Origin of the sequence: Bacillus manliponensis (assembly GCF_000712595.1) — a bacterium.
In the GTDB taxonomy this organism is placed as follows: domain Bacteria; phylum Bacillota; class Bacilli; order Bacillales; family Bacillaceae_G; genus Bacillus_A; species Bacillus_A manliponensis.
On record NZ_JOTN01000005.1, the window covers coordinates 173,015 to 230,685 of the forward strand.

Consider the following 57,671-nt stretch of genomic DNA (forward strand, 5'->3'; position numbering starts at 1 on the left):
CTTGGAGAATTACGTAAGGCATTAGAGGGATTTGTACCATATGATCGTGAGCATTCACAATTTTTAGATGGATTATTAAAAGAAGACAAGTTAGCATGTAAAGCAAATTTACTAACACGTTTTTATGATGTAGATGAGTTAATTAGTCCGTTAGAACAAGCGATTTATGTGAAAATTGATAACCCTCTCGTTACGGAATTTGTACATAGTCGTGAAGAGGCAATTGTTCGTTAAGGTAGGCTGTTCATAAAATTTCACGTAATATGAAAATAATGGAATTCAAGCGAGGGATTGTAGTGAAAAGCATGCAACAGAAAAAAGTGATGGAAGCAATCCAATCACCACAATATGAAAAGGTGAGAAGAAGAGTTTTTCGTCAATTAATAGAGTCTCTAATTTATGAGAAATTAATTTCACCAGCAGTGATTCAAGATGGAGAAGGATGTATCTTTTACATAGAAGGACATACATGTTTTGGTGAAATGGTTACATACAAATGCCGTGGACGTAAAAGAATGACATTTGGACGTATTCGTTTGTATGATGAGCCAGTGATAAGAACAGAAAAGAATAAAAGCGAAGAAGCAACATCTATTGCTCAGTTTTTACGTGACGTTTTCGGTACAACTCAAGTAGATGAGCAAAAGTTACAATCTTTTACGAGAGAACTAGAGCAAACAATTTTTAAAGATACTATTGCTCAGCATGAAAGAGAGAAACAAAGGGAAATATTACTTGGAAAAGCATATGACGAACTAGAAAGTAGTCTTATTGATGGGCACCCATATCATCCAAGTTATAAGGCGCGCATTGGTTTCACATATGCCGATAACTTTGAATATGGCTTTGAATTCAAAAAAACGATGAAACTTGTTTGGATTGCTGTTCATCATAAATATACAGATATTGCAGCTTCTCACGATGAAGACTTTGAGCAAGTATTGCAACAGGAGCTAGGTCAGGAGAAGTTAGAGGAGTTTCGTTCTGTTCTTTGTAACATAGGTTGTAAATTAGAAGACTATACATTCATGCCAGTGCATCCATGGCAATGGGAGAATTACATTGTTTCAAACTATGTAGAGCATCTATATCATAAATATATTATTTTTGTAGGAGAATCAGAAGATGAGTATCGTCCGCAGCAATCGATGCGTACGCTCTATAATGATTCAAATCAGCATAAACCGTATATAAAGCTTTCAATGAATTTGTTAAATACATCTACACTAAGAACGTTAAAGCCACATTCGATTGTAAGTGCACCAGTTATTTCAAACTGGTTACAAAAAATTGTAGAAAGCGATTCTTATTTTAAAGAAGAAACGCGTCTTATTTTATTAAAGGAGTTTGCTGGTGTTACATATGATCCACCATCATCTTCTACATACGGATCACTCGGCTGTGTATTTCGTGAAAGCATTCACCCGTATTTACAAGGTAAGGAAGAAGCAATGCCGTTTAATGCATTGTACGGAAAAGAACTTGGCGGTGCACTTATTATTAATCCATGGCTTGAAAAGAATGGGATTGAGAATTGGCTTCGTGAGCTCATTAAAAAAGCAGTGATGCCAGTTGTTCATCTTTTAGTAGAGCATGGTATTGCACTTGAATCACATGGGCAAAATATGGTGCTGATTCATGAAAAGGGTAGACCTGTCGGGGTTGCGCTAAAAGATTTTCATGAAGGAGTAGAGTTTTACCGTGAATTTTTAAAAGATCCAGGAAGCTGTCCTGATTTTACAAAGATTCATAAAGTATATAAAAATTGGAAACTAAATGACTTCTTTGAAATGGATCGTTTAGCGTGCATGAGAGAAATGCTTTTAGATGCACTGTTCCTATTTAATTTTGGGGAACTTGCAATGATGTTAGAAGATGAGTATGGATATAACGAAGAACAGTTTTGGACTCTTGTTGTAGAACAATTAGAGGCGCATGTTGCACGTCGACCACATTTGCAGGAACGTTTGAATCAACTCGATTTATTTGTACCAACGTTCCATGCTGAACAATTAACAAAACGTCGCTTATATGTCGACGATGAAGCGCTTGTCCATGAAGTTCCAAATCCATTATATGCAGTAAAAGAACTTGTACAATCTTGAAATGGAGGGACATTATGTTAAAGGTTAATAGAGAACAATATAGTAAAGAACAATTTCAGACGCGCATAGCAATGTATGAAAAAATGGAGTGCTTTCAAAATCTAGAAGGAAAGAGATTTGCATTATGCATAGCAGACCCATTTGATGTTCTTACACTTGTATTCTTTTTAAAAGCGCATGGTGGTTCTATTTTATTAATTCATGGAGAAACACCAAAAGAAAAAGCATATAGCATGGCAGCTGATGCAAATTGTATTGGATTATTATATGGCGGAGCGGAACAGTTTCAATCCATTGAAGGTGAAGCGCTTATTGATACAACACCTTCTTTATTCCAATATAGCTCTGGTACGACAGGAGCTCCAAAGCTTATTCAAAGGGCATGGACAGATATTGATAGAGAAATAGAAGCATATAATAAAGAACTTGCGTGTGAAGTGGATGAGACACCAATTGTATTAGCACCTGTTTCACATTCATATGGTTTAATATGTGGAACGCTGTCGGCACTTGCAAGAGGTAGCGAACCAATTATTGTGACAAATAAAAACCCAAAGTTTGCGTTAAATATCATTCGTGAAGTACCGAAGCATATTGTATATGCAGTGCCACTTATGCTTCATATTATGGGAAGTTTTCCACAAGGAGTGTTCCAATTTCATAAAGTTATGACATCAGGATCGCCGCTTCCAAAAGAACTGTTTCATAAATTAAAAAAGATGACAACGTTTATGATGCAGCAGTATGGCTGTTCTGAAGCAGGTTGCATTAGTATTTGTAAAGATATGAAGTCACATTTAGATTTAGGATATCCGCTTGGACATACTGTTGTTCAGACGAGTGACAAGGAAGAGAACCCAACAGAAATAATTGTTACGATAGGGGATAAAGTTATTTATACACAAGATTTAGGATACAAAAGTGAGTGTGGTCTTCACTTTGTTGGTCGTATGGATGATGTTATTAACGTATCTGGTTTAAAAGTATTTCCGTTGGAAGTAGAAGAAACGATGTTACGTCTAGATGGGATTAAAGAAGCGGTTGTCTATCGCGGAAAACATCCAGTTATGGGTGAAATCGTAAAAGCACAAGTTGTTGCAAAAGAAGGTATGGATGCAAATGAGATTCGGGAGTGGTGTTTAGCTCAGTTACCACCATACAAAGTACCACACGAAGTTCTTTGTGTGACAGAAATACCGAAAAATGCGACAGGAAAAGTAAGTCGTAAGTTGTTAGAGATGGGAGATGTAACAGTATGAACCGAAATGAGCTAAAGGATAGTTTATTTACGATTTTAAAAGAGAAATTAGAACTAAAAAATATAACGCATATCGAAGAGGATATGCGCTTGAATCAAGATTTGTATATTGATTCTGTTATGATGCTGCAGCTTATTGTTCATATTGAAATGGATTTACAACTATGTGTTCCGGATGATGAAGTGGATCCAAAAGCGTTTGAAACAGTCGGTTCATTACTCGATTTTATGGAAAGTTTACAGCCACTGCATGTAGAAAACAACTAACATTTTATAGAACATAGGTGAGAGAACATGGAAATTAAAGTTCATTGTGTAGTCAGTTGCTTCTGTGAAATCATTAGAAGACGTAGTAAAGTAGATTATCGCCCATTTTATTTTGGCTTATGGGATGGCGATTTCGATATTACAGAAGAAGGTGTGATTTCTTATCACTCTGATAATATTAATCACGATTCCTATTTATATTGGTATGAACAACTATATGGATTAAAAGTACATAAATGGTATGATGATTCAAAAAGTAAACAAGAAAACTTAGAAACATTTTTACATTTAGTAGAAACAAAACCTGAAGATCGTTACGTGATGGTAATGGTAGATATGTCTCTATTGCCGGAGCGTGAAAATAAATTTCATCAAAAGCCATTTCCGCACTATTTAATGATATCGGAAACAGAAAATGAAAACGAATGGTTTATGTTTGATCCAGACTTCCGTTGGGAAGGGAATATGGAGAAAGAGAAAGTTATTGATTCTATTGTTAATAACCCGTTTGGTGGTGGTTTCTTTATTGATGTGCCAACGGTTCAAGAGCCAAAACAAGAAGTATTAGAGACATATTTCCTTGAAACATTCAAGAAAGATTATAATGAGTTAACAGTTAGATTGAAAGAATTAATTGTGAATATGGTAGAAAAGGATGCACTTTCTAACTTAATACCAGCAGTAAAGCAGATTCCTGTTTTAGCAATTCGAAAATATAGCTATGAACATGCATTTGCTTATTTCCAAGAAGCAATTGGATATTCTGAAGACGAATTTGAATATTGGTGCGATCGTGTCGAAGAGATTGTACAAGGATTTACGAATGTACAGTATAAAGCAATTAAAATGGCGATGACAAAAAATACAGCACTTCTGCCTTCAATTATCGAAAAGCTTGATGAAATGGATAAAGTTGAGCTGAAAATGAAAGAGGAGCTAGAGCGCCAGTTTATCCAGTGGAAAGAAATAAGAACGAAGGAACAGGTTGGCTTATAATAGCTGCCTATTATGATAAAAAGGAGCATAAATAGATGAAATATTCCTTATGTACCATTTCATTTCGTCATCAATTAATTTCTTTTACGGACATTGTTCGATTTGCGCATGCAAACGGTTTTGAAGGAATCGAACTTTGGGGTGTTCATGCCCATAATTTATATGAGCAAGATCGTCAAACAACAGAGGAGCAGCTACAAGTTTTACGGAATTATGGTATGAAAATTACAATGATTAGCGATTATTTAGATATTTCGCTAGCAGCTGATTTCGAGAAGACAATCGAGAAGGCGAATCGTTTAGTAAAACTTGCAAAATGGTTTGGTACAGATAAGATTCGTACATTTTCTGGTCAAAAGCCGAGTTTCAGTGTTACAAAAGAAGAGCGTGAAGAATATGTAAAACGATTGCGTTTTCTATGTGAATTATTTGCTCAGCACAATATAGGCTTGTTATTAGAAACGCATCCAAATACGTTAACGGATTGTCTTCATTCGACGTTACAAGTGTTAGAGGAAGTGGATCATCCGGCACTGAAAATCAATTTAGATTTCCTTCACATATGGGAATCTGGAGCCGATCCGGTTGATAGTTTTCAGCAATTAAAGCCTTGGGTGGAACACTATCATTTGAAAAATATTTCTTCAGAAAGGTTCTTGCATGTTTTTGAACCAAATAACGTATACGCTTCTGCTGGTACAAGAGAAGGTATGGTGCCTCTATTTGAAGGAGTAGTAGATTACGAGAAGATTCTTCGCGAAATTCAAGAGACTGAGCACTTCGGTTCGCTTGAATGGTTTGGTAATGATGCACTTCATGTACTTCGTGAAGATATCGCAAAGTTAAGAAGAAATGAGTTATATGTAGTAAGTTCATAACCAAAAGGGCCACGAAAAAGTGGCCCTTTTATTATTTGTACTCCGATTAAGTTGGGGTTGTCTGCTAATGAAGAGTATGTTTTATTTGTTTGGAAAAAATTAACATGAAAAATAATGTATATTCACTTCCTATGTTTCACATTTTAATTGACAAAGGAGGTGAAAAAACATGGCAAGACAAACTCGTAATTCAAATCAATACGCTACAGCAGGAGCGCAAGCAGCAATCGATCAAATGAAATATGAAATCGCAAAAGAATTTGGTGTTCAACTTGGCGGAGAAACAACATCTCGCGCAAATGGTTCAGTTGGTGGTGAAATCACAAAACGCCTTGTTGCAATGGCAGAGCAACAACTTGGTGGTGGGTACACGCACTAACATGATATAGTCATGAATGGAAGAGAGGAGTGTTCCTCTCTTTTTTTATGTTTTTTACCTTCACCTAAACGTTTTTCCTTCTATTAAGTTTTGAGGTGAGAGCCTTACAGCTCGTAAATAGCGGGATGAAAATGGTATGATGATATACATAATAATGAATTGACAGTATACAAGGAGAAGGCATGATGAAAACATACGTAATTTGTCAAGTGATTGGCGGAGAGAAATACTTAGCTGCATATGCGGAGACGAAAGAAGAAGCAATTCAAAAGGCGGAATTGTTAGGACTAAAAACAGGAGAACGTTATATTGTAGTTACAAAAGAAGAAGCAGAGGGATTACAATATCCGTAAAAAAGAGCTACCTGAGTGGGCACAAGTGCCTTCATAGGTAGCTTTTTTTAAAATTCTAATTATCCCATAAATAGAATTTTCTAAAAATATATTTTATTTTTGATTGTAAAATTGTATACTTGTATTACAAGTTTTTGAAGCGCTTACAAAAAAGAGGGGGGACAATGCGTGAAGAGGAAAAATATAAAAGTATTATTCACTGTAGTTGCTGTCGTTTTAATCGTATTAGTAGGTTTTCAGTCAGCTATGAAAAATAAAGATAAACAATTCGTATCCGTTGCGACAGCCTCAACAGGAGGGACATATTATCCAATTGGTGTGGGGATGGCCAATATTTGGAGTACGCATTTGAAGGGGGAGCATATTCAAGCAAGTGGACAATCTTCAGCAGGTTCAATTGAAAATGTTGATTTGTTAAAAAAAGGAGAAGCACAGCTTGCGATCTTACAAGGATTAATTGCGACGGATGCATATAACGGCGAAGGAGTATTTGAGAATAAACCTTATAAAGACTTACGAACGATTTCAATGCTATGGCCAAATGTTGAGCATTTTGTGTTAACGAACGACGAAATTGAAACTGGAACGATTTCAGATATAAAAGGAAACCGATTTTCAGTCGGACCGCAAGCAAGTGGGGCTGAACAATCTACATTAGTTATGATGGAAGGTTTGCAGTTAACTAAGAAAGATATTACTCCGGAATATTTAGGGTATGATGATACGATTTCTGCAATGCGTGATGGCAGGCTAGATGGGGGATCACTACCAGCTGGAATTCCAGCTTCGGCTATTACTGATATGTATGCAAGTGGGGTACCTGCTTCTGTATTAGAAGTAACGGATGAACAATTGACAGCTATTAATAAAATATCTCATTCATGGTATCGCTTTGTAATTCCGAAAGGGACGTATCCGAAAGTGAATAAAGACATTCAAACGATTGCGCAACCCAATATTTTATCTGTATCAAGTGAGTTAGATGAAAAAACGGTGTATTTACTAACAAAAACATTATACGAAAATTTAGATGAGATGCATGGAGTGCATAGTGCAGCGAAAAACATTCAATTGGAAACGGCATTAGATGGTATTTCTGTTCCGTTACATATAGGAGCTTATAAATATTTTAAAGAGGCTGGAATTGAAATTCCAGATAAGCTTGTACCACCAGAAGCGAAATAGAGGGGGATGTGTATGAACTTAGGGGCAAATGCAGTAGAAGAGTGTAAAGAGCCGATGCTAGACAAAGAAGCTGGCGGAGGAATGCGCTCCATGCAGGGGACATATAAGATTATTGTGAGTTTGTTAGCTATTACATTTTCTTTATTTGCAGTGTATACAAACGGATTTTCTACCATTCAAGAGATTTATCGAAATGTTATCTTTCTTGCTTTTATTCTATTGCTTACTTTTTTCTTATATCCAGGGAGTAGCAAAAGTAGTCGTGAGCGCTTATCTGTTAGTGATATTACTTTTATTGTTGTTACTTTAGCCGGACTAGGTTATTTGTTTTTTAACTATACTACCATTCATGTGGATCGGGCATCACAGCCGATATTGATGGATTATATGTTTGCGTGTATTACAATTGTTATTTTATTAGAAGCGGCAAGAAGAGCGATAGGTTTATTTATTCCTTGTTTAGCATTGTTTGCAATTATATATGCGTTGTTTGGGTCAATCTTTCCGGGGATTTTTGGACATGCTGGATTCTCTATTGAACGATTGCTATATCGTCTATACATGACAACAGAAGGTATTTTCGGTATCACGCTGTCAACAGCATCAACGTTCATTGTTGTTTTCATTTTATTTGGAGCTTTCTTAAATGTAAGTGGTGCAACGCAGCTCTTTAATGATTTAGCATTAGCGATTGCAGGGAGAACGAGAGGTGGTCCAGCGCAAGTCGCTGTTATTTCGAGTGCATTAACGGGCTCACTAAGTGGAAGTGCAGTAGCCAATGTTGCAACAACTGGAACATTTACGATTCCGCTAATGAGATCAATTGGTTTAAAGCCGACGTTTGCTGGTGCGGTAGAAGCGGCAGCCTCAACGGGTGGAATGATTATGCCACCAATTATGGGAGCAGCGGCATTTATTATGGCAGGTTTTCTAGGAATATCGTATACAACAATTGTATTAGCAGCAATTATTCCAAGTGTCCTATACTACGGAGCTTTAATCATTGCAATTGACTTAGAAGCGAAAAAGCAAGGGTTAAAAGGAATTAGTAAAGAGAATATCCCAAAAGTGTTAGCAGTTATGAAGGAACGAGGGATTCTTATTGTTCCAATCGTTATTGTTATCGCAACGTTATTAACAGGAAAGACACCGCTCTTTGCTGGGTTTGCAGGGATTGTAGCAGTTATTGTAGCAAGTTGGTTAACACGAAATAAAAACAATCGCATTACGATTTCTAAAGCTTTTGTTGCATTAGAAGATGCAGCGAAAGGAACAATTCAAGTTGGAATCGCTTGTGCTGCAATTGGGATTATCATTGCGGTTGTAACAATGACAGGTATTGGATCAACATTAGCATTTAACATCGTCTCCGTAACAGGGGGATCATTATGGCTAATTTTAATCGTTGTTATGATTACGTGTATCGTACTGAGTATGGGTTTACCATCAACAGCTCTTTATATTGTTGTAGCAGTAACAGCAGCTCCAGCTTTAATACAAGCGGGTGTTCATCCGTTAGCAGCTCACTTTTTCGTATTTTGGTTCGGGGCGTTATCAAACATTACCCCGCCAGTTGCTCTAGCTTCCTACACAGCAGCAGGAATTGCCGGGGCAGATGCAATGAAAACATCGTGGGAGGCACTTCGTATCTCCTTACCAGGATTTATTATCCCGTTTATGATTGCATATAATCCAATTATTTTAATGCAACCAGCAGAAAAAGGTGGGGACGTTTCTGTTCTCTCTATCATTGTTGTTCTTATTACAGCATTAATAGGCGTATTTGCATTAGCGGTTGCGTTAAATAACTTTTTCTCAGCGCCACTTTCTATTATTGAACGCATAGCATTTTTTGCCGGATCAATTTGTTTAATTAAGCCAGGGTTAATGACAGACATTGCTGGCGCAGTAGTTGTTAGTCTATTTCTTGCTTTACACATTACAAGAACAAAGAATAATAATGCTTCTAAACATGTAGAGGTATAATGAATATGTTTTGAAATAAGGAGGGAGATCATGGTTGAACCAATTGAACGAAAGAAAATATCAGAACAAGTATTATTACAATTAAAGACGCTAATTAAAGATAAAGTGTTTCCTCCTCATTCGAAATTACCGTCTGAAAACGAGTTAGCAAAAATGTTTGGAGTTAGCCGTGTTCCAGTACGAGAAGCACTTCGTGTTTTAGAAGCAGGGGGGCTCATTGAATCGAAGCAGGGCGGTGGCAGTTTTGTTAAAGATGTCCAGCTTGTTAGTATGCTAGAACCTGTTACTTTTGAAGTAGTAGAAGTCAAAGAAGTGTATGAACTGTTAGAAATGAGATCAATCATTGAAACTGAAGCAGCTGGACTAGCAGCTGTCCGTCACACTGCCGAAGATTTACAACGAATCGAAAAAGCGCTTGAAGCGTTTCGGACAACTGTAACGGATTTGCAGTTAGTAGGGGATGAAGCAGATTATTTATTCCATCAAGAAATTATTTACTCGTCTCATAATCGTTTTTTAATACAAGTTATTGAAAATATGAAAGATTTATATTTAGGGTCATTGTCATATTCTCTGAAAAAGAATCTAGGCATTCCACAAAAAAGAGAGCGAGTGTATAACGAACATGCTCGCATTTATGAGGCGATAAAATGCCGAGATGCGAAACTAGCCTCACAATATATGAAGGAACATATTACAAATACGAGGATTAAGCTAGGGGATACACGTTGTGTGAAAATGTAGCAAACTATTAGATTACGATATTTTGTAAGGAGGCATCGTAATGGTTTCAGATATAGTAAGAAACAAATTGGAAGATGTCGTGAAGGAGAAGCATCGTATTCTTACAGAAAAAGCAGATTGTTATAGTTATGCATATGATGCTTCCTTTGGTATGTATGTACCTGATGTCGTATTACAGCCTGTTTCCACAGAGGAAGTCACTGAAATTATGAAAGTTGCTCATGCAGAACGAATTCCGGTATACCCAAGAGGGAGTGGTACAAGTTTAAGTGGGGGGGCACTTCCAGTATATGGAGGGATTGTATTAGATTTCTCGCAGTGGGACGATATGCTTATCATTGACCAAGAAGATCTAGTTGCTGTCGTATCCCCAGGAGTTATTACAGCTCGCATTAATGAAGAAGCAAATAAATATGGACTGATGTATCCACCGGATCCAAGTAGTTCTCACGTCTCAACAATTGGTGGGAATTTAGCAGAAAATGCAGGTGGGCCACGGGGATTAAAGTATGGGGTAACGAAGGATTATGTATTAGGTCTTGAAGTTGTAACTGCGGAAGGAAAAGTAATACAAACGGGCGGAAGAACTGTTAAAAATGTAACAGGGTATGACATAACGAAATTAATTGTTGGATCAGAAGGGACGCTTGGGATTATTACAAAAGCAATTCTGCAGCTTGTTCCGAATCCAGTGGCTACAGGAACATTAATGGTTATCTTTGACGATATTATTGATGCTGGAAAGGCGATATCGACTGTGTTAAGTGGCGGGATCTTACCTTCTAAGATGGAAGTTATGGACCAAGCTTCTGTCATTGCGGTAGAAGAATATGAGCCACTTGGGTTACCGACAGATTTAGAAGCACTTTTGTTAATTGAGCTAGATGGACATGCGGAAGCAATTCGTGCTGAAAGTGAGCGAGTAAAAGAAATTTGTTTGCAAATTGGTGCAAGAGAAGTAAAAGTGGCACGTACATCGGAAGAAGCAGATGAGCTTTGGCGGGCAAGAAAACTTGTGTCTCCTGCTATTGTGAGGCGAAAGCCAACGAAGATTTCTGAAGATGCAACCGTACCAAGGAGTAAGATTCCAGAAATGTTTCGCCGCTTAAAAGAAATTAAAGAGCGATATGATGTGGATTTAGTTGTATTTGGACATGCTGGTGATGGGAACTTACATCCGAATATTATTGCAGATCAGCGGGATGCTGAAGAGATGAAACGAGTGGAGCAAGCAGTAGAGGCAATTTTTAAAGCTGCTGTTGACCTTGGAGGTACGTTATCAGGAGAACATGGTATAGGTGTAATGAAAGCCCCGTTTATGGAGATGGAACTTGGACAAGTGGGGATAGATATGATGAAGCGGGTGAAGCAAGCGTGGGACCCACTAAATATTTTAAATCCTGGGAAAATCTTTCCGAGCGAAGGACAAAGGTTTGGATTAACCAATGAGTAGAGAAATATTAGCATACGAAGAAACGTTTCAATGTGTCCAATGTGGTTATTGTTTACCAGTTTGTCCAACATACATAACAATGGAAAAGGAAACACATTCGCCAAGAGGAAGAATTAATTTAGTGAAAATGGTAGCAGAAGGAAAGTTATCTCTTGATGAAATTTCCAACTCTCTTGAGTTATGTTTAGGTTGCAGGGCATGTGAAACAGCCTGTCCAACAAATGTGCCTTACGGAGAGATTTTACAATCTGCAAAAGAAGCATTAGCAAAGGATAAGCGTAAATCACGATTTGGAAACTTTTTTATGAAAGAAGCGTTATCGAATAAGAAGATGATGCGAGCCGCTGGAATGGGAATTCAAGTTGCACAAAAAGCGGGATTAACGAAAATGGCGAAACAGACAGGGATGATGAGGGTTTTGCCAGAAAATTTACGGGCATTTGAGGAAGTTGCACCAAATATACAAGTTCCAAAGAAGAAGAATCGTAAGTATACTGTTTTTCCTGCGAATGGGACATGTCATTACAGAATTGGCTTTTTTGTAGGGTGTATGATGGATGTTATGTTCGCAAAGATTAATGATTTGAGTATGAAGCTACTTCAGCTTTCGGGGTGTGAAGTAACATTAATAGAGGAACAAACATGTTGTGGAGCTCTGCAACATCATGCAGGTGAAACAGAAATAGCAAAAGGGCTAGCTCAAAAAAATATTGAAGTCTTTGAAAAACATAGCTTTGATTATGTAGTCAACAGTATTGGTGGTTGCGGTGCAATGTTGGTAGAGTATCCACATTTATTTGAGAAAAATTCAGAGTGGTACGAACGGGCAGTCCGTTTTTCTAAAAGTTGTGCTGATATTAGTGTTTTATTAGCCAAATTACAACTTCCAATAGTAAAAGAAATGAAAAAGGTTGTTACTTATCAACCTTCATGCCATCTACGTAATGTGCAAAAGGTTATCAATGAACCGGTGGAACTATTACACCAAGTAAAAGGAATTACATATGTTCCACATAAACAAATGGATATGTGCTGCGGATCAGCTGGAGTATATAATATTGTTCATTTTGAAGAATCGATGGAGATTCTTGGTAAGAAGATGGAACATGTAAATGAAGTCGAACCAGATATTATTGTAACAACAAATCCAGGTTGTCATTTGCAAATGAAACTTGGTGTAAAGAGAAGTGGAAATAACAAAAAAACAGAGGTCATGCATCTTGTAGAACTATTAGCAGTAGCATGCGACATTCAATAGGGGGCAAAAAATATGTATGATTATATAATTATTGGTGGTGGCATTGTCGGGTTATCCGTGGCAATGAATTTATATAAAAAATATCCAGGTGTAAAAGTAGCGGTTATTGAAAAAGAGAGTGAGCTAGCAGCGCACCAAACGGGACATAATAGTGGTGTTATTCATTCAGGTATTTATTATAAACCAGGTAGTTTAAAAGCACGCCTAGCAAAAGAAGGAAGTGAAAGTATCGTTACATTTTGTGAACAGTACGATATTCCTTACGAAACGTGCGGGAAAGTTATTGTAGCGACAAATGAAGCAGAATTGAAATTGATGGATGACTTATATAACCGAGGATTAGAGAACGGTTTAGCGTTGCAAAAGAAATCAAAAGAAGAGTTGTTTGAAATAGAGCCGCATGTAAATGGATTAGCAGCGATTCATGTCCCGACAACAGGTATTGTAAATTACAAAGAAGTATGTAAAAAAATAGGTGAAGTGATTGAGGAGAATGGTGGAGATATTTTTTTAAACAATGCAGTTGTAAATATTGAAGAAAAGCAGGATGAAGTTGTTATTGAAACAACACAAAAAGTGATTAAAGGAAAGTTTATGCTAAATTGTGCAGGACTACACTGCGATCGTATTGCTCGTCTAGCAGGTTATCATCTAGATATGAAAATTGTACCGTTTCGCGGTGAATATTATCAATTAAATGAAGAGAAACGTCATTTAGTGAAAAATTTAATTTATCCAGTTCCAAATCCGGATTTCCCGTTTTTAGGCGTACATTTTACGAGAATGATTGATGGAAAAGTAGATGTTGGACCAAATGCTGTGTTAAGTTTAAAACGAGAAGGATATACGAAGACATCCTTTAGTTTAAGAGATTCTACCGAAGTACTTGCCTATAAAGGTTTTTGGAAATTAGCTAGCCGTTATATGAAAGAGGGAATGGGGGAAATGGCTCGTTCATTTATAAAGAAGAAATTTGTTGAAGATGTACAAAGGTTCATTCCAGCTATTACGGAAGATGATCTAGTACCAGCGCCAGCTGGTGTGCGTGCACAAGCGCTTCGTAGCGATGGTGCACTTGTCGATGACTTTTATATTGTAAATGGGAAACGTTCCATTCATGTATGTAATGCCCCTTCTCCAGCAGCAACTGCTTCATTAGAGATTGGCAAAGAAATTGTCAAAATGGTACCTTCTTTTCAGAAGATATTAGTTTAGAAAAAATCTTGAGGAAAAGATGCAGCTAAGTATCGCGCTGCGTCTTTTCCTCAAATCGTTTATATTGACTAGTTTCTTCTTTGTTTTTATCCCGCATTAACAGCCAGTAAAAGCCCGATTGGTCGGACTAACACTCAGTGGGGGATGGAGAACCCCCACTGAGTGTTAGTTGAACCTTATAGAGAATATTCCTTTCACAAAGTAAGAAAGCACGAGAATATCGTGCTTTCTTACTCATAGTTAGTAGTGTTTACTTAGCAGCTGAAGCCGCCCCAGCAGCTAGCTCCGATGATGATTAACAGAATGAATAGAACGATTAATAAAGCAAAACCGCCATATCCTCCGCAACCGTAACCATATCCGTAACCCATGTGGAATTCCTCCTTATAAAATGAATTGAGATTAAACAAAATGAAAACTACGGAAGTTTACTGTAAGGAATTATGAGATATCATGTTTGTAGGAACACTGTATATTATGCGATGTTATGCGGTTTGGAGTATAATGGATAAGCCTGTTTTTTATAATGAGCAAGATCATCGTTTTGATATGTTATGATTAGTATGAAAATATGAAGTAAGGAGTTACCTATGACAAGGGAAATTGAAGCTTTAATTGAAAAACACAGTTTAACACATATAAAAGAGAAGCTATTAGCGCATGTATTTCAGTGCGTGAAGGTCATACCAACGCCAATCACCAATTTACCAATTGGTTCTTCTAAAATGGGTGGTGTACCTGATGTGTCAGTTACTTTTGAATATCCGACATATGAAGGGGAGCCGCTTAGTTTTATTGCACAATTTAATTTAGTTGACTTACATAAAACAGGAATGAAAAATGATTTGCCGGCGAGCGGAATGTTATATTTCTTTTATTTTGATAATGAAAATTATGAAGGTTTCCATGAGGTATACGGAAATGAATATAAAAGAGGAAGCTGGCGCGTAATGTATGATGATGCTGAGCAATTACAGCAAATAGAAGGTATTGATGCAAAGTATCCGCAGTGCTGTTTAACTTTCCAAGTGGTCGAGAAGCTTCCGGAGCTATTTATTGAAGACGAAGACGATTCAGATCGTTTCCTACAATTGTTAGAAGAATTAATGCCTGATCAATATGATAATCATCAAATCTTTGGAGAGCCGTTCTCTGTGCAAAATGAAGTGTTTGAGGAAATGCAGGAGCATGTAGGGGCACACCATAGTGACATTACCCTTTTGTTCCAAGTAGATTCTGATGAGAAAAATTGTCATATGGCATGGGGCGATATGGGCATGCTTTATTTCTGTATGGCCAATGAAGATATAAAATTACGTCGCTTTGATAAGGCGTGTTGTTTACTACAATCGTGTTAATATAATAAAGCTGTTAAGTGGAAACTTGACAGCTTTATTTGTTTTTTTTTTTTTTTTTTTTGGTGTAAATATGAATTTTAGAAAAGAGAAATTTTTTTTATTACATAGTATTGACCCTAACGTTACGTTATACATTATTGTATAAATAGAAGGGAGGATAATTGAATGCTAAAGGTAAAAGAAGTTGCAAATTTAGTTGGGATTAGTGTACGTACCTTGCACCACTATGATGAAATTGGATTGTTAGTTCCAGAGAAAACAACCGACTCTGGGTATCGAATGTATTCGGAAGAAAATTTAGAAGTGCTACAGCAAATTTTGTTTTTTAAGGAGCTCGGTCTTCCTTTGCAAAAAATTAAAGAAATTATTTATAGTCCTACGTTTGATAAAAAAGAAGCACTTATGTTACACAAAAATATGTTACTTGAAAAGCGTGAAAGACTAGATAAGATGATCGCGATGCTTGATAAGACAATAAAGCATGTGAAAGGAGAAATTGAGATGACGATGGAAGAAAAGTTTGAAGGATTTGATTTTAGTAAAAATCCTTATGAGCAAGAAGCACGTGAACGCTGGGGGGATGAGGCGGTTGATGCGTCAAATCATAAAATAAAAAGGATGTCAAAAGAGGAACAAAAAGGGATGTCAGAAGAATTTGATCGTATTTATAGAAACTTGGCAAGTCTTAGAGACGAATCCCCACAATCAGAAGAAGCACAAATAGCAATTAAAGAATGGTACGATATGTTAAATGAGAATTTTGGAAATTATTCATTGGAAGTGTTTAAAGGATTAGGAAAAATGTATGTTGATGATCCGCGCTTTACAAAAAATATTGATAAGTATGGTGAAGGATTAGCGCAATTTATGTGTGATGCAATGGAGTATTTTGCAGATCATTATCAAGAGTAAGGTAGGCGGTATCGCCTACCTTACTTTTTTTATTTCCACCAATCATCAAACATAGAAGCTGGGACTTGTCGTTTATGTTCGCTTCTTATGTAACGTGTTTCAATCTTTTCTGCTACCTCTTGAGGAACGGACTTTCCTTCTAAATAGTCATCTAATTGGTCGTATGTAATTCCTAGTTCTGTTTCATCTGCTTGACCAGGTTTTTGATCTAATAAATCAGCTGTTGGTAACTTTAAATATAAACGTTCATCTGCACCTAATTCTTGCAGTAGTGAACGACCTTGACGTTTTGTAAGACCTGTAAGTGGTAAAAGGTCAGCACCACCGTCGCCATATTTAGTGAAGAAGCCAGTAACAGCTTCAGCTGCATGATCAGTTCCAATGACAAGTAATCCTTGTTGACCACCAATGGCATATTGCGTTACCATGCGTAGACGTGCTTTTACATTTCCTTTATTAAAGTCTGTTAATTCCTCTTTTAAAACCGCACTATATTGTTTTGAAAATTCATCTACAGATGGAGCGATATTAAAAGCTACTGCTTTATCAGGTTGAATGAACTGTAATGCTAGTTGTGCGTCATCTTCATCTTGTTGAACGCCGTAAGGAAGACGAACAGCAATAAAGGTTGCTTCAGTTCCTTCTTGACGCAGTTCTTCAGTTGCAAGTTGTGCCAGTCTACCTGCTAATGTGGAGTCTTGTCCGCCGCTAATACCAAGTACAAATCCTTTTGCACCTGTTTTATTAAGGTAGTCTTTTAAGAAATCAATGCGTTTTCGAATTTCTTCTTTTGGTTCAATGGTAGGTTGAACGTGTAATGCTGTCATAATTTGCTGTTGTAATGTCATTTTATTTACTCCTTTTTATTAAGTTTATATGACATATAAGCCTGTATTTTTGTAGGTTTTTCATGTATACGTACGTATGATCTGAAATGAAAAGATAATCGTATGGTAGTTATTATAATGAAGAAGCAGCTTTCAAGCAATTTTTGTATTGTTTTTATGTTATATTTCTTCGAGAAAGGAAGTTGAAACGTGGTTTTTTGACAGTTATATGGTTTAGATATTAATAAAATTTTATAAATATAATATAGGAATGCTGTGTTTTGAAATACCTTCGTAACAGTATTGTAATGTTCTCTTTTGTGAATTTGACTTGGAATATACGGGAGTTATTGGTAAAATTACTTATGCAATTCTATATTTTACATAATGCGACTTTAAAAGACATAATTTTATACATAATAAATTAATAAGTTAATAGATAGATAAATGAATAGATTATAAAAAATAGAAAAAGGATTTGATATGAATGAAGGGGAAGACAATAAAAACGACACTTTTTGCAGCTGGTGTTTTATTAATGAGTACACCGTTGGTAGCAGCTGCTGATACTGAAGGACAGGTTCAAGAGCAAGTACAAGAACAGGCAGCGGATCAAATACAAGTTGTAGAAGAAAATAAAGTAGGATGGGTTCAAACGGAAGATGGTTCGTGGGAGTATTATTTAGAGAATAATCAAGGGCGTGTCGTTGATACGTGGCGTAACATCGAGGGTGTTTATTATCAATTCGATAGCAATGGCTATTTAGTGAACAAAACAGGATGGGAATATACGGATAATAATTGGAGATATTACGAAGGAACAAGAGGTGTAGCAACAAATAGTTGGAGATATATCGATGGAAAATGGTACGAATTCAACGTTGATGGTTATTTAGTAAATAAAACAGGATGGGAATATGTAAATGGCCAGTGGATGTACTATGAAGGGAAAAATGGTGTAGCGACAAATGGTTGGCGCTATATTAATGGGAAATGGTACGAATTTAACAATAATGGTTATTTAGTAAATAAAACAGGATGGGAATATGTAAATGGTCAGTGGATGTATTATGAAGGAACAAGTGGTGTAGCGACAAATGGCTGGCGTGCTATTAAAGGAACGTGGTATGAATTTAATAATGAAGGTTACCTAGTAAATAAAACCGGTTGGGTGCAATCAAATGGAAAGTGGATGTATTATGAAGGGACAGGCGGTGTAGCAACAAATGCCTGGAGATATATCGACGGAAGATGGCACCAATTTGACAGTAGTGGTTACTGGATTGATAAAAGTAAAGGTGTTATAGATTTAGCGAAAAAGATGATTGGTGTACCGTATAGATGGGGTGGCTCTTCTCCTTCTGGATTTGATTGCAGTGGCTTCATTTATTATGTGTATAGTCGCAATGGCTATTCTATTACAAGAACGGATGTGGCTTCTTATTGGGCTAAAGCTAGTAAAGTGAAAAACCCACAACCAGGGGATTTAGTATTTTTACAAAATACATATAAGGCTGGGCCTTCTCATCTAGGAATTTATATCGGAAATGGTCAGTATATTCATGCTGGTAATAATGGTGTAACGACGACAAGTGTGAACAGTTCTTATACTCGTAAACATTTCTTAGGATATGGTAGTTTTTAATGTAGAAAGAAAGCAAGCTTAATAGCGTGCTTTCTTTTTTTATAGTATATTTTGTTTGAATATTCAATTAAAAAAGTGGACTTTTATGTTTGTATTTCATATAATGAAAGTAATTCAATATAGAACGGAGTGATGTATTATGGTGAGCATTGATATGGTTTATAAAACAAATGGTAATACGGAAGGAAAGGTTAGTATTTCGTAAAGAATAACAGTTTCCTTCCATAGTAGAGAGTGTTGGGGAGGATAAAAATAGTGAATAATAAAAATTTAAATATGTTCGGATGGGATTCTTACTACGAGGAACGATTAGGAGGGCAGTATGAAGCAGCCCGTGTATTGCTTGAACATAAACATATGTATCGTGTTATGTGTGAAGATGGTGAATATATAGCAGAACTATCAGGGAAATTTCGATATGAAACTTTAGCAAAAGGCGATTACCCAGCTGTAGGGGATTGGGTTGCGGTTACGAAATTACCAAATGAAAAAAAAGTAATCATTCAACAAGTATTGCCTAGGAAAAGTTCTTTTTCTCGGAAGGTTGCAGGGGAGAAAACAGAGGAACAAATTGTAGCAGCAAATGTAGATTATCTTTTTTTAGTGAATGCGTTAAATGCGGATTTTAATATAAGGCGAATTGAACGTTATTTATTACTGGCTTATGAAAGTGGTGCGACACCTGTTATTGTGCTAACGAAAAGTGATTTATGTTTGGATGTAGAGCAGAGGGGTATAGAAGTAGAATCTGTTGCAATTGGCGTTCCTATATTTGTAGTAGATAGTTTGCATAAAATTGGTGTAGAAGAACTGCAAAGTTTTGTAGAGCAAGGGAAGACAATTGCACTTATCGGGTCTTCTGGGGCAGGAAAATCAACATTATTAAATGCACTAATGGGAATGGATGCGGCAAAAACAGGTGATATTCGCGAAAGTGATAGTAAAGGGCGTCATACAACAACGCATCGAGAATTATTTAAATTGCCAAATGGTGGATTAGTAATTGATACACCTGGTATGCGTGAGTTACAGCTTTGGGAAGGAAGCGGGGCAATTTATGCAACATTTTCTGATATAGAAGAAGCAGCTCAAAAATGTAAATTTCGAGATTGTAAGCATGAAAAAGAGCCAGGGTGTGCGGTTTGGTGTGCTATAGAAGAAGGTGTATTGACAGAAGGAAGATTGCTTAATTATAAGAAGTTACAAAAAGAAATTGCTTATGCAATGAGAAGGCAAGATCCTGTGCTTGCTAGAGCGGAACGAGAAAAGTGGAAGAAAGTTGTGAAACAACATAAAAAGAAAAAGTAACAAGGGAAATGAGAGAAGTATTCTTATAATATGTATTCAAAAAAAGACTTCGGTTATAATATCGAAGTCTTTTTTTGTTACATTAAAAAGAGTAAGATTATTAATCGTAATTAATTAAAATCTATATATAGACAAATAACGATTAATTATATAAAATTTACAAAGTGTAAGTCGGAATCTGTCGCATAATGTCTGCAATTAAAGGGTATACAATTTGTAAACGTAGCAGAGTTTCCGGTTATAGAAAAGAGAAAAGATATGTTTTAGCAAAGTCTGATACATGTCATGAGGAGAGAAACAAGTTTTACTAACTTGATGCTTTCATCTTAAAAGTATAGAGGAGGAAATTTGGTGTCACGTATGTGGGGAGTATTTAAAAATATGAATGTAGCTAAAAAACTTTTATTATCATTTTTTATTATTTTGTTAGCTACAGTTTCTACAATTGGTAGTATGTCATATGAAACGGCTAGAGAGAATTTTGATAAGCAAATTACACGTAGTGCTCATGAAAATATTAAAGTGTTAGATAATTTAATTAATGAAATGATAAGTGAAAAGTTTACAGAGATTGAATATTTTGCGAAAAAAGTGAATCAAGATTCTTATCAAGAAGGAAATGTTGATGCTTTACGTGGGATGTTATCACAGTATGCACAGTTGCGTCCAGAAATTGAACAAATTTATATTGGGGCAAATGATGGATTGTTTATTCAAGAGCCACATGTAGATTTAGGTTCTGCATATAATCCAACAGAAAGGCCATGGTATATTGATGCGGTAAAAAAGAATGGCGGTATTATCCTTACGAAACCATATAAAGAAAAAAGTAATGGACATATGGTTGTTACGATTGCAAAACAATTAGAGGATGGTAGCGGTGTTGTAGGATTAGATTTAAATATACAAAAATTATTGGATACAACAGGTATGATTAAAATTGGTCAGAAAGGGTATGCTTTTATTTTAGATAATCAACAAACAATTATTGCGCACCCGGAAGAAAAATCTGGTGAAAAGGCTGCGGATAGTTGGGCGAAATCATTATATGAAACGAACCACGGTACATTTTCTTATTCATACGGAGGAAGTGAAAAGAAAATGGTGTTTGCAACAAATGCAAAAACAGGTTGGAGAGTTGGTGGCACAATGTATGCAGATGAAATAACAGAAGCAGCGGCGCCAGTTCTTTATACAACGTTAGTCATTGCAGTGATTGCATTTCTGGTGGGGGGAGCACTTATTTATGTGATTACCTTGTTTATCACAAGACCGTTAAAGAGCTTAGTGGAATCGTCTCAAAAAATTAGTGAAGGTGATTTAACAGAAGTGATTGAAGTGCGTTCCAGTGATGAAATTGGTCAACTTGGTAAAGGATTTAACGACATGGCTGAGTCACTCCGTACATTAATTTCTCGTATTCATTCTTCAGCGGGACATGTAGCAGGTGCATCAGAAGAACTAACAGCAAGTGTAAAACAAGCAAGTGAGGCAACCGAGCAAATTACATTGGCAATGGATGAAGTTTCAAGCAGTGCGGAAGTACAAACAAAAGGTGTAGAACAAGGAGCTATGTTATTGTTTAACGTAACGGAAGGAATTCAAGCTGTAAAAAAGAATTCTTCTTCTATTTCTGATTCTTCTGCTTATACGCGTCAAAAAGCAGAAGATGGTGGAAGATTAGTAGAACAAACTGTGAATCAAATGCAGTCTATTCATCAATCTGTCTCACAGTCAGATGAAGTAATCCAACTGTTAAATAGTAAGTCAGAAGAAATTGGTAACATACTAGAAGTGATCCAAACGATTTCAGATCAAACAAATTTATTAGCGTTAAATGCAGCAATTGAGGCAGCGAGAGCTGGAGAACATGGCCGAGGATTCGCAATCGTGGCGGATGAAGTACGGAAATTAGCAGAACAGTCCAGAGAATCTTCTACTGAAATTGGAAAATTGATTGCTGAAATACAAGAAGATGTATATGAAACAGTAAGTTCAATGAAGCAAGTAAATACTGAAGTACAGTCAGGACTTACGATTGCAAATGAAACCAAAAATAGTTTTAGTGAGATTTTACATTCGACAAATGCTATTGCAAAACAAATTCAAACAATGGTTGCAACGGTTGAAAGTATGTCAAGTGGAGCAGATCAAGTGTCAGTAGCTGTTGGTGAGATAGCAGTTGCAGCTCAAAATAATGCGTCTAGCACGCAAAGTGTTGCCACATCTGCAGAAGAGCAACTAGCTTCTATGGAAGAGATTAGTTCTGCGGCTGGAACATTATCACAAATGGCAGAAGAACTACAACTTTTAATTACAAAATTCAAATTATAAATTGTTTTTTTTGTTAGTCAAGAGAAGTATTAATTGTATAGTATTTACATTTTTTGTATGTAGTAAGTGTGAAAAGAGGGAGTATTTCTCTGAACTAGATAAGAGCTGTCAAGAAAGTTAGTATTACCTTAACTTTTTTGGCAGCTCTTTTTATCCCGCTATTTGCAGGCTATAAGACTCCCACCTCAAAACTCGAGAGAAGCAAAGAAGTTTAAGGAAGATGAGAAACTTGTAAAATCTCGACTGATCAGGCTAACAAGCAGGGGAGTAAAGGCCCCTTATTACTTAACGTTTCACCTATTTGTTTATGACCTCGATAAAGGAGGCTGTTCCGTTTTCTCTTAATGTAGAGTGGAAGTGCTTATTTTCTAATGTTTTTGCGATGTTTGTTAACATATTTTTATCATTATGATGAACAAGTAAGCTATCGACACCACTCTGTTCAATATGTACATGTTCAAATTGCTGGATGGCTTCTTGAACGGATTTGGAAAATTCTGATTTCAATTTAAGTATCCTCCTTAAGGTATGGTTGTATTTATCCCGCATTAACGGGCTATAAGGCTCCCACCTCAAAACTTGAGAAAACGCGAAGAAGTTTAGGTGGGAGATAAACAGCCCGTAAATGCCCGATTGGTTCAACTAACACTCAGTGGGGGATGAAGAAAACCCCCACTGAGTGAAGTTTCACTTTATAGTATTCCCATGTTTATTACCACTAATCGAAAGGAGAATACAACTTTTGTACGATGCATGAGAATATAGTTGAATAGGTATTTATGGTAAAATAACTGTATGGAATAATTGTATTGTGATGAGTAAGAGAGGAGTTATTGTATGTGGTGTGAAGCAATTACATCGTTCTTTCAAATACCCCCTCAAACAGATGGAAGAAGTGGGTGGAAATATTATATTGAAGAAAGAAAAGGAGCGTATTCCATTGTAGATACGCTATCAACTACAAATAAAAGTATTGAACTTTGGTTCAATGAAGATAATGAGATGCGAGTAACACTGTACGATAAGGAGAATCCTATTGTAACAGTGCAGCGTATCGCAGTTCAAAAAGTTGATTTGATAATAGAAGATGATGAAATAAGTATTCAATTTGTGCTAGATCGTATGCCAAGTCGCATGATTAGATTACAAATGAAGCCGTTTTTAGCTATTGAAATGGGATTGTATTGGGAGACATGTGATGAGTGCGATTAAAAAAACATCCGCTGTGTGCGGATGTTTTTTTATCCCGTTATTTGTAGGCTGTAAAACTCCATATCAAAACTTGAGGAGTGCGGAGAAGTTTAGGCGGGGAATCAACAGCCCGTAAAATCCCCGCTGATTAAAGTTTTACTTTATATTTTGTTTTGTTGTTTAAAAGCGATAATTGGTAAGAAAATTAATCCAATCCAGCCGATAGTAGGGTATAGTACATGAATGAAGTCGCTGTATCCGACATAACTAAAGCAATAGCTCACAAGTAAGATGAAATAAATAATAAAGTGATTCTTCCAGCCAGTAATGGATTGCATTTGTTTTGTCATACCAAATATGTTACCAATAAGGGTTGTAAATACTTCTCCAAAAATAATTAATACAAAGAAGAAGTGAAATGTAGCGTTGAAGCGGCGTACAACTTCAGCCATTGGAATGTTGTATTGATAAAATTGTTCTACAGATAAAATGGCGAGATGGCCGCAAAGTAAGATTAAACAAAGGCCAGCCCCACCTAAAATACCTCCCCATTTAATGGCATTCCGGTCCTTTGCCTCACTTGCTAATGGAACTAAAACACTTTGGGCGAGTGAAAGATTAAGTGCAACGTATGTGAGAGGACTTGTAATCCATTTTATGTTCCAGCTTTCGGAAGGAGTTTTCATAGTAAAAGATGATGGGTCATGCCAAAATGTTGTAATAGCTATACCAATAATGAAAATCATCATAATTGGTACGACGAGAGAATTGACTTCAAATACACCTTGTAAGCCTCGGCTGCCTATGACAATACAAGCGAAGATTGTAATAAAGATGCCGAGTTGTCTCGGGAGGCGTAGCTGTTCTTCAAATACAGCACCAGCTCCTGAAAGCATCACGCTTGTGACTCCAAATAGTACAAGTAACAATAGGATATTTACAACGCTGCCAAATACATCTCCAAATAAATATTTATTAAATTCTTGAGCAGAAAAGGCATTAATTTCTGAAGAGAGAATCATCATCTTTGTTCCGAGCCAAATAAAAAAGAATCCGCTCACTAAAATGCCGATTGTTCCGTATGTACCATGGATGGTGAAAAACTCTACAATTTCTCGTCCAGTTGCGAAGCCAGCACCGACAACAGTTCCGATATAAGTAGCGGCGATTTTCTTAGCTAATTGCCATTGCTGATTATCCATGCGATCCCTCTTTCTTACGTAATAAGCTTGACCTATTACATACATATGAAGGTGCTTGGACGATTAGACATAGGAAAGGTGTTTGTACATGGATTTTTACGAACATGGAAAGGATATGAAAGATGTTAAAACTTTGTTACATATACATATATCATTTGGACAAGCTAGTTAAGTATGTTAGAATGCAATTGAATTATAAAAAATAATTTCGAAAAATAAAAGGAGTGGACTGGAATGAGTACGAAAGCAAATATTGTTGGAGTATTAAATAAACAGGTGGCCAATTGGAATGTATTATATGTAAAATTACATAACTATCATTGGTATGTTACAGGACCTCACTTTTTTACGTTACATGAAAAATTTGAAGAGTTTTACGGTGAAGCAGCAACTTACATTGATGAATTGGCAGAGCGAATTTTAGCACTTGAAGGCAAACCGTTAGCAACAATGAAAGAGTACTTGGAAGTATCAACTGTACAAGAAGGTACGAGCAAGGAAAGTGCAGAAGAGATGGTACAATCATTAATAAATGATTATTCTGCGATAATTCAAGAGTTAAAAGAAGGCATGGAAGTAGCAGAAGAATCTGATGATCAAACATCAGCAGATATGTTACTTGCGATTCACACGACGCTAGAACAACATGTTTGGATGTTAAGTGCATTCTTAAAATAGAATAAAACTTTAATCAGTGTGGTTTCTCCATCCAAAACTGATTGTTAAATTGAACGATTGGATTATTTACGGGCTTTCCGTCTCTTATTCAAACTCCTTTGCTATTCTTAAGTATGAAGGAAGGAGTCTGTAGCCTGTAAATAGTGAGATAAAATATAGAAAACGTCATTGCATATAATTTCAATGGCGTTTTTTAATGGTTGTACTTATGAGTTGTGGTATAATGAAAAAAAAGGGGGGGGACATGTGTTTCGTTTTGTTAAGAAGGGCAAAGAAGAGAGAATGGTTACGAAAGATGAATTAGAGCTCGGAATAGCGAAATTTCTTGAGATGAACGAAAATATTGTATACACCGTATTAGTGAATGATGATTATACAGTGAATTATGATTTGTTGAAACCCTTTTTACCAGCTTTTCCTACAAATTCGTTCATTATAACGAAAGAGACACTTGAGGTATTTGAAGATACGAAAGAAAATCTAGAGTTAGTGAAAGAGATTGATGAAGTACAAAAAGCCGTTGATCAATATGTGACGGAAAAAGAAAGATTTCCAATTGTTGAAGGTGAAACTAATTACATGATTTCCTCAACTAAATTAGCCCCATACTTGAATAAACCTTTAAAACATAAGCTATATATTTCTGAAAAACATTATTTAGTATCGAGTCAACCAGAAACAACAAATAGAATATAGGATAACAATGCCATGTATGAATAGTAGAAAAGAAGGAAGCGGATACGCTTCCTTCTTTTTTTGAGGAAATGTCACTGAGGCATCCCTCGCTCAAAATGATTCATGTCTACTAAAGTTAAAATATATTCGTAGTTATCAATTTCTCGTTTGATTTGAAGGCGTTCAGTTTCTGTTAAAGTTGTATTCAACAACTTTTTACATAGCTGCTGTTTTTTATTTTCTAACTGTTTTTTTGTTTCATGATAGTTGTAAGTGCGTTTCCCCATAATATTCCTCTCCTCACATATGTTATCTTTTTGATCCCGCATTAACGGGCTGTAAGACTCCCACCTCAAAGCTTGAGGGAAGTGAAGAAGTTTAGGTGGGAGATAAGCAGCCCGTAAATGCCCGATTGGTTCAACTAACAATCAGTGGGGGATGGAGAAAACCCCCGCTGATTGAAGTTTTACTTTATTATACGAAGGGATTTGGAGAAAATTTCATAGTAACGTGATCTTTTCATGAATGATATGTGAAGTTATGTGGTGTGATTATAAGGAATATAATGCAGTAGCTTGCTATTTTTGTATTTTTACACAAGAGGCGGGGTGTTGTCATGAGAATGAATTCCCCTTTTTCAACAAAGGATATGTTGCAAATTATTGAGAATGGATTACCAAAAACAAACGATCGTAAAAATATTATTATTATCGGTGCAGGTATGGCTGGTTTAGTTTCCGGTTCATTATTAAAAGAAGCGGGGCATAACGTGAAGATTTTAGAAGCGAATCACCGCATAGGTGGAAGAATTGAAACAGTAAGAATGAAAGATACAGGTTTATATTTAGATGTTGGTGCGATGCGGATTCCACATACGCATGAGCTAACGATTGCATATATTAAAAAGTTTGGTTTGAAATTGCAAACATTTATTAATCGAAATGAAACGGATATTTTATATGCTAACGGTAGAAAGACAACTTTACGACAATATGAACAAAATCCGAGTATTTTACGCTATCCGGTTACAATGAATGAAGAAGGGAAGACGTCGGAACAATTATTATTGCTTGCGGTGCAGCCTATTATTGATTTTATTAACATGAATCCCGAAAAAAATTGGGATATTGTTGAGAGGGATTTTGGAAGGTATTCCACAGCTGAATTTTTTAAAGAGTATCCCTATCAATATAAAACGTATTTTTCACCTGCAGCAATTGAAATGATAGGCGTGTTACTTGATTTAGAAGGTTTTTTAGAACGAGCATTTGTGGAAACGCTGAGGTTTATTTCTATTCTTCAGCAACCGCAAGGATTTTATGAAATTGAAGGTGGAAATGATGCATTGCCATATTCGTTTTTGCCACAGCTACAAGAAGATATTGTCTATCGGCAAAAACTTATGAAATTACAGCAACATGAAACAGGTGTTACTGCTTATTGCAGGAATGAAGAAAATTATGAATATAGTAGTATAACAGGGGATTTGGTTATTGTAACAATACCATTTACGACAATGAGATTTGTAGAAATTGATCCGTATGATTCCGTTTCACATGAAAAATGGAAAGCGATTCGAGAGTTGCATTATATGCCAGCTACAAAGATTGGTGTACAGTTTAAAAGTCGCTTTTGGGAGGAGCAAGGGCAGCTTGGAGGGAGGATTATTACTGATTTACCAATTCGTTATGCATATTATCCAAGTCATAACATTGGTTCAAAAGGCCCGGGTATGATGCTTGGAAGTTACACATGGTCATATGATGCGCTGTTATGGGATGGTTTACCTGAAAATGAGCGCATATATTATACATTACAAAATTTAGCGACAATACTTGGCGGGCAAGTATATGATGAATTTATTTCTGGTATATCGAAAAGTTGGGTGCTTGATCCGTATGCATTAGGAGGTTTTGCTCTTTTTCAGGCTGGTCAAGAAAGTGCGCTGCAACCATATATTAAGAAGCCGGAGGGAAAAATATTTTTTGCTGGAGATCATACAACGCTATATCATGGGTGGATACAGGGGGCAATTGAATCAGGGATACGTGTAGCGGCAGAAATAAATGATTTATCCCGCATTAACGGGCTGTAAGACTCCCATCTCAAAACTTAGAGAAGCGAAAAAGTTTAGGTGGGAGATTAATAGCCTGTAAAAGCCCGATTGGTCGGGCTAACAATCAGTGGGGGATGGAGAAAAACCCCACTGATTGAAGTCTCACTTTATCATGATTATTCAGAAAATATTTACAACAGTGATCATCTTCTATATTATTATATTTAAAAAAGGAAGTGTAGATGATGAATCCACTGTTGTTAGATTTCCCCTCCGAATTTTCTACTGAAAGACTTATTATTCGAATACCAAAGCCCGGCGATGGAAAATTTGTTTTTCAAGCAATTGAAGCATCTATTCATGAATTAAAGCCATGGTTATCATTTGCACAGCGAAAACAAACGGAAGAAGAAGTAGAGATTAGTATAAGGAAGTCGTATTATGAGTTTTTGCAACGCGAAGACTTACGATTTCTTGTCTTCTTAAAAGATACTGGTGAATTTGTTGCTTCTTCTGGATTACATCGTATTGATTGGAGTGTTCCAAAGTTTGAAATTGGTTACTGGATTGATTCTCGTTTTAGTGGAAAAGGATATATGACAGAAGCAGTAGAAGGTATTACAAATTTTGCTTTTACAGAGCTAAAAGCAAACCGGATAGAAATTCGCTGTGATTCTCAAAATATAAAAAGTCGTGTAATTCCAGAAAAATTAGGTTTTAAATTAGAAGGGATTTTAGAATGTGACGGCGTTAGTATAGATGGAAGTAGACTAAAAGATACATGTATATTTGCGAAAACAAGAAAGCACAAACTTTAGAAAATGAGTTTGTGCTTTTTCATAATTCTTACGGCACTGGATGACCATTCGAACTTTCAAATATAGTAAACCACTGCTCACGGTCTAGTTTGAGTTTTGTTGCTTCAACAGCAATTTGAATGCGCTCTAATTTACTTGAACCAACGATTGGCATCATGTTTGCAGGGTGTGCCAATAACCAAGCGTATAAAATAGAGTCAATGTGATCTGTACCCATATTATTTGCAATCTTTTGAAGCGTCGTTCTTAATCCGATAGCACGTTCGCTGTTCCCCGTAAAGATTTCTCCTCCAGCAAGCGGTGACCAAATCATTGGAGCAATCCGCTTTTCGTGACACAAATCAATGGTACCATATTTAAAATGCTCGAGCTGCATAGCGGATACTTCAATTTGATTCGTAAGTAAAGGGAAATCTAAATAAGAGCTTAACATATTGAATTGTGATGGTAAAAAGTTAGATACACCAAAATAACGTACTTTTCCATCGTTTTTTAAACGTGAGAATGCTTCTGCCACCTCAGCTGGATTCATAAACGGATCAGGACGATGAATAAGCAGAACATCGATATAATCTGTATGTAAATTTTTCAGAGACTGTTCAGCACTTTTTATAATATGGTTGGTACTTGTATTATAATGTGCGACATAACGCTCTGGAAATTTTGTAGATGGAGGTGCAATGCCGCACTTTGTAACAATTTCGATATTATCACGTAAAGAAGGCTGTAATCGCAATGCGTCTCCAAATAATGATTCACACGTATAATTTCCGTAAATATCAGCATGATCAAAGGTTGTAATCCCCATCTCCACGCACGATTGAATAAAAGTAAATAATTGTTGATTGGACATATTCCAATCTGCTAAACGCCAAAAGCCTTGTATAATTCGAGAAAATTGTAAATCGCTCGCCATTTGAATTCGTTCCATGTTGAAATCCCCTTTTTGAGAACGTGTATTATATATGAAAAGGTTTTCATACAGCTGTATTATATAATGAATTAAGTATGCTTACAATGAATTAAGTATGCTTACAATGAATTAGGTTTGTATTATGATATAATGTAGCAATATACAAGTTGTAAGGAGCTGTAATGATGATTCCAGTAACAATTGTGACGGGTTTTCTTGGTTCTGGGAAAACAACGTTATTAAATCGTATTTTGTCTGAAAATCATGGTGAAAAATTGGCCGTGATTGTAAATGAGATTGGACAAATCGGTATTGATAATCAATTAATTATGAATGTGAAAGAAGAAATATTAGAGATGACGAACGGCTGTCTATGTTGTACAGTACGTGAAGATTTACTTGTCGCTTTAAAAAAATTATTGGATGCAAAGCAAGAAGGTAAGCATGATTTTGAAGGACTTATTATTGAGACAACAGGTTTGGCAAATCCTGGACCAATTATTCAAACTTTCTTTTTAGATCCCGTGATTCAGTCGGCTTATCAAATCAATGGCGTCATTACTGTAGTGGATAGTTATCATATACAGAAACATTTTGAAAAAGGTTTAGAAGCGAAAGAGCAAGTCGCATTTGCTGATGTTGTGTTGGTGAACAAAGTAGATTTAATTGGAGACGAAGAGAAAGATAGCTTACTTGCTGAACTGCAAAGTATTAATCCAACCGCAAAAATGATAGAAACATTAAATTGTGAAGTAAATATTCCTTCTTTACTTGAGATTCAAACGTTTAAAACACGCGATTGTCTAGAGATTTATCCACATACAGAAGGGAATCACTTAGAAGGGGTAAAATCATTTGTGTTACGCACAGAGCGTCCGTTAGATTTACAAAAGATAAATGGATGGATGTCAGCGGTTGTACAAGAATTAGGAGAAAACTTATATCGTTATAAAGGTATTTTATCTGTTGCAGATGTAGAGAGACGTATTGTATTTCAAGGTGTTCATACATTATTTGCAGCTTCCTATGATCGCCCATGGAGCGAAGGAGAAACGCGCATGAGTGAAGTTGTTTTTATTGGAAAAGATATTAATAAAGAATGGTTTGAAACACACTTTCTTGATTGTATAAAATAAGCCTGCATCCGCAGGCTTATTTGTATATGGTTATTGCATATGTAACTCCATAATGACACCAACAACTGGACCGCTATCGTCAATTTTATCGGTTAGATGGAAACCAAAGGATTGATATAATTGTACAGCAACTTTGTTTTCAGGGTGAAGACTTAAGTAAATTGTTTTACAATCATATTTTTTCTTTAAGTAATCAATCATCACTTGTAGGAATCGTTTTGCATAACCTTTTCCTTGAAAATTCTCGTCAATCATAAAGCGATCGAGCCATACACTTTCTTTTTCCTCACAGTACCAGCCGTACATCGCATAGCCAACTAACGTTTCTTCATCATATAAACCAACTGATATTCCATTTCCTTCATATAATGATTCTGCTAATGAAAATGCGTTACTTTCAATGAAGTGTTCCTGGTCTTTTGCTACATGTAATGCGGCGATTGAACGCCAATTTGACGCTGTTACTTCACAAATGTGAAGGTTCATAGTTCCAACTCACTTTCTAACTCAGGATATGTTTTGTAGGAATATGGATAATTTTACTTGCAATTCTATATAAGTCAAGCTAAAAGCTAGATTTTTGTTACTAACAATTCATTCATGTTGAAAAATAGAAGAGAGAAAAAGACTGCTGAAAAAATTCAGCAGTCTTTTTTTAATTTGTAGCTTTTTTTAATGTATTGATGTTTTCTTCCATCAATGTGAAGTAGTCTTTCTTTTGTTTTATATCGTCTTCAGCAACAGTAGCAAGGTGATGTAATCGTAAAATTTCGGTTCCTGTTTCTTTTTGAATCACTTCTGCTACTTTTGGAGTTGAAAATGTTTCAAATAAAATGTATTGTAAACCATGCTCCTTTGCAGTCTTTGAAATAGAAGCTAATTCCTTTTGAGATGGTTCTTCAGAGGAAGAAATACCTGCAATTGGAATTTGTTTAAATCCGTAGCGTTCTTCCCAATATCCATAAGCAGCATGAGAAACTAAAATTTCTTTTGTCTTTGCATTGTTACTTACTTCTTTAAACTGTTCATCTAAATCAGTAAATTTTGTTTGAAGCGTAGCAAAGTTTTTTTCGAATTCGTCTTTATGTTCTGGTTGTAATTCTACAAGTGCATCTTTAATCTTTTCTGCTTGTTGCATTGCAAGTGTTGGGTCTAACCAAACGTGTGGATCTTGATCATGATGATGTCCGTCTTCTCCGTGGTCATGTTCGTGATTATGTCCTTCTTCATCTTCATGATGTTCTTCAGAAGTAGGAAGCTGTAAATCTGCTGATGCATTAACAATTTTTACATTTTCTTTTTCTAATGTTTTCTCCATTTTTTTAGCGAAAGGCTCTAATTCTAAGCCGTTATATATAAATAAATCTGCTTTTGCCACTTGTACTGTTTGTTTTTGACTCGGTTCATAATTATGAGAATCTGCACCTGGTGGATAAATTGTTTCCACATTTACATAGTCACCGCCAATTTTTTGTGTAAAGTCAGCTAATGGGAAAATGGTTGTGTAAACGGATAACTTTCCATCTTGCTCTTTCGTCGTTTTTTCATTGTTAGAACATCCAGTAAAAATTAACGTTAAAATAAGTACAAACGAAAATAAAATCCCTCTTTTTTTCATGTGTTTCTCCTTCTTGTTTCTCTAATATATTTTTCCCGAAATGTAGATAAAATATGATTCTTTTTACAAAACGGAATAATTACGTTTTAGTTTGCTAGCCTAGTATAATACATTTTTGAAGATGATGCAATAAATAATAATCATTACGATTTACATTTTGTTATAAAATTGTCACAAATTTTAGTTTTACTTATTAATTTTTTGCATATATGTACAATTTGTTCATATATTTTAGGGTGAGGGTACGTAAAGGGGGATGGGCGTGGCGTATATATGGGAAGCAATTCTGATCATACTAGCAGTTGTTTTTCCATTATCATGTGTGCTTATTTTTTTAAAAGAGCTTATTCATAGTTTGGGGGATTCGAGCATAATTACAGATATTCCTGAGAGAGAAGGAGGATAAAGGAAGCGCGAGCATATTGCATCGTGCTTTTCTTATGGTAAAATGGGATATTATGAGATAAAGAGGATAAATAGAATGAAGAAACGAAAAGCATTAGTGCTTGGTGCAAGTGGTTTAGTTGGGCAAGAACTGACAGACTTGTTGTTACAATCAGATTCTTATGATTCAGTTACGATTTTGGTTAGAAAACCTCTATCATTTGAACATGAAAAATTAAAGCAAAAGCAAGTGGATTTTTCTCTATTAGAGACGTACAAAGAGTACTTCGCTGTAGATGATGTATTTAATTGTCTTGGAACAACAATTAAGAAGGCGAAAACGAAAGAGAACTTTAAGAAAGTGGATTATGAGTATACGTTACGTGCAGCATGTATGGCTGAGGAGCAAGGTGTACAAAACTTTCTTGTTATTTCTTCTATTGGTGCAAATGCGAAGTCCATCTTTTTTTATTCACAGGTGAAAGGGAGAATGGAAGAAGAAATTAAAAAATTAGCAATAGAAGGCATTCATATTTTTAGGCCGTCCCTTTTAGTTGGAGAACGAGAAGAATTCCGATTTGGAGAAAGAATGGGCGAGAAACTATTTGGAGTGATGCCGTTTCTGTTTAAAGGATCTTTAAGTAAATATAAACCAATATCAGTAGAGCAAGTTGCAAAAGCAATGTATACAATAGCATTACGAGATGTAGCTGGTGTTCATACATATGAATCTTCGGAAATGATGGATATAAAGTGAAACTTCACTCAGTGGAGGGCTTCATCTCTACTGAGTGTTAGCCCGACCAATCGGGCTTTTACAGACTGTTAATGCGGGATAAAATAAAAACGAAAGGAGAGACCTCTCGTTTTTATTTTGAAGCATTTTTGATTTTTCCAGGAGCGCGGTTATACTGAATAGGTTCTTGTAATTCAAATCCAAGTTCATTCGCAGCTGTTCTAGGGAAGTATGGATTGCGTAGCAGTTCTCTACCAATGAAAATTAAATCAGCGTCGCCGTTTGTTAAAATTTCTTCTGCTTGTATACCGCTCGTAATAAGCCCGACAGCACCTGTAGGGATATGAGCATGTTCTTTTACATATTTTGCGTATTGTACTTGATAGCCAGGATATGCATCAATATGTGCTGGTACAACTGCGCCAGAGCTGCAATCAACAAGGTGTATGCCATCTTCTTTCATCCACTTTGCAAAAAGAGCATAGTCTTCTTTTGTTAAACCATCAGGGTGGTAATCATGAGCAGAAATGCGGACGAATAAAGGGCCATCCCAAACGTCTTTTACAGCATGAATAATATTTTGTAAAAAGCGGTAACGATTTTCAGCTGTTCCGCCATATTCATCAGTTCGTTTGTTTGTAAGTGGAGATAAAAACTCATTAATAAGATAGCCATGTGCACCGTGCAGTTCAATTATATCAAAGCCAGCTTGTTTTGCACGAAGAGCACCTATTTGGAATGCTACAATTGTTTCGTGAATTTGTGCTGTGCTCATTTCAATTGGTGTTTTCATAGAATGATCAAATGGGATTTGGGAAGGCGCAATTGGTTCTGTGTGTAAAACGGCTTTTCTACCGGCATGAGCGAGCTGAATGGCAGCTTTTGAACCATATTCATGTATAAGTTTTACCGTTTGCTGTAACCCAGCGATATGTTCATCTTTCCAAATCCCTAAGTCTTTATTTGAAATGCGTCCTTCTGGTGTAACTGCAGTTGCTTCTAGCATAATAAGTCCGACTTGACCTGCAGCTCTTGACGCATAATGTATAAGATGAAAATTTGTGACTTTACCGTCCTCTTCAGAAGAATACATACACATTGGTGACATTACAATGCGATTTTTTAAAGTGACGTTTTGAATGGTGTAAGGTGAAAATAAGTGAGAATTCATAATCTTCCCTCCTCTTTGTTTTTCTTATTGTATCATTTGCGATTTTTGTTCCATAATAATATGCTTAGCCATGTTACAATTCATATAAAGAAAAAGTGTAAAGTGATATAAACGTGAAGAAAATATGTTTGGAGGAGTTAGAAATGTACCGAGGCTATTATAAAAGTGAACTTGGCTGGATTGAAGTAACAGCTAATGAGGAAGCTGTTACATCTGTATTTTTTGTTGAAGAACGGAAAGAAGAGAACGTAAATGAAATTGTTCAGCAATGTTTACTACAATTAGATGAATATTTTAATAAGAAACGAACGACGTTTTCATTGCCATTACAAGCTTTAGGAACACAATTTCAAACAACGGTGTGGGATGCACTTTGTACAGTTCCATATGGGACAAGCGCTTCGTATCTTGATATTGCGACAAAGATTGGAAACGAAAAAGCAGTTCGTGCAATTGGGGGAGCCAATAGCCGTAATCCAATTTCTATCATTGTTCCGTGTCATCGTATTATTGGAAAGAATGGAAAACTAGTTGGATATGAAGGTGGATTGTGGCGAAAAGAATGGTTGTTAAAGCATGAAGGTGTACTACAGTAATAAAAAGTGGGGAGGTCCACTTTTTTATTTTATTTTTTAATAGACTATTTTAAATTATCAGAATGTTTTGTATAATACATTCATAAATGTTTGGACAATGGTTACATAGAAAAAGGGGGCTAAAGAAGTATGAAGAAGAAAGTATCAGTAATTACGGCACTTGCATTATCAACAAGTGTACTTATGGCAGGTTGTGCAGGTGGTGAAAAAACAACAACGAAAGAAAAGGGAGAGAAAGCAGCGAACGATAAGCAAGTGTTGAACTTGTTAGAAACAGCAGAAATTCCTTCAATGGATACATCAAAATCAACAGATACTGTATCATTTCGTGTCTTTGTCAATGCGATGGAAGGACTATATCGTTTAGATAAGGATAATAAACCGACGCCAGGTATGGCAAAAGAAGTGAAAATTAGTGAAGATAAGAAAACGTATACATTCCATTTACGTGATGCAAAGTGGTCAAATGGTGAACCGGTAACAGCTAATGATTTCGTGTATGCGTGGCAACGTGCCGTTGACCCAAATACAGCAGCTGAATATGCTTTTATTTTGTTTGATGTGAAAAACGCACAAAAAATAAATAAGGGGGAATTGCCTTTAGATCAATTAGGGATTAAGGCAGAAGATGAAAAAACGCTTGTAGTTGAGTTAGAACAACCTGCCCCTTACTTTTTAGAGCTTACTTCATTCCCAACCTTCTATCCATTAAATGAGAAGTTTGTGAAAGAACAAGGGGAAAACTATGCTTTAGAAGCAGAGAACTTACTATATAACGGTCCGTTTACGATGAGTGAATGGAAGCATGAAGAAAGCTATCAATTGAAGAAAAATCCTGACTACTGGGATAAAGAGGCTGTGAAGCTTGAAGAAATCAATGTAAGTGTTGTAAAAGAAACGTCAACAGGGGTAAATTTATATGAAAGTAATGAAGTTGATCGTGTGATTTTAAGTTCAGAGTTTGTAGATAAATATAGTAAGAGTGAAGAGTTTAAATCTGAAATTGATCCGCGTATGTACTTTATGCGCTTCAATCAGAAAAATCCAGTGTTTGCAAATGAAAAAGTGCGTAAAGCAATTGATTTAGCATACGACAAAAAAGGAATTGCGAATACGATTTTAAATGATGGCTCATTACCAGCTTATTATTTAGTGCCGAAAGACTTTGCAAAAGGACCAGATGGGAAAGATTTCCGTGATGGAAACAAAAATTTCCGTGACGGTAAAGATAATATAGATCAGGCGAAAAAGTTATGGGAAGAAGCAAAGAAAGAGCTTGGGCAAGATGAAATTACAGTTGAAATGTTGAACTATGACAAAGATAATTTGAAAAAGGTTGGAGAATATATTAAATCTGAGTTAGAGAAAAACTTACCTGGATTAAAAATAAATATTAAACAGCAGCCGTTTAAACAGAAATTAGAATTAGAAAAAACATTACAATATGAATTCTCCTTATCTGCATGGAGCCCAGATTATCCAGATCCGATGACATACATTGATATGTTTATTACAGATAGTGCATTTAATGAAATGCAATATTCAAATCCAAAATACGATGAATTAGTAGCGAAATCCAAAGGTGAATTACTATCAGATGAGAAAGCACGTTGGGAAGCATTGCTAGAAGCAGAACGTATTTTAATTGAAGAGGATGCAGCGATATCACCTGTATATCAACAAAGCATAGCGCTCCTTGAAAAGCCATATGTAAAAGATGTGGTAAAACATACATTTGGTGGAGACTTTAGTTACAAATGGGCGTATATTGAGAAAAAATAGTACGATGAAGATGCGTGAATGTTTGCGCATCTTTTTGTTTTGGAGAAAGGAGATATTCATGATACAAGGGATTAATCATTTATGTTTTTCTGTTTCAAACTTAGAAAAATCAATCCATTTTTATGAAGAAATTTTAGAAGGGAAATTGCTTGTAAAAGGGAGAAAGCTCGCTTATTTTGATGTGTGTGGTATATGGCTTGCGTTGAATGAAGAAGAACATATCGCTCGAAATGAAATTCACGAATCTTATACGCATATTGCTTTCTCTGTTAGGTGTGAAGATTTACATAGGTTGTTAGAGCGACTTCAAGAGAATGAAGTAAACATTTTAAGTGGAAGAAAAAGAGATGTTAGAGATTGTGAATCCATTTACTTTACAGATCCTGACGGGCATAAATTTGAATTTCACTGTGGTACATTGCAAGATCGACTACAGTATTATAAAGAGGAAAAATTACATATGGAATTTTATGAAAGGGAGGGAAGATAAAGAAATGCACATTTTATCCCACATTAACGGGCTGATGGAAGTTTCACGTTATTAGGTGAAATAAAGAATGTTCTTTATGAGAAGTAAAACATCCCCCTTTGGTGGAAACCAAGGGGGATGTTTTAGTTGTGTAAGATGAATAGATACGTATGAAAGGTGATTAAGAACGATTAGACCAATCAGGATATTTTTTTGCCCAGCTTGGATGCTTTTCAGCCCATTTTAAACATTCTTCAGCCCATTTATTACGCTTGCTCTCTAAGTCTCTATGTTTTTTAAAATGGTCAGAGCACTTCACGCTTCCTGTATGGTATTTACCAGAACTATCTAATTCTTTTTTTTTGCGTGGACGAGAGTCTTCATAATGCTTCTCAAATCGTTTTTCAGATTGTTTTTCGCGATCATAATATTTTTTTGAATGTTCTTCACGTTTGCTAGATCGTTTTTCGCGATCATAATATTTTTTTGAACGTCCTTCACGTTTACTAGATCGTTTTTCACGATCATAATATTTTTTTGAACGTTTTTCACGTTTGCTAGATCGTTTTTCGCGATCATAATATTTTTTTGAACGTTTTTCACGTTTGCTGGAGCGTTTCTCACGATCATAATATTTCTTTGAGCGTTTTTTAGTAAGACGTTTGCTTTTTTTGGAGTCTTCTTTATGAGAAACTGGATATTCGTGTAAAAACTCTTCGATTCCAGCTGCTTTTAGTTCTTCCACAGCTTGCCTAATGTTGTGTTCCATTTACAAATCCTCCTTTGATATTGTAATAAAAAAAGGCGTTTTTCCTTTTACATTACTACGATATGATAAGGGGATTTGTAGTGCTTGGGACAAGAGTTGAAGTTTTGAAAAAATAGGTGGTGTATGTATCAAGAGAAGTGGGAAAGTCATACATTGGTTGTAGAGGATTGAGGAAAGGAAGGGAAAAATGATACCTTCATACGATTTCTTTATTCACCCAATGTATATAGTAGAGCTTAGAAACGATGTTTGGTGTGACGATCCTGTTCCTGCTAAACTCACTTATGGGAATAAGAAATATGATATTGATATTGTGTATCGTGGCTCGCACATTCGTGAGTTTGAAAAGAAATCTTATCATGTGATGTTTTATAAACCGAAATTATTTCAGGGTGTACGAGAAATTCATTTAAATGCAGAATTTAATGATCCATCTCTTATTCGAAATAAGTTGTCTTTAGATTTTTTTCATGATATTGGAACATTATCACCAAAGTCGCAGCATGTGTTTGTAAAAATTAACAATCAAATACAAGGTGTGTACTTACAACTTGAATCTGTAGATCATCTTTTTCTACAAAGTCGTAATTTACCGAATGGATCTATTTATTATGCAATAGATGATGATGCGAATTTTTCGTTGCTAAGTGAATTGAAAAATGATGTGAAAAAGAATTTATCAGTCGGCTATGAATTGAAGTATGGAAATGAGCAAAGTGAAAGATATTTAAGTGAATTTATATATAATCTGAATATTATCTCACGAGCAGAATATGAAAAAGAAATTGTAAAATATGTAGATGTAGATAAATATTTGCGCTGGTTAGCAGGAGTAGTATGTACGCAAAATTTTGACGGATTTGTACACAATTATGCACTTTATCAAAACGGAGAAACGAACCTTTTTGAGGTTATTCCATGGGATTATGATGCGACGTGGGGAAGAGATGTACAAGGGAAAACGATGGATCATGATTATGTACGAATTCAAGGTTATAATACGTTGAGCGCACGTTTACTAGATGTTCCTGCATTTCGAAAACAATATAGAAATATAATAGAAGAAATTTTATCCAAGCAATTTACAGTTGAATATATAAAGAGGAAAATAGAGAACATGCATACAGTTATTCGGCCGTATATATTACAAGATCCATACTTGAAAGAGAGAATTGATATTTTTGATGAGGAACAAACCGTAATTTTGGAGTACGTGAAAAAGAGACGTGGATTTCTACAAAACCATTTGAAAGAACTTCAATAATAGAGGGGAAAAAGAAGATTGAATGTCAAATCAGTCTCTTTTTCTCATTATATAATAGAAGTATTCTACGTAAGGATGGTGAGAAGATGAAGTGGATTGAATGGGTGAAACAAATACAAGCAATCGCACAAGCAGGATTAACGTACTCAAAAGATGTGTATGATATTGAACGTTTTCAACAATTGCGCAATATTTCGATTGAAATGATGTCTCACTATACGAGAACAGACTGGGAAGTTGTTGAGCATTTATTTGCGAGTGAAACAGGCTATCAAACACCAAAAGTAGATATTCGTGCTGTTATGTTTCAAAATGAGGAAATGTTATTTGTTAAGGAAAAAAGTGATGGGAAGTGGGCGCTTCCAGGAGGATGGGCTGATATTGGACTTGCACCGACAGAAGTTGCGGCAAAAGAAGTATGGGAAGAAGCCGGATATAAAGTCGACAACTTTAGATTGCTAGCTATTTTTGACAAATCAAAACATGATTTCTCACCAACAACCTCCCATGTTTACAAAATTTTCATTGGCTGTGAGATTGTTGGGGGAGAGAAGCAAGTTGGGATTGAAACAGATGATGTGCAGTTTTTTGGGAAGATGAATATTCCAGATCTGTCCCTTAGTAGAAATACAAGGTGGCAAATTGAACAGATGTTTACATACATGAATGATTCAAAACAAATACCAATTATTGATTAAGGAATAGAAACGAAGCTCATATGCTTCGTTTCTATTTTTTTTATAGCCTTTTTTTCAATGAAATTTTTGGTTATCCTTTTTCATCTGTGTAAGTACCAATAACATCGAATCTTTGTTTTATCCCGCATTAACGGGCTGTAAGACTCTCACCTCAAAACTTAAGGGTAGCGAAGAAGTCTAGGTGGGAGATTAATAGTCCGTAAAAGCCCGATTGGTTCAACTAACACTCAGTGGGGGATGGAGAAAACCACCACTGAGTGAAGTTTCACTTTATCCCTCTTAGAATTGATTCGGCAGTTGTATGAAAGAGTTCTTTGTGCAAGGTGATTAAGTTTTCGAGTTGTTTTTCTTCTTGAGGAAGGTGCTTTAATACGATATATTGCATTCGTCACTCCTCCTTTATATACATGTTTTCTCTTACCTCGGCATAGTATTATGATAGCTTGTATACAAAAGGTAGGGAAGTGTAGAGATGAGTAAAGGAGATAAGGAGGACAGATGTTAGCGAATATAGTTGAGCAGTTGCTGCATTTTTTTGCGAGTTTAGGTTATTTTGGGATTGCATTAGGGCTTATGATTGAGGTAATTCCAAGCGAAATTGTATTATCTTATGCAGGGTATTTGGTGATGCAAGGAGAAATCAATTTTACGCAAGCGGTCATTGCTGGTACGATAGGTGGCACATTGGCACAAGTATTTTTATATTGGCTCGGGTATTACGGTGGTCGTCCAATTATTGAAAAGTACGGTAAATATTTATTGGTTCAAAAGAAGCATTTAGATGTTGCGGAGGAGTGGTTTCATAAGTACGGTACAGGTGTTATTTTCTTCGCACGGTTTATACCGGTCGTACGCCATGCAATTTCGATACCAGCCGGATTAGCTCAAATGTCGTTAACTCGCTTTACGGTGTATACTGTATTAGCAATTATTCCGTGGTCTATCTTTTTTATTTATTTAGGAGAACAATTGGGTGGGAATTGGCGACATATTAAAGCGTATGCGGCCGACTATACACATTATTTTATAATTGGAGCGGTCATACTTGGTTCATTATATATGGGAATAAAGTTTCTGCAAAAAAAGTAATTATCAAGAGTCAATGTTTGGCATTGGCTTTTTCTATAGCAGTTCTAAAATAGAGAGGTTGTCTATATAGTGTAGTAAAATGGATAGAGGAGGTACGGGATGAAAGGATCACAGTTTTTACGTGGAACGTTATTTTTAACGATGGGAACAATGATTTCAAAAATGCTTGGCTTTTTATATGTCATCCCGTTCACCGCGATGGTTGGGACGAGCGGGTATGTACTGTATACATATGCTTATCGTCCTTATACCATTATGTTAAGCATTGCGACAATGGGATTACCGTTAGCTGTATCAAAAATGGTTTCGAAATATAATGAACTGAATGATTATCATACGGTAAAACGTGTTTTAAAAAGCGGTCTCATTTTTATGATTTTTATGGGAGTGCTTTCGTTTCTTTTATTATATTCTTTAGCACCGCAACTTGCAAAACTAGTTATTGATGGTAGTGACTCTACAGGAAATAGTATTACAGCTGTTACACACAATATTCAAATTGTTAGTTTTGCTTTATTAATTGTACCATGTATGAGTTTATTAAGGGGGTTCTTTCAAGGGTTTCAATCGATGGGGCCTTCTGCTTCTAGTGTTGTTATCGAACAGTTTTTCCGTGTAATCACGATTTTGATTGGAAGTTTTGTTGTTCTTCATATATACAAAGGTCCTATTTCATTGGCGGTTGGTGTTTCGACGTTTGGGGCATTTGTTGGAGCGGTAGCTGGCTTATCTATTCTTACGGGCTATTATATAAAGCGTAGAAAACATTTGAAGAAAAAAGAAGAGCAGAGTATACCGCAAACGACGAAATCTTTTTTTTCTTTATATAAAGAGCTATTTACATACTCAATTCCATTTGTGATTGTTGGGCTTGCTGTTCCTTTGTATCAGACAATGGATACGTTTACGATTAATAAGTTGCTAATTGGAATGGGATATTTACAAAAGGAAGCAGAAACAATCAATGCAGTAATCGGACTTGTACAGATGGTTGTCTTAATACCGGTGTCTGTTGCAACTGCTTTTAGTATGTCCCTTGTTCCTGAAATGACCAAAGCATATACTGCACGTAATCACGCCTTATTATATAAACATTTTACGAGAACGAATTTGCTTGTTGTATGTATTACAATTCCGGCAGCGCTTGGAATGATGTTGCTGGCAAAACCGGTTTATATATTGTTGTTTGGAGCTGGAAATAATCCTGATCTTGGAAGCGCAATATTACAGTACTATGCGCCAGCGTGCATATTATTTTCTTTGTTTGCAGTGACAGCAGCGATGCTTCAAGGGATTAATCAGCAGCGGAAAACAGTTTTTGGATTGTTACTCGGTCTTATCTTAAAAATTGTTTTAAATATTGTCTTGTTACCATACTTTGATTATATTAGTTTTATTATTTCGACATATGTTGGTTATACTGTTTCTGTTTTCTTTAACTTGTGGATGCTTTCTAAATATGTTATAAAAACAACATAAGGTACGATAGAACGGTTATAATTCGTAGTGTTTCACTTACTTAGAAAAGACAGGGTGAATTCTGTCTTTTTTTCTCGTTTTAAGGAATTTATATAAAAAAGCGTTTTCGAAATAATTTACTATTGAAATCTTAACATTTGTTTTTTATGCTGAAAATGGTGGTTTATTAAAAAGTCATTATATAACAGCGAGATTAATTCTTACATGTAAAAAGAATCGGGGTGATAGTATGTTAAATATTTATTTAACAGACCGAAACGGAAAACTACAAGAAATCGAAGAGATTGCAAAAGGCTGTTGGATTAATGTACTTCATCCAACTGAGGAAGAAATCCAGTTTCTTGTGCAGACGTTAAATGTAGATTTGGATTTTATTAAAGACCCTCTTGATGATGAAGAACGTTCCCGTATTGAAAAGGAAGATGACAATGCCTTAATTATCGTCGATATTCCAACAGTGAGGCACGATGAAGAAGGAAACTCGATATATGATACGATTCCAATTGGTATGATTGTAACACCAGATTGTTTTGTTACAATTTGCTTGGAAGAAAATCCGATTTTTGAAAGATTTATTAATCAGCGTATTAAAGAGTTTTATACGTTTAAAAAGACACGCTTTGCACTGCAGCTTTTATATACAATTTCTACTTACTATTTACGTTATTTAAAACAGATTAATCGAAAAACGACAGACCTTGAGCAAGAACTGAATAAATCGATGAAAAACAAAGAGATTTTTACGTTATTAGCTCTTGAGAAAAGTTTAGTGTATTTTACAACATCTCTAAAAGCCAATAAAATTGTAATTCAGAAACTAATGCGCAATAATACGTTCTTAAAAATGTATGAAGATGATCAAGATTTATTAGAAGATGTGTTAATTGAAAATAAGCAGGCTATTGAAATGTCAGAAATCTATAGTAACATTTTAAGTGGTATGATGAATACGTTTAGTTCGGTTATTTCAAATAACTTAAATAGTGTTATGAAACTGTTAACTTCAATTACAATTATTTTATCATTACCAACGATGGTCTCAAGTTTCTTTGGAATGAACGTTACTATTCCTCTTGGTGAAAATCCCCATGGATTTTTTATTGTGATGATTATATGTGCGACGTTAGCATCGACATTAGCATTTATTTTTTGGAAGAAGCGTTATTTTTAATATATACGAGGGCTGTTCTAAATGGAATTTTACTTTTTAGGCCAGTTTTGATCAACATAAAAAGCGGGAGCCTCACATGAGGCTCCCGCTTTTATAGTTTTTCGTTTGCCTACAGTTGATGATCAGTTAGCAAAAACAAGCAGCACCAACGATCACTAAGAGGATAAATAATACGACAAGTAAGGCAAACCCATTGTTACATCCAAACCCATAGCCCATTTCTTTTTCCTCCTTTTTCTAGTTTCATAATACACTATGCAACTCGGACATCATTTGATAAGGGTATATATCATGAGTGGAGAATTTTTGTATGCGCATGCTGAAAATGGGAAATCTATAATGATAAAGTAAAACTTTAATTATTGGGATGTTTTTCGCCTTCAGTGATGATAAGACAATAAGTAACGAGATAAAATTAGATGTAGAAGTGGAGAGAATGCAGGTGAGGGAATATACAATCTCACAAGTGCGATATGGGAATTTTCAGTTATATGTAGATGGGCATGAACTGTACGAGCAGTTATTCCATGATATAAGACAAGCAAAGCAATTTGTTTATATTCACTTTTACATTGTAAGGAAAGATGAGATAAGTCGGCAGTTTTTACAGTTGTTACAAGAGAAAGCCTTAGAAGGGGTAACGGTAAAGTTATCAATAGATCGCCTTGGCGGATATAAAGTGAAGAAAAAATTTATTCAAGAACTAAAGAAGCATGGTGTGCAATTTACGTTCAGTAATACACCGCAGTTAAAGAACTTTTTCAAGACATTACATCATCGTAATCATCGCCGCATTGCAGTCATTGATGGGAAACTATGTTATATTGGCGGATTTAATATCGGGAAGGAATATTTAGGGAAAGATTCACATCTTGGTGTGTGGCGTGATTATCAAATGCGTATTGAAGGTGATGGAGCAGAAGATATGGAGGAGCAATTTGTGAAAGATTGGTATGCAGATACGAATGAAAAGCTCTCCTTACATCACATTTTTGTAGAAAAAGGAGCATCTGCTTATCGATACATATTTACGGATGGGGTTGGTTTATGGGAGCAATATGATCAATTGTTTGCACAGGCGAAGCAGTCGATTGTAATTGCTACTCCGTATTTTATTCCAAGCAAAGAAATGATGAACCGGATACAATTTGCAGTGCAAAAGGGAATACAGGTGAAAATTCTGATTCCCAAAAAAAGTGATGTCCTCCTTTTCAAGCAAGCAGCTTATCCGTATTTACAGCAACTACTTGAGTTTGGTGCGGAAATATATCGGTATGAAGGTGGTTTCTTTCATGGAAAAGTAATGCTCATTGATAATGATATTGTGATAACGGGGACGACCAATTTTGATAATCGGAGCTTTTACTTAAATGCAGAATCAAATTGCTTTATTTATGATAAGCAAGTTGTACGTGATGTGCAGGAGAAGCTACAAGAAGACTTTGAAAAAGCAATAAAGCTTTCCGCACAAGATTTTGTAAACATTAGTAAATGGGATTGGGTTATAGCAAGAATTGCAAACGTTATTTCTTTCTATTTGTAAACATATACATAAAGAAAGGAGGAGGATTTATGAAGTGTATGGAAGAACTAATGAATTATAGTTATGAGATTATTCATGTGATTGGTGAATATATGAAAGAAATAGAAGAACAACAATTAAAGGAAATATTTCAAGAACATTTGCCGTATTTACTGCAAGCGTATAATGAACAAGTGAATTTTCAAGAAGGCGAGAATATACAACAAGTTGTTTCTGAATATCATATTGTTTCAGAATTTCCAAAAGCAGATAGATGTAGAAATGGGGATATAGAAATCGCTTTTGCTTATATTTCATATTTGAAGCGACTGGCTCTTGTGTATGCACAAGTCGCGGTAGAAGTCGCAAACCCAGAGTTTCGCTCTTTTTTAGAAAAGGGATTTTTGAAAATGAACAACTATGCATATCATGTATGGAAATACGCTGTGAAAAAAGAATATCGAATAGATTACATTCAAAATGATGAGAGGTATGCGTAAGTAATGAGACGCATACCTTTTTATATTTTAGTTATTAATTTACTTTAAATTTACAAATTTCTAATATTGACTTAAAAAAAGAGAGCTATTATAAACATGTACATATTCTATCAAAAAGGAGGATAAGCAAATGAATAAATGGTTTAAATCTTTAGCTGTTATTGGACTTGCGAGCTCTTTGTTTATGGTAGGTTGTGGAAATGGTGAGGAAGAGCAAAAAGAAGAGGATACAATGCAACAAGAGGACACAGAAACAAACGATGAAGTAAAAGACGATAAGTCTTCTGAATCTGAAGAAAAATAATTGTATAGATGTCATATAAAAAACTTCCCTGTTATTAGGGAAGTTTTTTTATAATTAAAACATGATATAACATACAAAAATAATAATCATAATGATTTGTACAATTGCTTTTGCGACTGTACTACTTAAAAAGCCGATAACAGTGGCTAATCCAATCATAAACGCTTCTTTTACATTCTTCTTTTGCATAAGCTCTGTAGCAAATACAGAAAGGAATGGAATAATAATAAGTCCGAACGGAGGGAAGAAGAAGGATCCGATAATAATGGAGACCATTCCAATCCGTTCGCCCCATTTTGTACTGCCATACTTTTTCAAGAAATAACTGTTCGCAATAAAATCAGCGATGAAGATTAATGCTGTAAATAAAATTTGCATAATCCAAAAGAAGGTTGTTAATTCTCCATCGTTAATTCCAAAGTGATAAATTAGAAATCCTCCCCATAAACCGAGTATTCCAGGAATGACCGGGAATATAAAAGCAAGAAAGGATACGAGGAAGCAAGCGATAATACAAATTGTTAATAAAGTTGTCACAATATAGCTCCTTTTACTATTCAATTTCTTCTATTATATAAATAGATTCTCTATCTTTATGATAAATGCATACGAAAATATTTGTCAAAGGGGAATCGATAATAGTAGCTTTCTTGCTCAACTATTTGTGGATTCTGTTTCCGATTGTAAACTTTTATAGTGAGTACTTGTTGTGATAATAGTCTGCAGAACTGTGAAAAACATATAAGACAGATATAAAAATAACAATCCTATTGCAAGGAATGTAGGAGATGCTACACTGTATTGAACGATGAATTGTAATAAACCATCTACGTGAAAAATACATTCCATATAAAAAAAGGAAATGGTTATGTAAGCAAATAGAAAATTACGGTTTGCAAGAGAATATGTGTATAGCGTACTTAATAAAAATAAGAAGTTGTTTATATGTTCTTTCTCCTTTTTATACAAAAAGGGGAGCCATTGTTTCATTGCTTGAATGATAAGGACAGTACATGTACTAATAACAATGATGAAGGAAGAGAAAAAAGGAAGTTTTACATGTGTTGCCAATGATATACACATTAATATAATGACGCATTGTATAATAACGGTAGTAAGTGAATCAGGAAGCCAACATAATAACGTTGTGATATGCTTTTGCCTCGTCTTTGATAGTTGTAAAAACAACTTCCCGATGAGGAGGCTAATTGCTAGACCGAGTAAAATTGTGAGGAAAAATCGAAACATAGATAGAATATATAAGTACCATATGAAAGAGACTCCCAAAGGTGTCTTGTTTTCTGCATAAGTAGTTGTATTGTCATTTGATGTTTGTGTAGTGAGTAAAATGTTTTCGGTAGTCCAATCTACTTTCATGATAGAGATATGATTTATATTCCGTAAATCATTTACCATGTTCATTAAGCTGTTCCAATAAGATAGTTCATTATCTCGTAACACAGAAGGTAGGGGGCTCAATATACAAATGATAATCAAAGTAATAAAAAAACGACGCACATGAAAATAGGATATTAACTGCATAATAATCACCACATTTTTAAAAATTCAGAAAATTTATTTTAATTGTAACCGCTTGGTTAAAAAGTTACAATCTTTTTTGGAATGATATTTGTGCAGCGATAAGAAAAAGAATAGTATTTTCTAAAAATTTTTTATAAAAAATATGTTTTTATTTTTTGACTAGTGTGTTACTATATGTGTGAGAAGAACATAAGAAGTCAGACAAGATCTACTCCATAGCATATTAATTTGTTTGGTTTGAATATTCAGAAAAATCAAAAATAATTATATCAAGGAATTAAGTAGAATTTTAGAGGGGAAATTATGGAGAAGAAAAGCATCTAGTCATATCATAAGCAGAGAGGAGGAATGCATAACAGCTTTTCAATAAATATAGAGAGAAAAGAGTTATGCGAAATGAAGTATGAAAGGAAAACTTAGTACAGGAGATACGTTAGCAATTGGATTAATGCTTTTTGCACTATTTTTAGGAGCAGGGAATTTAATCTTTCCACCAATATTAGGGCAACAAGCTGGTGAAAATGTATGGATGGCCACAATTGGATTTTTAGTAACAGGGGTTGGTTTACCGTTATTAGCAGTAAGTGCTGTGGCAACTGTAGATGGCGACTTGAAAGCGCTATCATCTAGAGTGCACCCGATATTTGGTTTTATATTCCCACTTATCAGCTATTTAGCAATTGGTCCGTTTTTTGCGATACCACGTACCGGTGCAGTTTCATTTGAAATGGGAATGAAACCATTTGTACCAGAGGCAATCGCGACGGAATGGTATGTGTTATTACCGTATACAGTTGTATTCTTTGCAGTTACGTTATATTTATCTTTAAACCCATCACAATTAATTGATTGGTTTGGAAAAATCATTACACCAGCTCTTGCAATTATTGTAGCGGTTATTGTTGGAAAAGCATTAATCGATCCAATTGGTGCACCAGCTGAACCGTTTGAAGCGTATAAAGAAAATGCTTTCTTTAGTGGATTTATTCAAGGGTATTCTACTATGGATGCACTAAGTGCCCTTGTATTTGGAATTGTTGTTGTACAAGTTATTCGTTCGAAAGGGATTAAAGAAAGTGGACAAGTTGCGAGGGTCACTATTATTTCAGGAGTTATTGCAGCAATTGGATTAACACTTATTTATTTCGCCCTTGCTTATCTTGGGTCTACAAGCTCATCACTTGGCGTTTCTGATAACGGTGGTTTAATTTTAACAAATGTTGTGAATGAGCTGTTTGGAACAACGGGTAAAATACTCCTTGCATTTGTTATTACATTTGCATGTTTAACAACTTCAGTAGGATTAACATCAGCATGTGGTGGATTCTTCACGAAATTATTTCCACAGCTATCCTACAAAGCTGTTGTCATTATTGTTTCTGTATTTAGTTTAGTTGTAGCGAACTTAGGTTTAACACAACTTATTGAAATTACATTGCCGGTATTAATTATCATTTATCCAGTAGCCATTGTTCTTGTTGTATTATCGTATGCGCATTCCTTTATTGGGCAACGAAATACTGTATATATTGGAGCGATTTCTGGAGCGTTTATTATCAGTTTATTAAATGGGTTAGAAAGTGTAGGAATGAATTTTGGGCCTGTATCAGAAGCGTTGCAATTCCTTCCATTATATAAACAGGGAATTGGCTGGTTAGTTCCATCAATTATTGGTGGGGTACTTGGATTCTTTTTCTACAAGCCAAAAGCAAGTCAACAAGTGCAAAAGAAAGGTGCATAAACCTTTTATATATTGTTAGCAAGAGAGGATACTGTATAGTATCCTCTTGTTTTTTATATAGCGAAGTGCAAAGGGAATTATCATTTTATGTCTAATTATATTGGTGTGGAGGTGTTATAAATGGCGACTTTTGAAGATTTTTTAAAACTAGATATTAGAATTGGTACAATTCGGCATGCAGAACCACTTGAAAAAGCAAAAATACCAGCAATTAAGCTAGAAATTGACTTTGGAGAGTTAGGTGTAAAGCAATCTAGTGCACAAATTACGAAGCGTTATACACCAGAAGTGCTTATTGGGAAACAAGTTGTAGCAATTGTGAATTTCCCGCCAAAACGTGTTGCTGGTTTTAAGTCAGAAGTACTTGTTCTTGGAGGTGTGCCAGAAGAAGGAGATGTAATATTACTTCAGCCTAATATAGAAGTTGCGAATGGTACATTAATTCGTTAATAAAGGAGATAAACAAATGAATGTTGCAAAAGCATACTTACAATGTGCACTGGAAAATTTAGAAGAAGTCCGAAAGCAAGGAGATAAAACGCTTGCACAAGTATCCTACGAACAAATGTGTTGGGCGCCTAATGAGGAAACAAATAGCATTGCAATTATTGTGAAACATTTACGAGGTAATATGCGTTCAAGGTGGACAGATTTTTTAATAGCGGATGGAGAGAAAGATGATCGTAATAGAGACGAAGAATTTGAAGGTAGCTACTCTTCAAAAGAAGAAGTATTAAAAGCGTGGGATGAAGGGTGGGAATTTGTATTTTTAGCTGTAAGGGCATTAACCGCTGATGATATTGGAAAAAGGGTGTATATTCGTGGTGAAGCACATACAGTTATGCAAGCAATTGAGCGGCAAGTTTCTCATTATGCATCTCATATTGGACAGATGATTTATATTGGTAAAATGCTAAATGATAAAGGTTGGAATTGCTTAAGTATTCCGCGTGGACAATCAGAAACTTTTTTTAAAAGTAACGTTCAATCTTCCAATAGGAAATAAGACGATATAGAAAAGGAAAGAAGAAGATGCTCCATATAATAGAAGGTTCTGTTATGAGTAAAATGATACCGATGCAGAATGTATAACATGTGAATAGTGTGCCAAACAATGTATTGATAGGAAAAATGTTTGAAAAAGGATATTTGAACTTTAGTAATTGTTTTTCAAAACAATAGCCATGAAAAACACGTAAATCTAGAAATAATGCAGTTGTAACAAGATTACGTTTTTCTTCAATATATTTTTTGCAAAAGTAACATTTTAAGTGTCGTTTCATAAAATCACCTTGTTATATGTATGTTTTTGAAAAGCTCTTTTGTAGTAAAAGGTATAATATGTATATACCGATGTAAGTGCTGGTTATAAGAAAAAAAGGATTTAATAAAATTTTATGGATGGTCGTCATAAATACCTTGTCCTGTATGAGTACATCGTATACAGTAAATGCGACAATGGTACTAAGTCCATACATAGAAAGATAAGCGCATATGTTTAAAATAAAGCGAAATGTTTTATGCATAGAAAATAAGAAAAAGATGTAAGACAATAAAATCGGGAGTATAGCAATTATCAATTTCAAATTGTGTCACCTCATTGACAATATAGCCTAAAGTTTCTTAGTCTATTCTTGTCAGTTCGTATATTCGCCGAAGAAATTGAAAGGCTTATTCGGAAAGAAAGATGGTTAAACGTGGGCATTAGTGCTCACGTTTTTTCGTCGAAATTTATTCTGGTGTCTTTCTTATTAAAGACAGGAATTGACAGTCGTTTTAGAGAATTTGTATTTCATGGAGAATATTTAGAAGAAAAATAAAACCCCTGTTGCAGCAAATATTCACTATGTAACGAAAAAGAAGCGGTTTAGTGGAATGTATGAATGGACAAGATGGTATGGTGTATAGCAATAAAATTCATAGTCATATTGTTTTCTGATTGTAGATGGTATGGGACGGGAATACATGACCAAACTTTTCAGATAAGAGGTACAATATGAAAAAAAGATGGATAGTATGTAGCTTAATTATTATGATAGCACTCATGGCTGTTATAGGGACGAAGTATGTACAACGGAACAAAAAGAGTAAGGAAGTGAATAGTGGGGTAGTTTTTCCGGCAGAAATGGAGACAATCGCAAACAAAGAAGGAGATGTGGCGGTTGTAAATAATCCGAATTCTACTCTTGTGCTCGTCAATAAAAAAAGAAGCCTACCAGACGCTTATAAACCGAAAGATTTAGTCATTCCAAATGTTCGCTTCTCTTACAAAGGGTATGATGAAAAAAAGAAAATGCGAAAAGAAGCTGCTGCGGCTTTAGAAGAAATGTTTCAACAAGCAGAAAAGGATCGTATTTTTTTATTTGCGGTATCTGGTTTTCGCTCATTTCATCGTCAAAAGGCATTACACACGATGTATACACATCAAGATGGGCAGGCGCAAACAGCAATGTCTAGTGCGGTTCCAGGGACAAGTGAACATCAAACGGGACTTGCGATGGATATAACGTCACAGTCGGCAAAGTTTCAGTTAGATGATTCGTTTGGAAATACGAAAGAAGGAAAGTGGCTTGCTCAAAATGCGCATAAGTTTGGGTTTATTATCCGATATGAAGAAGAGAAAAAACATGTAACAGGTTACACATATGAGCCGTGGCATGTTCGTTACGTTGGAAATCCACATGCTACGTATTTATATGAAAATCAGCTCACATTAGAAGAAGTTGTGAAATGAACATAGTAGAGAGGGGAAATGAAGGATGACGACGTTATATAAAAAGAAAGTATATGCATATATTACAAGAGAGAAAGATGGTCTGATGCAGCTACTTGTTCATACACACCGTGATATTCCAGAAGCAGGAGTTCAAGTACCAGGAGGTACAGTAGATGAGGGAGAAACATTAGAAGGAGCAGTATTGCGGGAAGTATTTGAAGAGTCAGGGCTTCGGGATTTATTTATTGAGCGATTTGTTGGTGACTGTATCATGTATGTGAAAGAAAAACAAGAATATCAAAAACGTCATTTCTTCCATATGACATTACTTCAAAATACAAATGATAGCTGGGATCACACAGTAAGTGCAGGGGAAGAGGATGAAGGTCTTGTTTTTTCATACAAATGGATCGACATTGAAAAGTGTCCTTCTTTGATAGCGAGGCAAGATGAATTTTTACATGTAGTAGAAGGTATGCGTGTGTAACAAAGAAAACGGTGTTTCCCTTTAAAGGGAAACACCGTTTTCTTTGTTTTGTTGTTTTAATAGTGTAAAGGAAAGAGTTGCTGATAATAGAATGAGGATAGATGCGACGATATAGACGGTACGTGCTCCAAATAAATCAGCAATCATTCCAACGCCTAACATAGATATACCGGACATCGCCGAAACTAATGTATGATGTGCTGCGTAGACGTTTGATAATAATGATGGTGCGACGCTCGTTTGTAAAACGGTCGTTTGGGCAATATCACGAAATTGGTAGGCAGGACCCATGAAGACACATAATAATAAAGCGATGAAACCACTACTATTAATTCCATATAAGAAAGTAAGAATGCTAAATAGAAGAGAACCAAAGGCCATGCTTCGAATTAAGTTGTTTTGAATATATGTACTAAAGCGCCATGCTAGTAGTCCTCCTAAAATTGTGCCGATATAGTAGCTTGTATTAATGTACCCCCACCACTCTGCTCCTTTTTGAAGTACAGTTGTTACAAAGGCCATTGTTACAGCTCCAATCCAAATAGTACCTGCTAATGACTCAATCATATCCATAATCGTAACCATTCTAAGTGACGGATGCTGAAATAATAATGACCAACTTTTCTTTAGTGTGTTTGTTTTTATAGATTGTTCTTCACCTGTTTGTAACTTGCGTGTAACGATAAATAAAGCGATACAACTTAGTATCATGCAAACATTATTGATCATCATAGTGAATGGTACACTAATCATAATAACGATGATGCTAGTAAATGTATAAGCGGCAGCTTGTACAATTTGTGAGGAAGATGTGAAGATACTGTTCACTTTTGCTAATTGATTTTCTTCTGCTAAGCGAGGGATAATTGTGTATAGTAAAGGGCGACTCCAACCTTCGCATAAAGAAATAATCGCGACAAATATAAATAGCGTGAAAATATTTGGTGAGAGAATCGGAAATAGGACTGTTAACGTGATTAAAAAGGTTGTTTTTATAAGTTGCAGTCTGATGAGTAATGTCGATGATGGAAAGCGATTTGTTAACGATGATACTGACATATTCGCAAAAACATTCATAATAATTTTTAATAAAGGAAATAGGGCAGCGATAGTCGCTGATTTTGTGAAAAGGTATATATGAGTCGTAATAATCATAATGTACATGACATCGGCTAAAGAGATACACATGTTAGCAAACCAATATGTAGAAAGTGTTCGATTCATTCCATCTCTCCATTTTTTGTGTTTTTTACATTATAATACCTTTACATTATAATACCTATTATAATGTAAAGGTATTTTTTTGAAAACTTTTGTTTTAATCTATTTTATTAGAATGATAATTCTTGAGGTGTGAAGCCCTTCAAGAATTGAAGTTTCATTTTATCCCGCATTAACTGGCTGTAAGACTTTCACCTCAAAACTTAGAGGATTCAGAGAAGTTTAGGTGGGAGATTAACAGCCAGTAAAAGATCGATTGGTCAGGCTGATTGAAGTTTCACTTTATTATTTTTCACAAAAGAAGGATTTTCATATATAATAAAGAATATATTAATATAGCGTTTTGTTAGTAATAAAAAGGATAAACATTGCTATTCATCATATATATTTTATATAAGGCAAATGAGAAAGCGAGGGGTACGTATGGCGAGCTGGGTTGTTTGGTTTATTATTGCAGGGCTATTATTTGTTGCTGAGATGCTTACGATTACCTTTTACTTATTATGGCTTGGAATTGGGGCAGTTGTCGGTGGAATAATTGCTTTGTTTCTACCAGACTCTTTGTTGTTACAAGTTATAATTGGGGCAGTTGTTAGTTTAATTCTTACTGTCTTTACAAAACGTATTTCTAAAAATTTTAAAGAGGCAAAAGGTTATACCGATGCAGTTGATCAATTAATCGGTAAGAGAGGAGTTATGACACGATCGATTACAGAAAGTGAGAATGGAATTGTGAAAGTAGATGGTGATACGTGGACTGCTGCTGCAAATGAACCGATATTAGAAGGGGAACGGGTAGTAGTGATAAAAAGAAACAGTACTGTTGTACATGTTGAAAGGGAGTGTGAGATAGAATGACTAGTTTAATTTTATCTATTGTTTTAGCCGTAATTGTAATTGTATTTATTGCATTAACAATAAAAATTATTCCACAGCAAAGAGTAGGTGTTGTAGAGCGACTTGGTAAGTTTCAACGGATAATGCAACCAGGTTTAAATATCCTTATTCCAATTATTGATCGTGTGCGCATTTATCATGATTTACGTATTCAACAAACAAATGTACCACCGCAAAAAGTAATTACAAGAGATAACGTTCAGGTTGAAATTGATACGATAATTTTCTATCAAATTGTTGATCCAGAACTTGCAACATATGGAATTTCAAATTATGAATATGGTGTCCGTAATATTACATCTGCAACGATGCGCCAAATTATCGGGAAAATGGAACTAGATGAAACGCTATCAGGGCGTGAAAAGATTTCAACAGAAATTCGCTTAGCTCTGGATGAAGCGACAGAAAAGTGGGGCGTTCGTATCGAACGTGTTGAAGTGGTAGATATTAATCCACCAAAAGATGTGCAAGAAGCGATGGAAAAGCAAATGAAAGCAGAGCGAAACAAACGTGCAATTATTTTAGAAGCAGAAGCGGCAAGGCAAGATAAAGTTCTTCGTGCAGAAGGGGAAAAACAAAGTAAAATCCTAATAGCAGAAGGAGATAAAGAAGCCCGTATTCGCGAAGCAGAAGGTCTTCGTGAAGCGAAGGAATTAGAAGCTCAGGGTGAAGCAAAAGCAATTGAAACGATTGCGAAAGCAGAACAAAACCGAATTGAATTATTAAATGCGGCGAATTTAGATGAGCGCGTTCTTGCATACAAATCATTTGAATCATTAGCAGAAGTTGCAAAAGGACCGGCAAACAAAGTGTTTATCCCATCAAATGCAATTGAAACACTTGGAACGCTCGGGGCAATTGGAGAAATCTTTAAAGAGAAAAAAGAGAAATGATTCGTCATTTCTCTTTTTTTTGATTGTTTTTTTATCTCGAAGGTTATTCGGCTATTTTTAGTGCTTTATCAGCTATTTTTGAAGGTTATTCGGCCATTTTCAGTGATTTATCGGCCATTCTGCATTCTTCGATAAATTTCGCAGTATTTCTAAGCTCCCATTAGAATAAAAATATCAGATGTATATTGTAGAGGGCTTGTACATATGTATGTACGGAGAGGGTGATACGGTGAAAAAGTATGCAACTCACGTACGTGGAGAAAAGGTGATTGTTTTCATATTATCATATGTATTCGTTATGTTAGTGGCGGCAGCGCTTATGACGACATTATTTTATACAATGAAGTCTTACTATGTAAATCAATGGTTTGGGAAAGTTTCGATTCATGGGTTTATGCAAGTACTAGAAAGTGGGAATCGTTATTTTTCTTCTGATTTTTTTCAAAAAGAAAGGCGTATTTCTCCAGGGAAACTATTATTCTCAGCAGCGACTGATATACAATTAGAGGATATAAGAACTTTAGTTGGGAAGGAAGTTCCTGGAATGTCAAGCTATTATTCTGAAATTCTTGTAGCTGGGGAAGGAACTGATTTTACAAATATTCCAAATGAATCGAGTGTACCGATAGATGAAGTGACAAAAAAACGTGAAGTAGCAGAAGAAAAAGTGAAAGAGGCAGAGAAAAATCATCCAGTTAAGGAAAAGGGAAAGAATGTGCAAGGGAAAAATGCAGTATTTATTTATCACTCACATAGTTGGGAGTCATTTTTTCCATTGTTACCAGGAGCTAAAAGTGCATCAAGTCCAGATGTAAATATTTCACTTTTAGGAGAGCGTTTTAAAGAGCAACTAGAGGCAGAGGGAATACCAACTTTACACGATAAAACGAATATGGGAGACTTATTGGCGGAAAAAAATTGGGAGTGGTATAAGTCATACGATGCATCGCGAGGAATTGTAAAAGAAGCGATTGCGCAAAATGAGAATATTACATTCCCGGTTGATATTCATCGTGATAGTGCAACGAAGGAAAAAACGACAAAAGTTATTAATGGAAAGCCATATGCGAGGCTATATTTTATTATTGGTATGGAGAATGCGGGGCGTAATGAGAATATAAAAATTACGAAAGAAATTAATAGTTATTTGGAAAAAAATTATCCAGGGATTAGTAGAGGGGTTTTTAATAAAGATCGCAGGGAAGGTAATGGTGTATACAATCAAGATTTATCTCCAAACTCTATTTTAGTAGAGATTGGCGGTGTAGATAACACCTTAGAGGAGTTATATAATACCGTTGATGTGTTAACAGAAGCATTTAGTGAGTACTATTGGGAGGCAGAAAAAGTGAATGGATAGAACATTACTGTTTCAGTAAACTTTGATCCCGTATTAACAGGCTATAAGGCTCCCATCCTCAAAACTTAAGGGAAGCGAAAATAACATAGAGTAGAAAAAGGTCCTAATCATATGCATCGAGTAACTTGTTCT

59 protein-coding genes and 1 pseudogene (1 of these 60 cut by a window edge) are annotated in these 57,671 nt (G+C 35.5%); 45 read left to right on the forward strand and 15 right to left on the reverse strand.

What is annotated here, in order from left to right; translation table 11 throughout:
- From BAMA_RS08250 to lhgO, 14 genes are all read left to right on the forward strand, one after another.
- A protein-coding gene (locus BAMA_RS08250; protein ID WP_034638189.1) for an IucA/IucC family protein crosses the window boundary here: on the forward strand, positions 1 to 234 show its end. 1,593 nt of this gene lie to the left of the window's left edge; only the last 234 of its 1,827 coding nucleotides appear in the window; its start codon lies beyond the left edge, outside the window; the stop codon is at positions 232 to 234.
- A gap of 71 nt (positions 235 to 305) precedes the next feature.
- The gene (locus BAMA_RS08255; RefSeq protein WP_034638388.1) at positions 306 to 2,105 is read left to right on the forward strand and encodes an IucA/IucC family protein; all 1,800 of its coding nucleotides are present in this window, start codon (positions 306 to 308) and stop codon (positions 2,103 to 2,105) included.
- 14 nt (positions 2,106 to 2,119) lie between these two features.
- Positions 2,120 to 3,364 (forward strand): AMP-binding protein, encoded by a 1,245-nt coding sequence (locus tag BAMA_RS08260; protein ID WP_034638191.1) that lies wholly within the window; start codon positions 2,120 to 2,122, stop codon positions 3,362 to 3,364.
- The gene (asbD, locus tag BAMA_RS08265; protein ID WP_034638193.1) at positions 3,361 to 3,630 is read left to right on the forward strand and encodes a petrobactin biosynthesis protein AsbD; all 270 of its coding nucleotides are present in this window, start codon (positions 3,361 to 3,363) and stop codon (positions 3,628 to 3,630) included. Before BAMA_RS08260 ends, asbD begins: the two co-directional genes overlap by 4 nt.
- Positions 3,631 to 3,657: 27 nt before the next feature.
- The gene (locus BAMA_RS08270) at positions 3,658 to 4,626 is read left to right on the forward strand and encodes a DUF6005 family protein (protein WP_034638195.1); all 969 of its coding nucleotides are present in this window, start codon (positions 3,658 to 3,660) and stop codon (positions 4,624 to 4,626) included.
- A 35-nt stretch (positions 4,627 to 4,661) separates the two neighbouring features.
- Positions 4,662 to 5,504, forward strand: coding sequence for a sugar phosphate isomerase/epimerase family protein (locus BAMA_RS08275; RefSeq protein ID WP_034638196.1), 843 nt, complete (start codon positions 4,662 to 4,664; stop codon positions 5,502 to 5,504).
- A gap of 169 nt (positions 5,505 to 5,673) precedes the next feature.
- A complete protein-coding gene (locus BAMA_RS08280) occupies positions 5,674 to 5,883 on the forward strand; it encodes an alpha/beta-type small acid-soluble spore protein (RefSeq protein WP_034638199.1) in 210 nt (69 codons plus the stop codon).
- A gap of 185 nt (positions 5,884 to 6,068) precedes the next feature.
- Positions 6,069 to 6,236 (forward strand): DUF3933 family protein, encoded by a 168-nt coding sequence (locus tag BAMA_RS23900; protein ID WP_084157939.1) that lies wholly within the window; start codon positions 6,069 to 6,071, stop codon positions 6,234 to 6,236.
- A 168-nt stretch (positions 6,237 to 6,404) separates the two neighbouring features.
- Complete coding sequence (locus tag BAMA_RS08285; RefSeq protein ID WP_034638201.1) at positions 6,405 to 7,421, forward strand: TAXI family TRAP transporter solute-binding subunit; 1,017 nt, start codon at positions 6,405 to 6,407, stop codon at positions 7,419 to 7,421.
- 12 nt (positions 7,422 to 7,433) lie between these two features.
- Positions 7,434 to 9,407: a TRAP transporter permease gene (locus tag BAMA_RS08290; RefSeq protein WP_051758900.1), complete on the forward strand. Its 1,974-nt coding sequence runs from the start codon at positions 7,434 to 7,436 to the stop codon at positions 9,405 to 9,407.
- A 30-nt stretch (positions 9,408 to 9,437) separates the two neighbouring features.
- The gene (locus BAMA_RS08295; protein WP_034638203.1) at positions 9,438 to 10,151 is read left to right on the forward strand and encodes a FadR/GntR family transcriptional regulator; all 714 of its coding nucleotides are present in this window, start codon (positions 9,438 to 9,440) and stop codon (positions 10,149 to 10,151) included.
- A gap of 40 nt (positions 10,152 to 10,191) precedes the next feature.
- The gene (locus tag BAMA_RS08300; RefSeq protein WP_034638205.1) at positions 10,192 to 11,604 is read left to right on the forward strand and encodes an FAD-binding oxidoreductase; all 1,413 of its coding nucleotides are present in this window, start codon (positions 10,192 to 10,194) and stop codon (positions 11,602 to 11,604) included.
- Positions 11,597 to 12,862, forward strand: coding sequence for a (Fe-S)-binding protein (locus BAMA_RS08305; protein WP_034638207.1), 1,266 nt, complete (start codon positions 11,597 to 11,599; stop codon positions 12,860 to 12,862). Before BAMA_RS08300 ends, BAMA_RS08305 begins: the two co-directional genes overlap by 8 nt.
- Before the next feature lie 12 nt (positions 12,863 to 12,874).
- Positions 12,875 to 14,077, forward strand: a complete 1,203-nt coding sequence (gene lhgO, locus BAMA_RS08310) for an L-2-hydroxyglutarate oxidase (RefSeq protein ID WP_034638209.1) — start codon at positions 12,875 to 12,877, stop codon at positions 14,075 to 14,077.
- Positions 14,078 to 14,331: 254 nt separating this feature from the next.
- On the opposite strand, the gene BAMA_RS08315 is transcribed toward lhgO, so the two are convergent.
- The gene (locus BAMA_RS08315) at positions 14,332 to 14,448 is read right to left on the reverse strand and encodes a YjcZ family sporulation protein (RefSeq protein WP_034638211.1); all 117 of its coding nucleotides are present in this window, start codon (positions 14,446 to 14,448) and stop codon (positions 14,332 to 14,334) included.
- A gap of 219 nt (positions 14,449 to 14,667) precedes the next feature.
- Between BAMA_RS08315 and BAMA_RS08320 the strand changes: the two genes are divergently transcribed.
- Together BAMA_RS08320 and BAMA_RS08325 are read left to right on the forward strand one after the other, a co-directional pair.
- The gene (locus BAMA_RS08320) at positions 14,668 to 15,435 is read left to right on the forward strand and encodes a YwqG family protein (RefSeq protein ID WP_034638213.1); all 768 of its coding nucleotides are present in this window, start codon (positions 14,668 to 14,670) and stop codon (positions 15,433 to 15,435) included.
- Between the two features lie 165 nt (positions 15,436 to 15,600).
- On the forward strand, positions 15,601 to 16,347 hold the full coding sequence (locus BAMA_RS08325; RefSeq protein ID WP_034638215.1) for a MerR family transcriptional regulator: 747 nt from the start codon (positions 15,601 to 15,603) through the stop codon (positions 16,345 to 16,347).
- A 29-nt stretch (positions 16,348 to 16,376) separates the two neighbouring features.
- Here BAMA_RS08325 and nadE read toward each other — a convergent pair whose 3' ends face one another.
- Positions 16,377 to 17,195 carry an ammonia-dependent NAD(+) synthetase gene (gene nadE, locus BAMA_RS08330; RefSeq protein ID WP_034638217.1) on the reverse strand — a complete coding sequence of 273 codons (819 nt, stop codon included), beginning with the start codon at positions 17,193 to 17,195 and terminating at the stop codon, positions 16,377 to 16,379.
- Positions 17,196 to 17,661: 466 nt separating this feature from the next.
- Between nadE and BAMA_RS24465 the strand changes: the two genes are divergently transcribed.
- From BAMA_RS24465 to BAMA_RS08345, 3 genes are all read left to right on the forward strand, one after another.
- Complete coding sequence (locus tag BAMA_RS24465; RefSeq protein ID WP_051758901.1) at positions 17,662 to 18,819, forward strand: NlpC/P60 family protein; 1,158 nt, start codon at positions 17,662 to 17,664, stop codon at positions 18,817 to 18,819.
- 276 nt (positions 18,820 to 19,095) lie between these two features.
- Entirely contained in the window at positions 19,096 to 20,127 is a 1,032-nt protein-coding gene (rsgA, locus tag BAMA_RS08340; RefSeq protein WP_034638392.1) for a ribosome small subunit-dependent GTPase A, read from the forward strand.
- Positions 20,128 to 20,487: 360 nt separating this feature from the next.
- A complete protein-coding gene (locus tag BAMA_RS08345) occupies positions 20,488 to 22,461 on the forward strand; it encodes a methyl-accepting chemotaxis protein (protein ID WP_415782894.1) in 1,974 nt (657 codons plus the stop codon).
- A gap of 297 nt (positions 22,462 to 22,758) precedes the next feature.
- Here BAMA_RS08345 and BAMA_RS08350 read toward each other — a convergent pair whose 3' ends face one another.
- A complete protein-coding gene (locus BAMA_RS08350; RefSeq protein WP_034638220.1) occupies positions 22,759 to 22,968 on the reverse strand; it encodes a hypothetical protein in 210 nt (69 codons plus the stop codon).
- A 330-nt stretch (positions 22,969 to 23,298) separates the two neighbouring features.
- Between BAMA_RS08350 and BAMA_RS08355 the strand changes: the two genes are divergently transcribed.
- Complete coding sequence (locus BAMA_RS08355; protein WP_034638221.1) at positions 23,299 to 23,673, forward strand: DUF3979 family protein; 375 nt, start codon at positions 23,299 to 23,301, stop codon at positions 23,671 to 23,673.
- Between the two features lie 140 nt (positions 23,674 to 23,813).
- Here the strand turns inward: BAMA_RS08355 and BAMA_RS08360 are convergent, their stop codons facing one another.
- On the reverse strand, positions 23,814 to 24,854 hold the full coding sequence (locus BAMA_RS08360) for a YkvI family membrane protein (protein ID WP_034638222.1): 1,041 nt from the start codon (positions 24,852 to 24,854) through the stop codon (positions 23,814 to 23,816).
- 234 nt (positions 24,855 to 25,088) lie between these two features.
- On the opposite strand from BAMA_RS08360, the gene BAMA_RS08365 reads away from it, so the two are divergent.
- Both BAMA_RS08365 and BAMA_RS08370 read left to right on the forward strand, forming a co-directional pair.
- Positions 25,089 to 25,532, forward strand: a complete 444-nt coding sequence (locus BAMA_RS08365; RefSeq protein ID WP_034638223.1) for a Dps family protein — start codon at positions 25,089 to 25,091, stop codon at positions 25,530 to 25,532.
- Between the two features lie 246 nt (positions 25,533 to 25,778).
- Positions 25,779 to 26,228, forward strand: a complete 450-nt coding sequence (locus BAMA_RS08370) for a DUF3939 domain-containing protein (RefSeq protein ID WP_034638224.1) — start codon at positions 25,779 to 25,781, stop codon at positions 26,226 to 26,228.
- 71 nt (positions 26,229 to 26,299) lie between these two features.
- Here the strand turns inward: BAMA_RS08370 and BAMA_RS08375 are convergent, their stop codons facing one another.
- The gene (locus BAMA_RS08375; protein ID WP_034638225.1) at positions 26,300 to 26,494 is read right to left on the reverse strand and encodes a DUF3896 family protein; all 195 of its coding nucleotides are present in this window, start codon (positions 26,492 to 26,494) and stop codon (positions 26,300 to 26,302) included.
- Positions 26,495 to 26,823: 329 nt separating this feature from the next.
- Between BAMA_RS08375 and BAMA_RS08380 the strand changes: the two genes are divergently transcribed.
- A complete protein-coding gene (locus BAMA_RS08380) occupies positions 26,824 to 28,302 on the forward strand; it encodes a flavin monoamine oxidase family protein (protein ID WP_034638226.1) in 1,479 nt (492 codons plus the stop codon).
- A 206-nt stretch (positions 28,303 to 28,508) separates the two neighbouring features.
- Positions 28,509 to 29,081: a GNAT family N-acetyltransferase gene (locus tag BAMA_RS08385; protein ID WP_034638227.1), complete on the forward strand. Its 573-nt coding sequence runs from the start codon at positions 28,509 to 28,511 to the stop codon at positions 29,079 to 29,081.
- Between the two features lie 28 nt (positions 29,082 to 29,109).
- Here the strand turns inward: BAMA_RS08385 and BAMA_RS08390 are convergent, their stop codons facing one another.
- Complete coding sequence (locus BAMA_RS08390) at positions 29,110 to 30,012, reverse strand: aldo/keto reductase (RefSeq protein WP_034638228.1); 903 nt, start codon at positions 30,010 to 30,012, stop codon at positions 29,110 to 29,112.
- 167 nt (positions 30,013 to 30,179) lie between these two features.
- Here BAMA_RS08390 and BAMA_RS08395 point away from each other — a divergent pair, with 167 nt between their 5' ends.
- Positions 30,180 to 31,130: a CobW family GTP-binding protein gene (locus BAMA_RS08395; RefSeq protein ID WP_034638231.1), complete on the forward strand. Its 951-nt coding sequence runs from the start codon at positions 30,180 to 30,182 to the stop codon at positions 31,128 to 31,130.
- 30 nt (positions 31,131 to 31,160) lie between these two features.
- Here BAMA_RS08395 and BAMA_RS08400 read toward each other — a convergent pair whose 3' ends face one another.
- The gene (locus tag BAMA_RS08400) at positions 31,161 to 31,616 is read right to left on the reverse strand and encodes a GNAT family N-acetyltransferase (protein WP_034638232.1); all 456 of its coding nucleotides are present in this window, start codon (positions 31,614 to 31,616) and stop codon (positions 31,161 to 31,163) included.
- Positions 31,617 to 31,785: 169 nt separating this feature from the next.
- Positions 31,786 to 32,748, reverse strand: coding sequence for a metal ABC transporter substrate-binding protein (locus BAMA_RS08405; protein ID WP_034638234.1), 963 nt, complete (start codon positions 32,746 to 32,748; stop codon positions 31,786 to 31,788).
- Between the two features lie 481 nt (positions 32,749 to 33,229).
- On the opposite strand from BAMA_RS08405, the gene BAMA_RS08410 reads away from it, so the two are divergent.
- The gene (locus BAMA_RS08410) at positions 33,230 to 33,889 is read left to right on the forward strand and encodes an oxidoreductase (RefSeq protein ID WP_034638235.1); all 660 of its coding nucleotides are present in this window, start codon (positions 33,230 to 33,232) and stop codon (positions 33,887 to 33,889) included.
- Positions 33,890 to 34,001: 112 nt separating this feature from the next.
- Here the strand turns inward: BAMA_RS08410 and namA are convergent, their stop codons facing one another.
- Positions 34,002 to 35,039, reverse strand: coding sequence for an NADPH dehydrogenase NamA (gene namA / locus BAMA_RS08415; protein WP_034638236.1), 1,038 nt, complete (start codon positions 35,037 to 35,039; stop codon positions 34,002 to 34,004).
- Positions 35,040 to 35,182: 143 nt separating this feature from the next.
- On the opposite strand from namA, the gene BAMA_RS08420 reads away from it, so the two are divergent.
- The 3 genes from BAMA_RS08420 to fosB all read left to right on the forward strand — a co-directional run bounded on the left by BAMA_RS08420 (position 35,183) and on the right by fosB (position 37,907).
- Entirely contained in the window at positions 35,183 to 35,635 is a 453-nt protein-coding gene (locus BAMA_RS08420) for a methylated-DNA--[protein]-cysteine S-methyltransferase (RefSeq protein WP_034638238.1), read from the forward strand.
- 129 nt (positions 35,636 to 35,764) lie between these two features.
- Positions 35,765 to 37,417, forward strand: coding sequence for a peptide ABC transporter substrate-binding protein (locus BAMA_RS08425; protein WP_034638239.1), 1,653 nt, complete (start codon positions 35,765 to 35,767; stop codon positions 37,415 to 37,417).
- A 58-nt stretch (positions 37,418 to 37,475) separates the two neighbouring features.
- Positions 37,476 to 37,907: a FosB/FosD family fosfomycin resistance bacillithiol transferase gene (fosB, locus tag BAMA_RS08430; protein WP_034638242.1), complete on the forward strand. Its 432-nt coding sequence runs from the start codon at positions 37,476 to 37,478 to the stop codon at positions 37,905 to 37,907.
- A 160-nt stretch (positions 37,908 to 38,067) separates the two neighbouring features.
- Here fosB and BAMA_RS08435 read toward each other — a convergent pair whose 3' ends face one another.
- A complete protein-coding gene (locus BAMA_RS08435; RefSeq protein ID WP_034638245.1) occupies positions 38,068 to 38,655 on the reverse strand; it encodes a hypothetical protein in 588 nt (195 codons plus the stop codon).
- A 187-nt stretch (positions 38,656 to 38,842) separates the two neighbouring features.
- On the opposite strand from BAMA_RS08435, the gene BAMA_RS08440 reads away from it, so the two are divergent.
- The 5 genes from BAMA_RS08440 to BAMA_RS08460 all read left to right on the forward strand — a co-directional run bounded on the left by BAMA_RS08440 (position 38,843) and on the right by BAMA_RS08460 (position 44,356).
- Positions 38,843 to 39,919 carry a CotH kinase family protein gene (locus BAMA_RS08440; protein WP_034638247.1) on the forward strand — a complete coding sequence of 359 codons (1,077 nt, stop codon included), beginning with the start codon at positions 38,843 to 38,845 and terminating at the stop codon, positions 39,917 to 39,919.
- Between the two features lie 86 nt (positions 39,920 to 40,005).
- Positions 40,006 to 40,617 carry an NUDIX hydrolase gene (locus BAMA_RS08445; protein WP_034638248.1) on the forward strand — a complete coding sequence of 204 codons (612 nt, stop codon included), beginning with the start codon at positions 40,006 to 40,008 and terminating at the stop codon, positions 40,615 to 40,617.
- A gap of 498 nt (positions 40,618 to 41,115) precedes the next feature.
- On the forward strand, positions 41,116 to 41,706 hold the full coding sequence (gene uptA, locus BAMA_RS08450) for an undecaprenyl phosphate transporter UptA (protein ID WP_034638251.1): 591 nt from the start codon (positions 41,116 to 41,118) through the stop codon (positions 41,704 to 41,706).
- Between the two features lie 99 nt (positions 41,707 to 41,805).
- Positions 41,806 to 43,185, forward strand: a complete 1,380-nt coding sequence (locus tag BAMA_RS08455; protein ID WP_034638253.1) for a putative polysaccharide biosynthesis protein — start codon at positions 41,806 to 41,808, stop codon at positions 43,183 to 43,185.
- A gap of 229 nt (positions 43,186 to 43,414) precedes the next feature.
- The gene (locus BAMA_RS08460; protein WP_034638255.1) at positions 43,415 to 44,356 is read left to right on the forward strand and encodes a magnesium transporter CorA family protein; all 942 of its coding nucleotides are present in this window, start codon (positions 43,415 to 43,417) and stop codon (positions 44,354 to 44,356) included.
- A gap of 126 nt (positions 44,357 to 44,482) precedes the next feature.
- Here the strand turns inward: BAMA_RS08460 and BAMA_RS23915 are convergent.
- Positions 44,483 to 44,572 (reverse strand): annotated as a pseudogene (locus BAMA_RS23915) (YjcZ family sporulation protein); the annotation flags it as partial.
- Between the two features lie 151 nt (positions 44,573 to 44,723).
- On the opposite strand from BAMA_RS23915, the gene cls reads away from it, so the two are divergent.
- From cls to BAMA_RS24875, 3 genes are all read left to right on the forward strand, one after another.
- Complete coding sequence (cls, locus tag BAMA_RS08465; RefSeq protein WP_051758902.1) at positions 44,724 to 45,899, forward strand: cardiolipin synthase; 1,176 nt, start codon at positions 44,724 to 44,726, stop codon at positions 45,897 to 45,899.
- A gap of 29 nt (positions 45,900 to 45,928) precedes the next feature.
- A complete protein-coding gene (locus BAMA_RS08470; protein WP_034638256.1) occupies positions 45,929 to 46,378 on the forward strand; it encodes a spore coat protein in 450 nt (149 codons plus the stop codon).
- A gap of 130 nt (positions 46,379 to 46,508) precedes the next feature.
- The gene (locus BAMA_RS24875; protein ID WP_200874669.1) at positions 46,509 to 46,682 is read left to right on the forward strand and encodes a hypothetical protein; all 174 of its coding nucleotides are present in this window, start codon (positions 46,509 to 46,511) and stop codon (positions 46,680 to 46,682) included.
- Between the two features lie 54 nt (positions 46,683 to 46,736).
- On the opposite strand, the gene BAMA_RS08475 is transcribed toward BAMA_RS24875, so the two are convergent.
- Positions 46,737 to 47,219 carry a DUF456 domain-containing protein gene (locus BAMA_RS08475; protein ID WP_034638258.1) on the reverse strand — a complete coding sequence of 161 codons (483 nt, stop codon included), beginning with the start codon at positions 47,217 to 47,219 and terminating at the stop codon, positions 46,737 to 46,739.
- A gap of 117 nt (positions 47,220 to 47,336) precedes the next feature.
- Entirely contained in the window at positions 47,337 to 48,104 is a 768-nt protein-coding gene (locus BAMA_RS08480) for a hypothetical protein (protein ID WP_051758903.1), read from the reverse strand.
- A gap of 523 nt (positions 48,105 to 48,627) precedes the next feature.
- On the opposite strand from BAMA_RS08480, the gene brnQ reads away from it, so the two are divergent.
- The 3 genes from brnQ to BAMA_RS08495 all read left to right on the forward strand — a co-directional run bounded on the left by brnQ (position 48,628) and on the right by BAMA_RS08495 (position 50,971).
- The gene (gene brnQ / locus BAMA_RS08485) at positions 48,628 to 49,965 is read left to right on the forward strand and encodes a branched-chain amino acid transport system II carrier protein (protein ID WP_034638261.1); all 1,338 of its coding nucleotides are present in this window, start codon (positions 48,628 to 48,630) and stop codon (positions 49,963 to 49,965) included.
- Between the two features lie 120 nt (positions 49,966 to 50,085).
- Complete coding sequence (csaA, locus tag BAMA_RS08490; RefSeq protein ID WP_034638262.1) at positions 50,086 to 50,415, forward strand: chaperone CsaA; 330 nt, start codon at positions 50,086 to 50,088, stop codon at positions 50,413 to 50,415.
- Positions 50,416 to 50,431: 16 nt separating this feature from the next.
- Positions 50,432 to 50,971 carry a DUF1572 family protein gene (locus BAMA_RS08495; protein ID WP_034638266.1) on the forward strand — a complete coding sequence of 180 codons (540 nt, stop codon included), beginning with the start codon at positions 50,432 to 50,434 and terminating at the stop codon, positions 50,969 to 50,971.
- 289 nt (positions 50,972 to 51,260) lie between these two features.
- On the opposite strand, the gene BAMA_RS25145 is transcribed toward BAMA_RS08495, so the two are convergent.
- Positions 51,261 to 51,551, reverse strand: coding sequence for a hypothetical protein (locus tag BAMA_RS25145; protein WP_084157941.1), 291 nt, complete (start codon positions 51,549 to 51,551; stop codon positions 51,261 to 51,263).
- Positions 51,552 to 51,961: 410 nt separating this feature from the next.
- Here BAMA_RS25145 and BAMA_RS08500 point away from each other — a divergent pair, with 410 nt between their 5' ends.
- Together BAMA_RS08500 and BAMA_RS08505 are read left to right on the forward strand one after the other, a co-directional pair.
- Positions 51,962 to 52,699: a M15 family metallopeptidase gene (locus BAMA_RS08500; protein WP_034638267.1), complete on the forward strand. Its 738-nt coding sequence runs from the start codon at positions 51,962 to 51,964 to the stop codon at positions 52,697 to 52,699.
- A gap of 25 nt (positions 52,700 to 52,724) precedes the next feature.
- Positions 52,725 to 53,168 (forward strand): NUDIX hydrolase, encoded by a 444-nt coding sequence (locus tag BAMA_RS08505; protein ID WP_034638269.1) that lies wholly within the window; start codon positions 52,725 to 52,727, stop codon positions 53,166 to 53,168.
- Between the two features lie 21 nt (positions 53,169 to 53,189).
- Here BAMA_RS08505 and BAMA_RS08510 read toward each other — a convergent pair whose 3' ends face one another.
- On the reverse strand, positions 53,190 to 54,392 hold the full coding sequence (locus BAMA_RS08510) for an MFS transporter (protein ID WP_034638271.1): 1,203 nt from the start codon (positions 54,390 to 54,392) through the stop codon (positions 53,190 to 53,192).
- Between the two features lie 420 nt (positions 54,393 to 54,812).
- Between BAMA_RS08510 and BAMA_RS08515 the strand changes: the two genes are divergently transcribed.
- The 3 genes from BAMA_RS08515 (at position 54,813) to spoIIP (ending at position 57,539) form a co-directional block, all read left to right on the forward strand.
- On the forward strand, positions 54,813 to 55,247 hold the full coding sequence (locus tag BAMA_RS08515) for an NfeD family protein (RefSeq protein ID WP_034638272.1): 435 nt from the start codon (positions 54,813 to 54,815) through the stop codon (positions 55,245 to 55,247).
- A complete protein-coding gene (locus tag BAMA_RS08520; protein WP_034638274.1) occupies positions 55,244 to 56,179 on the forward strand; it encodes an SPFH domain-containing protein in 936 nt (311 codons plus the stop codon). The genes BAMA_RS08515 and BAMA_RS08520 overlap by 4 nt, the downstream gene beginning before the upstream one ends.
- Before the next feature lie 229 nt (positions 56,180 to 56,408).
- Positions 56,409 to 57,539 (forward strand): stage II sporulation protein P, encoded by a 1,131-nt coding sequence (gene spoIIP / locus BAMA_RS08525; protein WP_415782892.1) that lies wholly within the window; start codon positions 56,409 to 56,411, stop codon positions 57,537 to 57,539.
- Positions 57,540 to 57,671 lie beyond the last annotated feature (132 nt).

Coding starts and splice junctions, on each gene's coding strand:
- BAMA_RS08255 (WP_034638388.1), top strand. CDS start 306: ATGCAACAGAAAAAAGTGATGGAAGCAATCCAATCACCACAATATGAA.
- BAMA_RS08260 (WP_034638191.1), top strand. CDS start 2,120: ATGTTAAAGGTTAATAGAGAACAATATAGTAAAGAACAATTTCAGACG.
- asbD (WP_034638193.1), top strand. CDS start 3,361: ATGAACCGAAATGAGCTAAAGGATAGTTTATTTACGATTTTAAAAGAG.
- BAMA_RS08270 (WP_034638195.1), top strand. CDS start 3,658: ATGGAAATTAAAGTTCATTGTGTAGTCAGTTGCTTCTGTGAAATCATT.
- BAMA_RS08275 (WP_034638196.1), top strand. CDS start 4,662: ATGAAATATTCCTTATGTACCATTTCATTTCGTCATCAATTAATTTCT.
- BAMA_RS08280 (WP_034638199.1), top strand. CDS start 5,674: ATGGCAAGACAAACTCGTAATTCAAATCAATACGCTACAGCAGGAGCG.
- BAMA_RS23900 (WP_084157939.1), top strand. CDS start 6,069: ATGAAAACATACGTAATTTGTCAAGTGATTGGCGGAGAGAAATACTTA.
- BAMA_RS08290 (WP_051758900.1), top strand. CDS start 7,434: ATGAACTTAGGGGCAAATGCAGTAGAAGAGTGTAAAGAGCCGATGCTA.
- BAMA_RS08295 (WP_034638203.1), top strand. CDS start 9,438: ATGGTTGAACCAATTGAACGAAAGAAAATATCAGAACAAGTATTATTA.
- BAMA_RS08300 (WP_034638205.1), top strand. CDS start 10,192: ATGGTTTCAGATATAGTAAGAAACAAATTGGAAGATGTCGTGAAGGAG.
- BAMA_RS08305 (WP_034638207.1), top strand. CDS start 11,597: ATGAGTAGAGAAATATTAGCATACGAAGAAACGTTTCAATGTGTCCAA.
- lhgO (WP_034638209.1), top strand. CDS start 12,875: ATGTATGATTATATAATTATTGGTGGTGGCATTGTCGGGTTATCCGTG.
- BAMA_RS08315 (WP_034638211.1), bottom strand. CDS start 14,448: ATGGGTTACGGATATGGTTACGGTTGCGGAGGATATGGCGGTTTTGCT.
- BAMA_RS08320 (WP_034638213.1), top strand. CDS start 14,668: ATGACAAGGGAAATTGAAGCTTTAATTGAAAAACACAGTTTAACACAT.
- BAMA_RS08325 (WP_034638215.1), top strand. CDS start 15,601: ATGCTAAAGGTAAAAGAAGTTGCAAATTTAGTTGGGATTAGTGTACGT.
- nadE (WP_034638217.1), bottom strand. CDS start 17,195: ATGACATTACAACAGCAAATTATGACAGCATTACACGTTCAACCTACC.
- BAMA_RS24465 (WP_051758901.1), top strand. CDS start 17,662: ATGAAGGGGAAGACAATAAAAACGACACTTTTTGCAGCTGGTGTTTTA.
- rsgA (WP_034638392.1), top strand. CDS start 19,096: ATGTTCGGATGGGATTCTTACTACGAGGAACGATTAGGAGGGCAGTAT.
- BAMA_RS08345 (WP_415782894.1), top strand. CDS start 20,488: ATGTGGGGAGTATTTAAAAATATGAATGTAGCTAAAAAACTTTTATTA.
- BAMA_RS08355 (WP_034638221.1), top strand. CDS start 23,299: ATGTGGTGTGAAGCAATTACATCGTTCTTTCAAATACCCCCTCAAACA.
- BAMA_RS08360 (WP_034638222.1), bottom strand. CDS start 24,854: ATGGATAATCAGCAATGGCAATTAGCTAAGAAAATCGCCGCTACTTAT.
- BAMA_RS08365 (WP_034638223.1), top strand. CDS start 25,089: ATGAGTACGAAAGCAAATATTGTTGGAGTATTAAATAAACAGGTGGCC.
- BAMA_RS08375 (WP_034638225.1), bottom strand. CDS start 26,494: ATGGGGAAACGCACTTACAACTATCATGAAACAAAAAAACAGTTAGAA.
- BAMA_RS08380 (WP_034638226.1), top strand. CDS start 26,824: ATGAGAATGAATTCCCCTTTTTCAACAAAGGATATGTTGCAAATTATT.
- BAMA_RS08385 (WP_034638227.1), top strand. CDS start 28,509: ATGAATCCACTGTTGTTAGATTTCCCCTCCGAATTTTCTACTGAAAGA.
- BAMA_RS08390 (WP_034638228.1), bottom strand. CDS start 30,012: ATGGAACGAATTCAAATGGCGAGCGATTTACAATTTTCTCGAATTATA.
- BAMA_RS08395 (WP_034638231.1), top strand. CDS start 30,180: ATGATTCCAGTAACAATTGTGACGGGTTTTCTTGGTTCTGGGAAAACA.
- BAMA_RS08400 (WP_034638232.1), bottom strand. CDS start 31,616: ATGAACCTTCACATTTGTGAAGTAACAGCGTCAAATTGGCGTTCAATC.
- BAMA_RS08405 (WP_034638234.1), bottom strand. CDS start 32,748: ATGAAAAAAAGAGGGATTTTATTTTCGTTTGTACTTATTTTAACGTTA.
- BAMA_RS08410 (WP_034638235.1), top strand. CDS start 33,230: ATGAAGAAACGAAAAGCATTAGTGCTTGGTGCAAGTGGTTTAGTTGGG.
- namA (WP_034638236.1), bottom strand. CDS start 35,039: ATGAATTCTCACTTATTTTCACCTTACACCATTCAAAACGTCACTTTA.
- BAMA_RS08420 (WP_034638238.1), top strand. CDS start 35,183: ATGTACCGAGGCTATTATAAAAGTGAACTTGGCTGGATTGAAGTAACA.
- BAMA_RS08425 (WP_034638239.1), top strand. CDS start 35,765: ATGAAGAAGAAAGTATCAGTAATTACGGCACTTGCATTATCAACAAGT.
- fosB (WP_034638242.1), top strand. CDS start 37,476: ATGATACAAGGGATTAATCATTTATGTTTTTCTGTTTCAAACTTAGAA.
- BAMA_RS08435 (WP_034638245.1), bottom strand. CDS start 38,655: ATGGAACACAACATTAGGCAAGCTGTGGAAGAACTAAAAGCAGCTGGA.
- BAMA_RS08440 (WP_034638247.1), top strand. CDS start 38,843: ATGATACCTTCATACGATTTCTTTATTCACCCAATGTATATAGTAGAG.
- BAMA_RS08445 (WP_034638248.1), top strand. CDS start 40,006: ATGAAGTGGATTGAATGGGTGAAACAAATACAAGCAATCGCACAAGCA.
- uptA (WP_034638251.1), top strand. CDS start 41,116: ATGTTAGCGAATATAGTTGAGCAGTTGCTGCATTTTTTTGCGAGTTTA.
- BAMA_RS08455 (WP_034638253.1), top strand. CDS start 41,806: ATGAAAGGATCACAGTTTTTACGTGGAACGTTATTTTTAACGATGGGA.
- BAMA_RS08460 (WP_034638255.1), top strand. CDS start 43,415: ATGTTAAATATTTATTTAACAGACCGAAACGGAAAACTACAAGAAATC.
- cls (WP_051758902.1), top strand. CDS start 44,724: ATGTTTTTCGCCTTCAGTGATGATAAGACAATAAGTAACGAGATAAAA.
- BAMA_RS08470 (WP_034638256.1), top strand. CDS start 45,929: ATGAAGTGTATGGAAGAACTAATGAATTATAGTTATGAGATTATTCAT.
- BAMA_RS24875 (WP_200874669.1), top strand. CDS start 46,509: ATGAATAAATGGTTTAAATCTTTAGCTGTTATTGGACTTGCGAGCTCT.
- BAMA_RS08480 (WP_051758903.1), bottom strand. CDS start 48,104: ATGAACATGGTAAATGATTTACGGAATATAAATCATATCTCTATCATG.
- brnQ (WP_034638261.1), top strand. CDS start 48,628: ATGAAAGGAAAACTTAGTACAGGAGATACGTTAGCAATTGGATTAATG.
- csaA (WP_034638262.1), top strand. CDS start 50,086: ATGGCGACTTTTGAAGATTTTTTAAAACTAGATATTAGAATTGGTACA.
- BAMA_RS08495 (WP_034638266.1), top strand. CDS start 50,432: ATGAATGTTGCAAAAGCATACTTACAATGTGCACTGGAAAATTTAGAA.
- BAMA_RS08500 (WP_034638267.1), top strand. CDS start 51,962: ATGAAAAAAAGATGGATAGTATGTAGCTTAATTATTATGATAGCACTC.
- BAMA_RS08505 (WP_034638269.1), top strand. CDS start 52,725: ATGACGACGTTATATAAAAAGAAAGTATATGCATATATTACAAGAGAG.
- BAMA_RS08510 (WP_034638271.1), bottom strand. CDS start 54,392: ATGAATCGAACACTTTCTACATATTGGTTTGCTAACATGTGTATCTCT.
- BAMA_RS08515 (WP_034638272.1), top strand. CDS start 54,813: ATGGCGAGCTGGGTTGTTTGGTTTATTATTGCAGGGCTATTATTTGTT.
- BAMA_RS08520 (WP_034638274.1), top strand. CDS start 55,244: ATGACTAGTTTAATTTTATCTATTGTTTTAGCCGTAATTGTAATTGTA.